Here is a 57,671-nt window from a genome sequence, read left to right on the forward strand (position 1 = left end):
GAGCCTGCGTTTGGCCACGGCGGCTGAGTCCTGCTGCTTAAAGGCACCAGAGGCCGCATTGCGGGGGTTGGCCAGCAGCGGTTCGCCAATGTCTTCGCGCTCTTTATTAATCCGCTCAAACTCAGCCAGCGGCAGAAACCCCTCACCGCGTACTTCGAAGAGAGGAGGAAGGGACGAGGGGGAGAAAAGGGAAGAGGAGGAGGAAGGGGAGAGACCCTCTTCCCTTTTCTCCCCCTCGTCCCCCTCTTCCCTTCCTCCCACCTTCAGCGGCATGGTGCGGATAGTGCGGATATTGTGGGTGATATCGTCGCCGCGGACACCGTCGCCACGGGTAGCGCCCTGCACCAGAATGCCATTTTCGTAGGTCATGCTGAGAGCCACGCCATCGAATTTTTGTTCGCAGATATATTCGTAGGCCTCACCATTCAACCCTTTGCGCACCCGGTTATCAAACTCGATCAGGTCAGTTTCATTATACGTATTGCCCAGCGAGAGCATGGGAAAACGGTGGTAGACCGTGGCGAACTCCTTACTGATGGTACCCCCTACCCGCGCCGTGGGCGAGTCGGGGCGTTTCAGGTTGGGGTGCTGGCTTTCAAGGGCCTGTAGTTCTTCCAGCAGTTTGTCGAACGTGAAATCATCAACCACCGACTGGCTGTGCTGGTAATACTGGTCATTATAATAGTTGAGCTGACTGGTCAGCTCCTGGATACGGGCTTCTGGCGACATGGGTGAACGTGTGAAAGAGCGAATGGTGAAAGAGCGAACGAATGATTATTGAAGAAAATTTGTGCCAGCGTACGCTGGCGTAAGCAACTTTCGCTCTTTCACCATTCACTCTTTCGCTCGTTCACTCTTATCGCGTTTGGGCAAAAAAAGGTAATTTTACTGACTTATGAACCCACCAATTATTGCGCCGTCGATTCTGGCGGCTGACTTTGCCAACCTGCAACGCGACGTTGAACTCATTAACCGTTCGGAAGCCGACTGGTTCCACGTCGACGTGATGGACGGCGTTTTTGTGCCGAATATTTCGTTTGGCTTTCCGGTGATGGAGGCCATCTGTCGCCACGCCACCAAACCCCTGGACGTACACCTGATGATTGTGCAGCCCGAACGCTATATCGACGCGTTTGCGAAAGCTGGCGCTGCGGCTATTACGGTACATTACGAGGCCTGCACACACCTCCACCGCACGCTCACCCTGATCCGGGAGGCGGGTTGCCGGGCGGGCGTGGCCCTGAACATGCAAACGCCCGTAGACACCCTCATCGACATTGCCGACGCCTTCGATCAGGTGCTGATCATGACGATCAACCCCGGCTTTGGTGGTCAGAAATTGTTGCCCCTGTCTATCCCAAAAGTGGTGAAGCTGCGTCGGTTATTGACCGAAGCCCAGAGTCCGGCGCTCATTGGTGTAGATGGCGGCATCGATCAGCACACAATCGGCATGGTCGTTGCGGCAGGAATTGATTATGCCGTGGCGGGCACGTCGGTGTTTGGCGCAGCCGACCCCCTCCTTGCCATTCAAACATTAAAAAAGGCCCGGCAACCACTTCTGGCCTAATTTTACCCAGTAACGACACCGTATCGTATGAAGACTCAGGTTATACATGCCTCCCTGTTCCTACTGCTTTTAACTGCCAGTTGTCAATTTACCCAGCAACGCACCGACAGCCAGCCTACATCAGACTCCACGACAGCCCCCTCCGACAGCCTGGCCAGTGCTGCCGGAAAACCCGCCGAACCCGAATGGGCTAAAAACGCGACGATTTATGAAGTAAACGTGCGTCAGTTTTCGGCCAAAGGTGATCTGGCCTCGGTAGAAGCGCAGCTGCCCCGGCTCAAAGAACTGGGCGTAGATATTGTCTGGATGATGCCCATTTACCCCATTGGCAAAGTGAACCGAAAAGGCACGCTGGGCAGCCCCTACGCCGTGGCCGATTACACGTCGGTGAACCCCGACTACGGCACCGTGGCTGATTTGAAACGGCTGGTAAAACGGGCGCACGACCTAGGCCTGCGCGTAATCCTGGATTTTATTCCCAACCACACCGCCTGGGACCACCCCTGGACCAAACAGCACCCCGACTGGTATACGCAGGTGAACGGCAAGCTCACCTCGCCGCTGGATGAAAAAGGCAAGCCCACCGGCTGGGACGACGTAGTAGACCTCAACTACGGCAACCCCAACCTGCGCAAAGCCATGACCGACGTGCTCACGTTCTGGCTCCGCGAGACCGACATCGACGGCTACCGCATGGACGTGGCCGGGCTGGTGCCTACCGACTATTGGAAAGAACTCCGCCCCGCCCTTGACGAAGTGAAACCTGTGTTTATGCTCTCGGAATGGGAAGCCGACCCCAACCATTTCCGCACGGCCTTCAACATGAACTACGCCTGGGCCACGCACACGCTGCTGAAAAACATTGCCAAAGGCACGCATTCGGCCCTGGCTATCGACACGCTGCTGGCGCAACGCAAAAAAGAATATCCTGCCTGGGCCTACCAGATGCAGTTTACCCAAAACCACGACGAGAACACCTGGAACGGCACTCTAGCCGAGTCGTTTGGTCCCGGAGCCAAGGCCTTTGTGGTGCTCACGAGTACGTTCAATGGCATGCCGCTGGTGTATAATGGGGCCGAATCGGGCCTGAACAAGCGGCTGCAATTCTTCGAGAAAGACCCCATCAGCTGGGGCAACTATAGCGAAGCCATGTTCTACAAATCGCTGCTGACGCTAAAACACCGCAACCGGGCGTTGTGGAACGGAACGCACGGCGGGCCGCTGGTGAAGATCCCCACCGACCACGATGCGCAGGTGTATGCGTTCTATCGCCAGAAAGACAATGACCATATTGCCGTCATCATCAACCTGAGCGGACAGACCCAGCTCATTAAACTGGGCGAGGGTGCCTACGCTGGCCTCTATACCGACGTATTTGCCCAAACGCCCATGGAGCTTAAAAACGACATGACCCTCACCCTGAAACCCTGGGCCTACCACGTGCTGACAAATTGAGTTTAACAGGTAAAGTCTGAAGTCTAACGTCCATTGTCCCAAGTCCAATGTCTATTCACAACATGTCATTACTGCCTCCAGCGCAACCCGCGAACCGATGGGCCTGGCTGCTGATCTGGTTGCTGACAGGGCTTATTCCGGGCCGTGCGCAGGGCATTCAGTGGGCTAGTAAGGTCGTTGGCTATTCGTCGGAAGGGCGGGGCGACGGCGGCGGGCAGCAGTTTCAGGTTTCGCAGATCCTGGGCGCGCCGAGCATCTACCCGCGCACGGGTGTCAGTCCCTGCGCCTGGTCGCCGATCAGCGTAGACGGTGCCCCCGAAGAGTGGATTACCGTGGCCGTGGCCAATACCCGCCCCGTGCGGCAGGTGCTTATTGCCGAAACAGCTAACCCAGGGGCTATTGTACGCGTGATCCTGACTGACATGTATGGCAAGGAGCACATTATTTTCGACGAAAAAGACGCGGCATTCCGGGCCACCAAAATGCCGGTTGACCCGCTCCTGCGCATTACCGTGGCCGACAGTACGCTGGAAGGGCGGCAGGTGAAAGTGGTGCTCAACCCCAGCCGCACCAAAGGCCTGAATCAGATTGACGCCATTGGCCTAAGCCACCTCACCGGCGCGGTGGTACCCGGCATCCGCGTCTCGCCCGACACGCCCGCCTCGCTGACCAAAGAGAGCCTGGGACGCAGTATCAATACCCCCGGTCAGGAGGTGGCGCCCGTGATCTCGCCCGATGGCCGGGTGCTCTACCTCACCCGCAACAACCACAAAGGCAACACGGGGCAACCCGGCAAACAGGATGTATGGTACTCGGTGCTGGGTCCCGACCGCTTTTGGAGTGAGGCGCAGAACATTGGCGCGCCCATAAACACCAACGACAACAACGCGATCAGCGGCATCTCACCCGACGGCAAAACGGTCTACCTCATCAACGTCTACCGGCCCGATGGCAGCATGTCGTTTGGCATTTCGAAATCCACAATGAGCAAGACGGGGTGGACCATGCCCCGCGAATGCAAGATTACCAACAACTATAACAAGCACAAAGACAACCAGTTAGAGTTTACCGTTTCGCCCGACGGCAAGACGATGCTGCTGGCCGTGCAACGCAACGACGTCATTGGCGACCGCGACCTGTACGTTTCCTTCCGGCAGCCCGACCTCACCTGGAGCGAACCCAGAACGCTGGGACCCATGGTGAACACGGCCGATTCGGAAAGCTCGCCGTTTCTGGCCGTCGACAACCGGACGCTATACTTCACCTCATTGGGCAGGCCCGGTTTTGGCAATGGCGATATCTATGTGACCCGCCGACAGGATGATTCGTGGACCAACTGGTCGGAACCCGAAAACCTCGGCCCCGCCGTGAACACCCCCGAATGGGACGGTTATTTCACCATTCCCGCCTCCGGCGACTATGCCTACCTCAGCTCCAGGGCCAATTCGCTGGGCGAAGACGACATTTTCCGGCTAAAGCTCTACCCCGCCATCCGGCCCGACCCGGTGGCCATCGTGTCGGGGCAGGTGCTCGATGCCATCAGCAAAAAGCCCGTGGCAACCGAGGTGGTATCGGACCTGTTCGAGAATAACAAGGAGTTTGCCAAGGTGGAATACGACCCAGAAACGGGCGAATACAAGATGGTGCTGCCTACCCAGAAGGCCTATCAGCTTACAGCCCGCAAAGACGGCTATTTCCCCGCCAGCGAAACCCTGGACCTGAGCAACGACAAGCGCTTCCGCGACATAAAACGAAACCTGTACCTGATGCCCATTCAGGCGGGGGCCAAAATGATTCTGCGCGGCGTACGCTTTGCCCAGAGCGAAGCGCAGTTACTGCCAGGGTCGGAAGCCGAACTGGACCGGGTACTTGACCTGATGAAACAACATCCCGACATGGAGATTTTGCTGGAAGGCCATACCGACAATCAGGGTGAGTGGGCACCCAACATGAAGCTCGCCGAAGACCGGGTGAAGACCGTGAAAGAGTACCTCACGGCCAAGGGCATCACCGAAAACCGGGTGCAAACCAAAGCCTGGGGTCCCAGCAAACCCATTGCCAGCAACGAATCCGAAGACAAGCGTAAACTAAACCGGCGGGTAGAATTCACCATCCTGAAATTGTAATTCAGGGGGGTGTTGGCTTATTTTGTCTTAATCACCCCACCCTCCGCCGGTCGCTCGGCCCGCTATGTCCCTCCGTCCCTCGTCCAGCTTACCCCTGTCAACGCCTTCATTACTAGCGCTTTTAGCCATCATGACGGTGGCCCTCGCCCTGCGCATCTACAAGCTGGATGCCCACGGCGTTTACCTCGACGAAAAGTTTACGCTTGTAGCCTCGCAGGGCGTAGTGCAGGAAGGGTCGAACCAGCACGACGTTTTTTTTACACCCGGCAAGCCTTATTTCACCCCCAAAGAATTTCACAAACCCAAGCGCCTGGCCGACTACGACGAAGCCATTGCCCGTAGCGACATCAGCAACAGCCCCGCCTACACGGGCCTGCTCTCGCTCTGGATTCGGGTGTTTGGCATCAGCGATTTTTCGGTGCGGTTTCCGTCGGTGCTGTTCAGCATAAGCACGGTCTGGCTTATTTTTCTGCTGGCCCGCCGCTACACCGGCTCCGTACGCGTAGGGTTGCTTGGCGCGGCGGTGGCGGCTACAGAGCCTTTTTTTGTGGCCTACAGTCACGTGGCCCGCGCCTACAGCATGACCATCTTTATGTCGCTGCTGGCCACCTGGCTGTTTCTACGCATTCTGGACCGGCTTGGTGAAGACAGCCGGAGCAATGAACGCAACGTGTTTCGGGCCAACCGGGGCCTCTGGTGGCTCTATGCGGGCTATGGCATGGCCTATGCCGTATCCATTCTGGGCCACACGCTGGGGCTAATGGTATTCGTGGCGCATGGCCTCTACCTGCTGCTCTACGTGCGTGGCTGGTCGGCCTACGTGGGGTTTGGTCTGGCCGGGGTGCTGGCCACCCTGACGTTGCTGGTGCCCTGGTTTACAGTTTACGCGGGCAAGTACCTGTTTATGACCATGGCCTACCAGGCGCAGTTTTATAAACACCTGGCCGACACCAACCCCCTAGGGAACGGCTTTGGCATAATCCTGCCCGCCACCATGCCCAACGTCTTCAGCGCGGCACTGCCCGTGGTAGCCGATCTGTTCTGGCTCACCAACGGCCTGGCCACCGACCTGTTGGGGCGTCGGAATGTGGTGATCGAACTGGGTGCAGGGGTAATACTACTGGGCATTGTTTTGCTGGCCGAACGAAAAGGACAAACAGGACAAACGCGTTATAATCAAACGTTGTTTTGGGCAGCCATTGGTGTGCTGTTAGGCACCCTACTATTGATAACCATTCATACTGGGCAGGCCGTAGTGCTCACTAGTCTACCCTTGTTTGGGTATGTCCTTTACCAAGCCATTCAACACTACGGGCAGGCCCGGCAACGGCATTTTCTGGTGCTGATGGGCCTGCTGCTGCTCACCCCTACGCTATTTTTGCTCATCATCGCCTTCCGAAACGGGCATACCTACGGCATCACGCAGCGCTACACCAGCTTCTCGTTTCCTTACGCGGTCATCATCGTCGGCATCCTGATCGATCAGTTGTTCCGGCTTCCACGCTACCTGGTTGGTATACTTTGGATGGTCATCCTGATAAAGACGGTCTATATCATGGACCTGAACAAACGTATCTTCGACGACACCGCCGCCAAATACACGCAGTTCGGCGTGCCCCGCATCAAAAACCCCTACATGACTGCTGCCACCAGCATTGAAGCACAGTATACGCACGGCGACACGGTCCTCTACCCCGCCATCAGGCTTCATCCCGCCGATGAAATTGAGAGAACATTCTGGCCGTTTTCGATCAAAGACGCTCAGATGACCAACCTGTATTTGCCCCACGACGCCACCTACTACCAGCGGATGGACACTACCCAGACCGACCGGATTTGGCTGGTGAAAGGCCATACCGGACAGCGTGTGCTTATCTTTGACTTCAAAGGCAACACCTATCGGTACTAAACGCCCGCCGCCAATTGCTCATGGTGCCTACCCAACCCCAACACCCCACCCAGCCGACACCGCCCCAGCCGGTGGTTAGCCAACGGTCCTGGCCGGGGTGGCTCTACGCGCTGGTATTCACGCTGCTGCCCATTGGTGCGGTGGCCTGGGCGTGGTGGCAAGGGGCGGTAAACGTACCTAAGTGGGACGACCACGCCCTGAAAGGATCGCTGCTGCTCATGGAAAAAACCACCTCGCCGCCCACCTGGTTTCGGCAGGTGATAGCGCAGCATAACGAACACCGCATTGCCCTGGACCGCCTGCTGGCCTGGGCCGATTTCAGCCTGTTTGGCAAGCTCAGCTTCACCCGGCTCATGGTCTACGGCGATCTGCAACTGCTCTTGCTGGTGGGGGTTCTTGGCTTGATGCTGGCCCGATATACCAAACCGTGGTACCTGTTTCTGCCTCCCGTTGCTCTCTTCATTATCAGCCTGGCGCAGTGGGAAAACATGTACTGGGCGTTGTCGTCTATCCAGAATTTCGGCGTTGTTTTCTGGTCGCTGGCTTGTCTCTACACGCTGGCGCACCGGCCCAAACCGTGGCTGGCCATAGGCCTCGCGGCGGTGGCAACGCTGGTGAGTGGCAACGGTTTTCTGGTCTGGCCCATTGGTATCCTGATGCTACTGGCGCAACACCGCCGCCGTGATTTACTACCCTGGACCGTTGCGGCTGTACTACTGATTGCGCTCTATTTCTGGGACTACGCCATGCCCAATACCCACCCCCCCACGCGGGGCAATGTGCTGGAACTGGCGGGTGGTTGCCTGGCCTTTTTGGGGGCTGCCGCTGAAGCACTTCCCATTTCCCGGCCATACCTCCCAAGCATGCTCCTGGGTGCACTTCTACTGCTGTGGTGGAGTCTGGAACTGGTTCGTTCGGTGGGGCAAGTCAGGTCTAAAGCAGGCTTGATATCCCTGCAAGCGTTCGGCTTTGGGGCGCTGGCCTTCCTGGTCGGTACAGCCCTTGTAGTGGTCTGGGGACGGTTTGGCTACGGGAAGGATATGCTGCTCACCAGCCGCTACCGAATCTATTCCCTAACACTGTTAGCCTTGACGTATACCTATTGGTTGTCAATGCGTTACAGTAGATCAACAGTTTTCACAAAAAGGGCCTGGCAATACGCCCTTGGTGGGCTGCTTGTGAGCGGTTTGCTATGGTGGAGTGCGTTTCGATTGAATACTCACGAGGCTATGGCGCTCCGTAAACAGTTGCTCATTAGCCAGTATAACTGGACCTACACACACAACACGCCTACCTCGGCCATTGACCCTACCACGGCCCGGCTGATCGACAACGCCCCGGCGTTTTATGATGCCACCCTACCCCACTTTTTCAATCCAGCCACAGGCGCAGCCTTCCCGATCGACACCCTCTTCAAAGCCGACAATAATTACATTATCCGCCTGGTTGCAACGACTGTCTCCCCGCCCACGCTGCCCAGTCTGACCAACCCCGATGCAGGGCTAAACATCCTGCTGCGGTCGGCGAAACGGACGTATCTCTTCGGGGCGCGGCCTCGTCCCCACCGCAACTGGCGGGTGCTGCTGGGCCTACTCCCACTCTACCCCAACAACCAGCCTATTGAGGTAGCCATTCCCGCCGGGGAACTCGACGCGGGTACCTACGACCTGGACGTGGTGCAGTACGGCCCCGACAAGCCAGCGGGTACGGTACGACCCACCACCCGGCTGCTCACCGTGGCCCCACACCACAGCATTACCGGCCCCGTCAAAAACTGGTAGTCCGGCTTATTTATGACAACCTTAGCAAAGCCCACCACCCGCCCCGCGCTCAATCACCTCGTGCAACTCGATGGGGTCCGGTTTATTGCCGTGGCCATGGTGCTTATTGACCACTGGACCGCCGAACGCCTGCCCCCCATTCTGTTTGTGCCGCTGGGGTCGCTGGGCGTTACCATTTTTTTCGTGCTGAGCGGCTTCCTCATCTCGCGCATTCTACTCTCAGGCAAAGACAAACTACCCGAACCTAAAACGGCTCATTTAGGAGGGTATCTAAAAACGTTTTACATCCGCCGTACGCTCCGCATTTTCCCCATTTATTACCTCACGCTGTTCATTCTCTACGCTCTCAATGAGCCGCCCGTGCGCCGCACCATTGGCTGGCTGGCCCTGTACACGAGCAACATCTACATTGCCAGGTACGCCACCTGGATGGGTACCGTAGACCACCTCTGGTCGCTGGCGGTAGAGGAGCAAGTGTATCTGGTGCTGCCCATGCTGCTGTTTGTGCTGCCACGGCGGCTGGTGCTGCCCACGGCCCTGCTCATGATGGTGGGCAGCCTGGCCCTGCGCTACGGCCTCATGCGCCACGGCAGCACCTGGTTCATCGGCTACGTTTCCATGCCCACCTGCCTCGACGCCTTCGGGCTGGGCCTTATTATGGCCTACCTCTGGCTCTACCAGCGCCCACGCTTCGAGAGGTTCTTTAGCTCATCAATTGGTCTCATTATCAGCATCATAGTCTTCGGACTGGTGGTTTGGGGTGCCCGCACTACCGCCGAGGCCCAACCCACGCTCGACTACCATGCCAACAACAGCTATGCCCACGTCTGGGAAAGGCTGTCGGCGTCGTTCATTGGTTTTTTCCTCATTGGCCGGGCCATTCTGGGCTTTCGGGGACCGATGAAAGCGTTTCTGGAAAGCCGTGTCAGTCAGTACCTGGGTCAGATCAGCTACGGGCTATACCTCTACCATAATTTTATCTACAACGCCTACCACACGCCCCAGACGCATATTGTGTTGCGGGTATGGCGGCGGCTGGTCAGCTACATACCCGCGCTGGGCAGTTCGTTTGCTTTCGAATTCGTCTATTTTCTGCTGCTCACTATTGGCCTGGCCAGCCTGTCGTGGTTTTTAATTGAAAAGCCTATTAACCGGTTGAAAGATCGCTACGCTTATTAAACCGCCCATTGGCTAAGGTCTGGGACCGTTCGGAAGGGCGGGCCAAACAAATACCTATCTTTGTCCTGTTGCTAAATCAGTATATCAACTCCGTATCGATCCCATCGGTAGCCTATAGATTTCTCCCCTAAACGATGCCCGTATTCTTATCGATTGTCATGCCCGCCTACAACGAGGAAGCCGTTATTGAAGACGTTGTGGTGCTGTGGACCAATCTGTTAACCGCTCATTTTCCTACCGAAAATACCCGCCTGATTGTTGTTAACGACGGCTCGAAAGATAAGACAGGTGCTATTTTAGACCAGATCGCGCCGAAATATCCCCAGCTGATGGTGGTACACCAGCCTAACGGTGGCCACGGCAACGCGGTGGTCAACGCCTACCGGCAGGCCATTGCCCTCGATTCGATGTATGTGTTCCAGACCGACAGTGATGATCAGTTTGTTACCGCCGACTTTGACAAACTCTGGGCGAAGCGGGCCGAGTCGCCGTTTATTCTGGGTCACCGCGAAATTCGCTTCGACGCCCCAGCCCGGCTACTTATTACCCGAATTCTGCGCCTGAGCATCGCCCTGATCTACGGCACCTATATCAAGGATAGCAACATACCGTTCCGCCTTATCCGGGGCACGTACCTAAAACGACTGCTAGCCCAACTGCCTACGCCAACACCGTTTGCTCCCAACATTTTTTTGGCCGTGATGGCTAAAAAAGCGGGCAACAACCTCTTCGACATTCCCATTACGCACAAAGAACGCATGACTGGCGAGGTGTCTATTCTCCGTTGGAAACTGCTGAAAGTGTGCATCCAAAGTTTCCGCGAACTGGCGCAGTTCCGGCTCGATCTGGGCAAGAAAGTAGCCGCCCTCCGCCAACCGGAGCCAGTGTTAAATTAACAGTTCAATTTTCTTTTCAAAAAAATGCATACTAAATACGTAATCATTGGCTCAGGCCCAACCGGCCTGGGTGCGGCACACCGACTGAAAGACCTCGGCATCGACGACTTCGTGGTGCTCGAAAAAGAAGACCGGATTGGTGGCCTCTCAAAGAGCTTCGTTGACGAAAAAGGCTTTACCTGGGACGTTGGCGGACACGTACAATTTTCGCACTACAAATACTTCGACGACCTGATGCTCAAGGCGTTGGGCGAAGACGGCTGGCTCAAACACCAGCGCGAATCGTGGGTCTGGATCGAAGACCGGTTTGTGCCGTATCCGTTCCAGAACAACATCAAATACCTCTCGCCCGAAACGATGTGGAAGTGCCTCGAAGGCATCATCCACGTCTACAAGAACCCCACGACCCAGAAGCCAAAGAACTTCAAAGAGTGGATTCTGCAAACCGCCGGGCCAGGCATTGCCGAGGTTTTTTTGTTCCCCTACAACTTCAAAGTGTGGGCCTATCCCACCGAAGAAATGAACGCCGTGTGGGTGGGTGAACGCGTAGCCATCGCCGACCTCGCCCGCGCCACGAAAAACGTGATCTTCAACCAGGACGATTTCTCGTGGGGACCCAACAGCACATTCCAGTTCCCCAAAAAGGGCGGAACGGGCAGCATCTGGGAAGCCGTGGGCAACATCATCGGGCGCGAGAAATTCAAACTCAACGCCACGGTAGAGAAGGTAAACGGCCCCACCAAAACCCTCACCCTGGCCGGTGGCGAGACCATTACCTACGATCATCTGCTGAGCACGGTGCCGCTGGATATTTTCACGCGCTACGTGGAAGGGCTTGATCCTAAGCTGGTTGAGACGGCGCAGGGTCTGAAACACTCCTCGACTCACGTAGTAGGCGTCGGCCTGAAAGGCAAACCCAGCGAAAGGCTGAAAACGATGTGCTGGATGTACTTCCCCGAAGCCAACAGCCCCTACTACCGCGTCACGGTGTTCTCGAACTACAGCCCCAACAACGTGCCCGACAGTGAGCAATACTGGTCGCTGATGACCGAAACGAGTGAGTCGTCGGCCAAGCCGGTAGACCGCGAAAACCTCATCCGCGACACGATTAAGGCACTGATCGAAGACCAGCTCATCGAGTCGGAGGCCGACGTGGTGTCTACCTTCCACAAGGCGTTTGAGTATGGTTACCCCACCCCATCGGTGGAGCGCGACGGTATTCTGAACGCCGTACTGCCCGCCCTGGAGCCGTTTGGCATTAAGTCGCGGGGCCGGTTTGGCGCCTGGAAATATGAGGTGAGCAACCAGGACCACTCCCTGATGCAGGGGGTAGAATGGGCCAACCGCGTGGTAGCCGACGTACCCGAACTGACGCTCTTCTTCCCCGATACGGCCAATGCCATGTGGGGTAAGTAAAACCGGTTTGCTAGTGTAGCTTTGGGCAGGGATTTTTTGACAGGATTATCAGGATTTCAAGATTGACAGGATTTCTTTTAGCAGAGCAAACTGGCCGAAGAAAAAAGAAATCCTGTCAATCTTGAAATCCTGATAATCCTGTCAAAAAATCCCTGCCCAAAGCTACACTAGCAATCTTTCTTCATGCCTAAAAATGGTTGGTGGATTATACTGGCACTATCGGCCCTGCTGGCAGGCGGGTTAGGCTATGGTTGGTATCAACAATCGAGAGCATCGGTGGCCTCGTTTGTGCCGGCTGATGCCCTGCTGGTCATGGACAGTCATGAGCTACTGACCAATTCGGACCCCGCCGGACTGTCTATTCAACAGCTACCGCTTTTTTCTACAGCCGTACAGCGGCTGAAACGGCTGCTTTATTCCGCTACGGATTCGACGCAAGCTCAGGCACTGCTGGCCAAAAAGACCATTCGTTATTCGGTGCATCCGCTCACGAAAACGGCGTTGGACCTTATCTTCTGCGTTCCGCTCGATGCGCCCGCCGACGGGGTCTTTCTGCAACGATTGCAGCAGCCCGACCCCAACCAGTTTCGGCTGTTGAGCCGCCAATATGCCGGGCAAACAATTTTTGAGCTGCGCGATCTGCGCAACCAGTCCTACGGCTCATTTCTGCTGTACCACGATCACCTCATCGGTAGCCCGTCGGCGCTGCTGCTCGAAAACGTGGCGCGGCATCTGAATCAGTTTTTTCGCACGTCAACTGGTGTGACGTTTCCTGAATCGGCCGATAACCTAGCCCATCTCTACCTCAACGCCAACGTACTTGGACAGTTCCTGGCCGACCCTACGGCCAACGCTTCCCTATTACGAACGTTTTTACCCCAAACCCTCACGCTCCAGTTTCGGCGGTCGGCCTCGCCTACGCACTGGCTCGGCTTTGCTACCGACCCCATCACCAACCGGCAGGAGGTGGCCGGTCTGTTTGCCGGGCAAACGCCCCACCGCATCCGAAACGGCGCGCTTATTCCGCAACGCACCGCCACCCTCTATCACCTGGGCATTTCTGACCCCGCTCGCTTTGGGCAATCGCTCACTGCCCTGCTCCGGGCCACCAACAACACCCAACTGCGCACCCGCATTGGCCGGGTAGCTTCCCTCCTGCCCGGCTTGTACAACGCCTTGTCGGGCGACGTGATCCTGTGCCGCTCTGAATCCTCCAACACCGCCATTGGCCAGGTGCTCATTCTGGAAGCCACTGATGTTAAAGTACTTAGCCAAGCCATTCAGCGGGTAGCTTTTCAGTTGGGGGGTGGCACAACATCAGCCGCAAAGCCTATCGCGGCCCGTCCGAACGTGGCCCGTCCTTATCTGGGTCATCAACTGCTCCCCCTGCCCGTCAGCGAACTACCAGCTACGCTCTTCACTAACCTATTTGCCGGTTTTTCGCAGACCTGGATGACGCAGCACGGGCGGTGCGTGGTGCTGGCCAATTCGGAAGAGAATTTGCAAAACTGGATTCAGCAGGTAAACAGCCATGCCGTCTGGGCTACCGACGAACGGCTGTCGGCACTACTTACGCAGACGCTTCGCCCGGCTCACTTCACGTCCTTCACCCGCCTGCCCCGGTCAGGTTCATCGTTTTTAGGGCAATGGCCCGCCGCCTGGCAAAACCTGCTGGGGCCAGCGCCCTTTGACCGTGTAGAGAATCTGGCTTACCAGGCTACCTACGGACAAGACCGGATTCTGTCGACGGTAGTACTGGGGCGAACCGCACGGCAGGCCGACACCACGGTGCTTGGGCGGGTGTTGCTCCGCAAACGCATACCCTTCAATGCCAGCCTGATTGCCTCGCCGGTGGTGGCCGGGCGGCTGTCGGACCCCACGGCGCAGATTTGGGCGCAAAACAGTGCGCGGCAGTTTGTGCTGCTCACTACCGACAAAGACAAGATTGTGCAGGACACCACCGACGGCCCCATTCGCAGCAATGTGGTGGCCGTAGACTGGCGCAACAACGGCCAACTACAATACCTGTTCATGACCGACCGGTCGCTGTATGTGGCCGATCTGGGCACCAAACGCGTTCATCTTCAGCGCATTGCGTTGCCAGCGGGCCTCGAAACGAGCTACCTCGCCCTGCTCAGCGGCAGCCGCCAACAGTCGAGCATTGTGGCCCTGATGGCCCACCGCGACGGGTCGATTTATGCGCTGGACCGGCAACAGCAACGCCTGACTAAACTCGGTTCTGCGCCGGGAAAGGTACCGCTACTGCTACCGTTTCAGGTGATCGACCAGCAGGGGCAGCTTGCCGTGCTGGGTCTGCAAACCAACGGGCTACTGCATTTCTGGACGATGGCCTCTGGGCGAACAACGCTGACCGATTCGGCTCATTTTCCCGTCAGGCTTACGGCCAGTCGTGACAGTGTGCGGTTTGCTGGTCCGGCATTATGGCTTCCCGCCAGCAACCAGTTTGCTACGGTCACCACCGAGGGCGAACTGCTCACGCTTGGCCCTACCGGTGGGCTAATAAGCCGAAAACAACTCTACCGCCCCCTCCGCGATGGCACGTTCCGTCTTTTCCCCGACGCCGAACAGACGGGCTACGTCCTGCTCCGCACCACCGACGCCGATGTGGCCGTACTTGACGCGCAGGGCAACCGGCGCTTTGAACTGCGCGGCCTGAAGCCCAACCAAACCCACGTGCAATATCACCGCCTGGGTGCGGGTGTGGAGGTGCTGGCCGTGAAATCGGGTAACTTTACCACGCTGTATGACCTGGCTGGCAACCGCATCGGCAATCGGCCCATTCCCAGCGATTTCCCGGTTACGCTTCAGTATGATGACCAATCGAACGAATTATATATTGTGAGCAGCATCCAAAAAGCCGTTCAATTATTTAGTATCCGAATCCGATGAAGATTGTCCGTTATCTGGTATTGGTGGTCGTTTGCGTACTGTGGCTGGGTGGGTGTTTTCAGCCAGTAATGCATCAGTTGTACGAGACCGGCGTCATTGTAGATGACTACCGCTACGGTGATCTGTACCGCCTATCGAACCTGCCTCAATTCAAAGAGGGTCAACGACTTTGTCCTGAACACGCTTCTGTGCTCACCACCACCACACCCGTGTCTGAAACGGCCCCAAACCTCTACGTCATCGGTGACAGTTTCACTGAACACGGACGACTGTCGGTCGGTGACTTGCCCGTGCATTGGCTGCGGTGGCAACACTGGGAAGATCCTAAAAATCAGGCAGTACAACTCGATACTACCCGCCGGAATGTGCTGTTGCTGGAATCAGTAGAGCGGCACCTCCGCGAACACGCAGCCGGACCGATCAATAACCTGCTTGTGGTGGTCGATTCAAACAGAACGGATGGTCCAAAACCAGCGAAACCCTCCTTGCGCGCTGCTTTGGTCGATATGGTTCGATCAAAGGGCATTGAAGAACGATTGGAAACGGTACTATTCAGCCATGACCTGTTCCAAGTTTTTCGTGAATGGAAGGCCGTAATCAACCAGCGCTGGTTCAACCGGGTGGCCCCAACCGTCTCGCTGTCAACCGATAAACGGCACTTGTTCACTGACCTAGACACCAATCCCGACAAGCCATTGAACTCAAGTTTCTCGACGTTGACCAACGCTGAAGTAGATTCCCTCGTTGCGCAGCTGAATGAAGCTGCCGCCCGCTACAAACGGGCTGGCTTCAATGACGTACTGCTGTCGATCATACCAAATAAAGCGACTATTGAAGACCCAAACCGGGGGGGGTATAATCACCTCATCGAGCGTGTTCAGCAGCATCCGGCGCTGAGCATCAAGGTGGTAGACGTGTATCCTGCTTTTCGTATGCAACACCCCGCTCCCTATGCCGTTGGCGATTCGCACTGGAACTGCACCGGGCGGCAACTATGGCTTGACAGTTTGGCAAAAAAGCTCACCAGTCTTTAATCATGCAGCAACAAAAAGCCCTCAAATCACCTTGATTTGAGGGCTTTTTGTCATCATTTGTAGGACGTAGCAGGCTCGAACTGCTGACCTCCGCTCTGTCAAAGCGGCGCTCTGAACCAACTGAGCTAACATCCTGACTTATCCTGTCTCGACGGGGACAGGGTGACAAATTTAAGCAACGCCAGGCGTTTGTCCAGTGCTTCGGTAAACTTTTTGCGACGGTATCCGTAACAACAGCACCAGCCCGATCACAAAAAACACCAGCAGCGCCAGAATGCTATTGCGCATGCTGCCCGTAACCTGCTCGACCAGCCCGTACACAGCCGTACCCACCACGATAGACAGTTTTTCACAGACATCGTAGAAGCCGAAATACGAGGCGGTGTCGGTTGTTTCGGGCAGGAGTTTGGTGTAGGTAGACCGGGAGAGTGACTGAATACCGCCCATGACCAGCCCCACCACGGCTGCTATGATGAAAAATTGCTGCTCGGTAGCCACATAATAGGCCGCCACGCAAATGCCCGTCCAGACCACCACGGCCGCCACTAGCGCGTAAATATTCCCCACCCGTTCCGACAGCCGGGCGAAACCAATGGCTCCCGGAATAGCCACCAGTTGAATAAGCAGGATAATAATAATCAAGGACTGCCCCTCCAGTTTCAGTTCAGTAGAGCCAAAGATCGTGGCCACATACATCACCGTTTGTACAGCCATGTTGTAGACGAAAAAAGCAAGCAAAAACCGTTTCGCTAACGTCTGCTGCTTCAGTTGGTTAAACACCGTTTTCAGTTCGCGGAAGCCATTGAAGAGCCAGTTTCCACCACCAGTCTCGCGGGGTTTGCGCACCCCATCGGGCAGTACGTTAAAGGGTATTTGGGCGAAACCAAACCACCAGAGCGCCACCGTCAAAAACGAAATGCGCGAGGCCATGCTGCTCGAAATGCCCCCAAACCACTGCGGTTTCAGGATCATGACCAGGTTAAACACCATCAGCAACACGCTGCCGATATAGCCCATGGTGAACCCCCGCGCACTCACCCGGTCCGACTGATCTTCGGTGGTAATGTCGGGCAGGTAGGAGTTGTAGAACACGATGCTGCCCCCCCAGCCCACCAGACTCCAGGCAAAGCAGAAGATACTGAAGGTGATCGTGTCTTTGGTAAAGAAAAACAGCAGCCCACACGCCAGCGCACCCGTGTAGCAATAGAACTTCATAAACAGCTTCTTGCGCCCGCTATAGTCGGCCAAGGCGGTGCAAAAAGGGCTTAGCAGAGCCACCAGCAGCATAGCCGCCGACACAGCATAGGAAAACAGGACTGAGTTAGACAGGTGCATACCCAGAAAATCAATGTCGGCACCACCCTGCGCGTTGACGGCCGTAGCGGTGAAATAAACGGGAAAAATGCTCGACACGATCACCAGCGAATGCACCGAGTTGGCCCAGTCATAGAACGTCCAGGCGCGAATGGTTCGGGGATCGTTTTTCACGATGGGCATTGCTTCGGCAGCCGCCTGATTTGCTGCGGCCAACGGGGGGTGAGGATTAGGGATTGCCATTGGTTTCTTGTCGCTTACTGCTTGTTTCTTACCTCTCGCTTCTTGTTTCTCACTTTTCAAATAAGCCATACGGCATCTTTGCGGATGTAATAAAGGCCATTGTTGTAAAAGATACGCCACCAGATGTCGCGGCTGCTGAGAATATTTACTTTGTTGCCCCGGCCCAGCACCGCCACCACCGGTGCCGCCGCCGACGGGTCGGTGCGTAGGTAAACATGGTCCGTACGGGTAATACCCGATTCGTAGCCTTCGGGCAGGTTGATGAAAATGAGCACCGTTACTAGGTAGACCATAATCACGCTTTTGAGCCGAGTGGAGGTTTCTTCGCGGCGGAGTGATTTAAACAGCAATACGCCAAATACATACATCCCGAGCAATAGCAGGAGGGCCGTCAGGTAAACCCCATATTGGCGGTAGAAGAGATAAAAATAATTGAGGTCGCTGGTTTCGTACCCCGATAGGCTGTTGAGCCTGGCAATATCGTTCATCTTGCGCAGCACGGCCTCGTCGGGGTTACGCTTGCTAAACACCTGTAGGTAGTACAGCACCTTGGCCACGTCGCCTTGCTGTTCATAGGCGCGGGCCAGTTTCAGCAGCATCGGTCCCGACGCCGGTTGCTCTTTTGAGAGTGCCAACTCAAAGCGTTCGGCAGCCCCCGCCCACTGCCCAAGTCTATAGAGCGAGTCGGCTTGAAGGGTCAGGGCAGGCCCGGTTACATCGGCCGAAAGTGGTCGCTGCGAAGGGGTTTGCGCGGGGGCAGTTGAGTACCAGTTCACTAGGCCCCAGACCCCCAGAAATAGGAATATTTTTACGTGAAGGGCTTGCATTGGCCCAATTTACGCAATAATTTTGCATCGCAGTTCCAGAAACGGTCATTCATTCTGCGCGTAAAACAGACCGATCTGGTAGCTCAGCTGGTAGAGCAATACACTTTTAATGTATGGGTCCTGGGTTCGAATCCCAGCCGGATCACGAGGGTATAAAAAGAGAGGCGGTAAGCATTTTGCTTACCGCCTCTCTTTTTAAGTTCAAGGTTTAACGTTTAATGCCTAAAGTTGCTTCGCGCTCGGTGCTTGTGAACGCGAAGCAACTTTAGGCATTAAACGTTAAACCTTGAACTTAAAAAGGCAGATCCCCGCTGTTGTCGTCGTCGAAGGCGCTGTTGAAGGGAACGCTGGCAGGCTGGGCAGCACGGGCCGGACGGGCAGCAGCCGGGGCCGACTGACCACCGGCGGGGGCACCACCTTCGGCACCATCGGCGGCTTCGATACGCCAAACGCGGGCTTCGGTATACCACCGCTCGTTGTACTCGCGTGACTCCAGGTTCAGGCTCAGTTTCAGCATGTCGCCGGGCGCATATTGCTTGAGGTCGTTGACCTTATCGCCCCAAAGTGACACGCATACTTTCTTGGGAAACTGGTCGGTTGTTTCGACCACAAATTCCTGCTTTTGCCAGGTGCCATTCTTGCCCTGACCCGTCACTTCCGGCAGCGTTTTTACCAGCTTGCCTACTAATTCAAGTGCCATATGCTTTATAGATTCGGTTTGTCGAACAGGTTCGTACAAGGGTACTCCTTACCTGTTCATACCCCTAAATTACGAAATTTTGGCCGATTTTACCCCTTCTGCGTTGACTTTATGGCCGGATAGCCCTACTTTTGTCCTACCAAAAAACACGGCCACGTGGTGAAATTGGTAGACACGCCACTTTGAGGGGGTGGTTTCGCAAGATGTGGGAGTTCGAGTCTCCCCGTGGTCACAAAAGGCTCCCAATCGGGGGCCTTTTTTCGTTATGCAACAGCCCGACAGACAGTCGATTGTGGCCTGGCTTCAATCACTTCAGGATCAAATCTGTACCGCCCTGGAAACCGCCGACGGCAGCGGACGTTTCCGCGAAGATTATTGGGAACGGCCCGGCGGTGGTGGTGGTCGGTCGCGCACATTGGCCGGAGGGGGCATTATTGAAAAAGGGGGTGTGGGCTTCTCGGCGGTGCATGGCGAAGCGTCTGAAGCCACTTTGCGGCAACTCAACATCACCACCCAGCCCGGCGAGGCCCCGCCCGAATTTTTTGCCACAGGGGTATCCATCGTGTTGCATCCGCACAACCCGCACGTGCCCATTATCCACATGAACGTGCGGTATTTCGAGATGAGCACCGGCCAATACTGGTTTGGTGGGGGTATTGATCTGACGCCGCACTATGTGGTGCCCGAGCAGGCCCGCTGGTTTCATCAGCAACTCAAAAACGCCTGCGACCGCCATGACCCGGCCTACTACCCCAAGTTCAAACTCTGGGCCGACGACTATTTCTACATTCCCCACCGGCAGGAGACGCGCGGCATTGGCGGCATCTTTTTCGATTACCTGAAAGAAACCGAATCGATGTCGAAAGAAGCCATTTTTGCGTTCTGGCAGGAAGTCGGCAGTGCCTTCGCTCCCATCTATACCCACCTGATGGCCCTTAATGCTGCATCCTCTTTCACGCCTAATGAGCAGCGCTGGCAGGGGCTGCGCCGGGGTCGCTACGTGGAGTTTAACCTGGCCTGGGACCGGGGTACTAAATTTGGCCTGGAAACCAACGGCCGCACCGAGTCAATCCTGATGAGTATGCCCCCGCAGGCCAACTGGGTTTACGACTACCACCCCGCCCCCAACACCCCCGAAGCCGAGACATTGGACTATTTAAAAAAAGGGATAGACTGGGTTTGAACTAGTTTAATGTCTAAGGTTCAATGGTAGCGCTTGAACATTAAACCTTAAACCTTAAACTATTTTCTATGGATTATTACAACCAGACATTCGACCCAAAAGGCGAATTGCCCGACAGCTGGCATGGGCATGATTTTGAAAAATGCGCCTTCCAAAAACTGGATCTATCTGGGGCCGTGTTTGCCAAGTCAAACTTTATTAATTGCCAGTTTGAGGAGTGCAACTTATCGAAAATAAACGTTGGCAATACCAAGTTCGACGAGGTCAATTTTGTTAAGTGTCGGCTCGTGCAGGTTGATTTCGGGCATTGCAACCCGTTTGGGTTTAGCGTTGGTTTTGGGCACTGTAACCTCGACTTTGCCGTGTTTCTAAACCGCAACATGAAAAAAACGCGCTTTGATACCTGCTCATTGAAAGAAGCGCATTTTCTGAAATGTGATTTAACCGGTGCCGTATTTCAGGAGTGCGATTTAGAATTGGCCAAATTCGGCGAAAATAACCTAACACAAGTCGATTTTACCAGCTCCTATAATATTCGATTAAACCCCGACGACAATAAACTCAAAAAAGCCAAATTCTCCCTTCGCCACCTGCCGGGTTTATTGAGTAAATATGAATTAGATATTAAGTCGTAAATAAACGACTCGTTTACTTACGACTTAATAGAACATAATAATCGGCGTCTACCGTTACCTCTTTCACGTTGGGTTGTTTCAGTTCCTGCCAGGTGGTGGTGGGGGTGACGAGGCGGCGGGGGCCGAGGTCGTTCAGGCAGAGGCGCACAGGCATGGTGAATCCCGGCAGGCAGTTGGTCCAGCGGTAGCGGATACCCGTTGGCGAGGTGGCGTATTCGAGCGTCGGGATCTGGGCCGTGCGCAGATATTGATCAAAGATGGGTTGGAGTTTGAGACCCGTTTTCGAGATCAAAAACTGCTCAATCTGGGCTGTGGTGACGGTTTTGTGGTAAAACGTCTGGTTTAGCTGTCTCAGCACCTGCCGCCACTTCTCGTCGTTGGCTACCCACTGCCGGATCATGTGGAGCATGTTAGCCCCCTTGAAATACATATCGCCCGACCCCTCTTCGTTGACGTTGTAGTGGGCAATAATCGGCTTATCGTTGCGCACTTTTGCCCGCGTGCCGATCACGTATTGTGCCCCGGCGTTTTTGCCGTAGAGTGATTCTACGTATAGGCATTCGGCGTAGCTGGTAAAGCTCTCATGAATCCACATGTCGGCCATGTCCTGATAGGTGATGTTGTTGGCAAACCACTCGTGCCCCGATTCGTGGACAATGATAAAGTCGAATTTCAGCCCCCAGCCTGTGCCCGACAGGTCGTTACCGAGGTAACCATTACGAAACCGATTGCCGTAGGTGACCGAGCTTTGGTGCTCCATGCCGAGGTAGGGCGTCTGCACCAGTTTATAGCCATCTTCGTAGAATGGATACGCCCCAAACCAGTGCTCAAACGCCCGGAGCATGGTTTTTGCCTGCCGAAACTGCTGTCGGGCGGCGGTTTCGCTTTCGGGCAATACGTAGAACGACAGCGGCAGCACACCCTTTTCGCCGTGCAGTGTGTCGGACCAGTTCACGTAGGTGGCGGCGTTGAGGTTTACCCCGTAATTATTGATCGGGTTCACCACCGCCCATTCGAACGTACGGGTGTGGTCGTCGTGGGGGATAATGCGGCGGAGCTTTCCGTTCGAGACGTCGGTGAGGGCTTCGGGCACCCGTACCTGAATCAGCATCGAATCGGGTTCGTCATACATATGGTCTTTGCAGGGCCACCACGCGCTGGCTCCCAGTCCCTGGCAGGAGGTAGCAATAAACGGACGACCTTTGGGGTCGCGTGACCAGGTAAAGCCACCGTCCCAGGGAGGCAGTTTGGCCACATGGGGCTTACCTTCGTAGCTCACAAGCACCGTTTCCAGCTTGCCAACCTGCTGTTTTTTAGCTAGTTGTACAAAATTCACATTCCCTTCCGACCGCCAGGTCAGTGCCTCGCCGTCCTGTTCAACTTTCGTGATGCGCAGGGGCGGTTGCAGGTCGATCTGCATGGTTTGCCCGCCCGCCAGCACCCGGTACCGAATGGCGTTGCTCCCCCGAATGCTGCTATCGGCGGGGTTAATCTGCACGGCAAGAGTGTAGTGGTTCAGGTCCCACCAGGCGCGTCCGGGGGTGATGCTGCCGCGCAGGGTATCGGCATGTGTAAAGCCGGTTTGCACCGCATGTTTGGGGTGCTGAGCGCAGGCAGTGGCACTGAGGAGCAATAGAAAAGCGAGAAGCTGTAGTCGTGGCATTGAGGTTTATAGTCGTATCGTTGCCCACTCAGTCAGAATGCAGCCTCAGTGAGGGCGGAGGCCATTGAGTACCCAGGGTGCGCCGGTATCATAACGTAGCGTACCGTGTTCGATGTGCAGCGGGCTGTCAATGTTATTATGGTATAGCTGCCCGGTGCCAAGGCCCTGCGGCAATAGATTTTTGAACTGCGCAGCATACTGCGCAATGGCGTTCAGGCCGATGTTTGACTCCAGCGCCGAAGTGATCCACCAGCCAATAGCCAGACGGTTGGCCAGTTCGATCCACTCGTCGCAGTGGCGGAGGCCTCCCAGCAGCGTGGGTTTCAGGATGATGTACTGCGGCTGGATTTTCTTTAACAGCCGGAATTTGTCCACGTATTCCATGTGGCCGATCAGTTCTTCATCCAGGGCAATCGGCACGGGCGTATGGCGGCACAGGTCGGCCAGCAGGTCGTGTTGCCCGGCCGCAATAGGCTGTTCAATGGAGTGAAGGCCATAGTGGGCCAGCCGTTCCAGTTTGGCAAGGGCTTCGTCGGGCCGAAACGCGCCGTTGGCATCGACGCGCAGGGTGATCTGTTCGGGCGAGTATTGCTCCCGGATGTAACCCAACAGGTCGCACTCCTGATCAAAGTCGATGGCACCAATTTTGAGCTTGATGGTGGTATAGCCTGCCGCCAGTTTCTCGTCGATCTGCTGACGCATAAAAGCAGGCGAACCCATCCAGACCAGGCCGTTGATGGGAATGGCGCGGTGTCCGTTCACAAATTCGTTAGCCTGAATCAACCGCTGCCCACCCGAAAGAAAATCGAGCATGGCCGTTTCCAGCCCAAACAAAATGCTGGGGTGCTGCTGACTGATGAGTTGATTGAGCACGATAGGCACATTCCAGCTAAACAATTGCAGATCGATGGCATTGAATGAGTCGCAATACTCGGTCAGGCGGGCCTCGAAATCGGGGATATCGTCGAGGCTAAGGCCGCGCAGGGGGCCGCATTCGCCGTAGCCAACCACATCGGGCTGATCAGAATCGACCAGCCGCAAAAAGTACGAATCTTTTTGGGTAAGCGTCCCCCGCGAGGTACCGGCCTCGAAAGTAAAATGCAGCGTGTATTTCAGGTAGCTGACCCGGAGACTCATCAGGATGGGGTGGGCATGAGACGCAATAGACGGATTAAAACTACTACTTTTGCCCCACCCCGAAAAACATGTTACGAAATTATTACCCTGCCTGTGGCTGGTAAACTGATGCTAAAACTATTGTCGGCGCTTTACGGCGGCATAACTGATTGGCGCAACCGCTTGTACGACAGTGGGTTTATCAAGCCAGCGCGCCCCACGCAGTATTGTATCGGGGTTGGCAACTTAACCGTAGGCGGCACGGGGAAAACACCAGCCGTGTCGTACCTTATTCAGTTGCTGACTGGACTTAATCACCACGCAACCGGCAAACTGGCCACGTTGAGCCGGGGGTATGGTCGCCAAACAAAAGGTTTCCGCATCGCCACGCCCTCCGACACCGCCGCCACACTTGGCGATGAACCCCTGGAACTGTACCGGACGCTTGGTCAGCTGGCCACTATCTGTGTGGGCGAACGCCGGGCGGCGGCTCTCACCAAACTAGCGGCCCTCCGGCCCGACATTGGCACGGTTGTACTGGACGATGCCTTTCAGCACCGGGCCGTGCTACCCCAGTTGCAGCTCCTGCTGATGGATTACAACCGTCCGTTCTATACCGACGAGCCGTTTCCCGGCGGCCGACTGCGTGAACGACGGCACGGGGCCAACCGCGCCGATCTTGTGATCGTGACTAAATGCCCGTACGACCCCAACCCCACCGAACGGGCGCAGATTACGCAGCAGATCAGCCAATATACCCGCCCTAAAACGCCCATCATCTTTGCCGGACTTACGTACAGCGCCCCAATTCATTTTGCTACTAATCAACCGGTTATCATAAAAAAGTCGCCTGTTCTTCTAGTAACCGGGCTGGCGAATGCGGAGCCGCTGGTGCACTATGTTTCTGAGACGTTTGGGCTACTGGAACACGTTGCTTTCGCGGATCATCATGCCTACTCCCGCGCCGACGTGGAGCGCTTACTCCACCGTTGCCCACCCAATACCTGGCTGCTCACCACCCATAAAGACCAGGTGAAACTAGTGGCCTTACTCACCAACGATGAGCTACAGCGGAAGCTGGCGTACCTGCCCGTGGCCATGCAATTTTTCCAACTCCGCGATGCGGCAACATTAAAACGAATGGTGGCAGACACCCTTAGACAGAAGCTGGAACCAGGGCTTAAAAATCCTTAAGGGTAGCCTGTGGTGCGGCAGACGGCGGGAATTGGCCTATTTTTGCCGGGCGATGGTGGCAAGCCTTGCCTCAACGTTGCTACTTATGATAGGGTGCCTTCGATTTCTTGTGTGTTTTGTTTTTTGCCTGTTGGCCACGTCGGCCTGGGCGCAGCAGTTTCCGGGCGGCGGGTTTCCCGGTAGTCAGGGAGGGGGCGCGTTGCAGCCGGGTAGTTTTCCGGGTACGCAAACTGGTGGTGGCCGACCGGGCGGTTCGGGAGCGGGCGTGGGCCTCGACGACTCGACGAAGGTGATTTACGGTCCCAAAACGGCCCGTTTTTTTCTTGAAAGCGACGTATTCAACAACCGCAAGCAACTCTACATCACCGACACCGCCCTAGTGGGTACGCACCAATACGAGTACACCCGGCGCAACCAGAACCTCTACACCGACCTGGGCAACCTGGGCACGCCCATGCGGCCCGTTTTTTACCAGACACCCACTCAAATTGGGCAGCAGCAGGGCTACTACGTCTTTTCGCCCTACGCCTTCAACACCGAAACGGTGCGGTATTACGACACCAAATCGCCATTTACCGATATGTATCTGGCGCTGGGTGCCCGCAACCAGAACATCCTCAACTTCGATTTTACCCAAAACATCAAACAGCGGCTCAACGCCGGGTTTAATGTGCAGCGGTTTACGTCGGAAAAGCAGTTTGGCGTTGGCTCGGCCCGCACAGCGACCGAACGACTGCTGGCGCAAAACTGGGGGCTGCTGTTGCACGTAAACTACCGCACCGAAGACGACCGCTACACGCTGCTGGCGCACTTCAACCATATGAACCACAGCCTGCCCGATCAGGGCGGCAGCGTACCCACCGCCCGTCCCGACGGTACGCTGCTGGCCTTCGATTACGATGGGCAGGCCAAGCTGGTGGGTACCCTGGGCTGGGAACGCCGCAGCGACGTGCATATCTACCAGCAGTACGTGCCCGCGCAGGGATTCCAGTTTTTTCACCGGCTCGACTACCAGCGCCACGTCAACAACTATAAAGACGACAACCTGGCTGCCAACCAGGCATTTACCAGGGGCTTTTACCCCAAAGCTCTCTACGACAGCACCCGCATTCAGCAGGACGTGTTCTGGCATTCTATTGACAACACGTTCGGTATCAAGGGCATATACACGCGGGGCAAGTCGTCGTACAACTACCGGCTGTATTACCGCCCCCGGTATTTTTCGCAATCGTCAGAATATAATCAGGGGTCGAGATCAATCATCACCAAGACATCATCCACGCAATCGACCACACAGGTGGTATCGCAACTGGGCGAATACAGCAATAGCAAGCTGGAGAACTACGTGGGCGGGTGGCTGGGCTATTATTTCCCCGACAGCCTCACGCGCCTCACCGCCGAAGCCGAATACCTGCTGGGCGGCGGCTACCGGCTTCAGGGTCTGCTGGAAAGCAAGGCCTTCACGGCAGGATTCACCAGCTTACAGGCCGCGCCAACGCTGATTTCGCAACGGTTCAACAGCGACGTGTACCAGTGGACCAACAACTTTGGCCTGCGGAGAACGCAACATGCCTACGGGCAATTTTCGGTACGGTACAAAGGCGTGACCGTAAGCCCCGGTGCCGATTTCTGGCTGCTGGGGAACTACATATATTTCGACGAAAAAGGGCTACCGCAGCAGAACAAGGGCGAGTTTTCGATGTTCAGAACGGGACTTGGGCTGAGCGTTAAGACGGCCCGCTTCCTGGCCAGTACGCAGGCTTATTATACGCCCCTCAACTCCGGCGACGGCGTGTTGCGGGTGCCCAAACTATTTCTGAATGCGCGGGTGCAGTATGATTTCATCTACGCCAAAGTGCTTCATATTCAGACCGGTATCGACGTGCATTACAAGTCGAGCTACTTCGCCGATGCCTATATGCCCGTCACGCAACAGTACTATTTGCAGAACGTGGAGGAAGTAGAGGGAGCCGTTCTGGCCGACGTATTTGCCAACATGCGGGTGAACCGGGTGCGGTTTTTCCTGAAACTAAGCCACGCCAATCAGGGCCTGTTCGGACCGGGCTACTACGTTTCGCCAGGTTTCCCCCAAATTCAGCGCGGCCTCTGCTTCGGCGTAGATTGGCTGCTGTTTGATTAACCACCAATGACAACCATCACTGCCCTGCTCGGTGCCTTTGGCGAAGAGGTAAAACTGATTGAAGACTCCCTGGAAAACGCCGACGTGGTGGCGCTACATGGGCACCGGTTTGTGACGGGCACCATTGGTACACAGCGGGTGGTGGTTACGCTCACGGGCATTGGCAAGACCAACGCGGCGCTGACTACAGGCCTGGTGATGGCTCATTTCCGGCCCGACCGGGTCATTTTCACGGGCATTGCGGGGGGCGTGAACCCGGCCCTGCAACCCGGTGATCTGGTCATTGGCGGCGAAGTAGGCTACCACGACGTGCGGTCGGTGACGCTGACGATGGAACCCACCCGCCAAACCATGCACCCGGTCACCTACGCGCTGAATCCGCTCTATTTCCCCGCCGACCCTGCCCTGCTGACATTAGCCCAGCAAGCAGCACAACGCCTTCATTTTGAGCAAATTCCTGGCAGCTCACGACCACCTAAAGTGCACATGGGCCGTATCCTGACCGGCGACGAGTTTATCCACTCCGCCGCCCGCGCCACGGCCCTCCGCGACGAATACAGGGCCGACGCCATCGAGATGGAGGGTGCCGCCGTAGCGCAGGTGTGCCACCAGATGGGTATCCCCTGCCTCGTCATCCGCAGCCTCAGCGACAACGCCGACAGCCACGCCGTCATCGACCTCCTCGCCTTCCTCAGCACCGCCGCAAGGAACTCGGCAAGGCTAGTTAGGGAAATGGTGAAAGAGTGAAAGAGTGAAAGAGTGAAAGACAGAAAGAGTGAAAGTTGCTTACGCAAACACTCTTTCACTCTTTCTGTCTTTCACTCTTTCACCACTACGGTACCACGTTCACGATCCGCTTCGGGACCACGACTACTTTTTTGGGCGCTTTGCCCTCCAGCCACTTAATCACGACTTCGTTGGCCAGCACTTCCTGCTCGATGCTTTCTGATGATTGGTCGAGGGGGAAGCTGATGGTAGTGCGCACTTTGCCGTTGATCTGAATGGGGTATTCAAATGAGGCTTCAACTAGGTATTGCGGGTTGAAAACGGGATATGTGGCTTTCGAGACAGTACCCGGCTCGTTGCCCAGGGCGGCCCAAAGCTCTTCGGCAACGTGCGGCGCGTAGGGCGACAGCAGCAATACCAAGTCCTGCAAGATGGCCCGCTTGTGGCATTTCAGGGCAGCTAACTCATTGACACACACCATAAACGCCGACACCGAGGTGTTGAACGAATAATTCTCGATGTCTTCCTGCGCCTTCTTGATGGTCTTGTGCAACACCTTCAGTTCTTCCGCTGTGGGGGCTTCATCAGTAACGATCCATTCATTTGGGGTATCATTGGTATCGCCGTTGGGCGCGATCTTATAAAACAGCCGCCACAGCTTCCGAATGAACCGGTATGTACCGTCGATGCCGTTGGTATTCCAGGGTTTCGCCTGTTCCAGCGGCCCCAAAAACATCTCGTACAGCCGCAGCACGTCGGCCCCGTATTTCTCAACGATGTCATCGGGATTCACAACGTTGAGCTTTGATTTCGACATTTTCTCAACTTCTGCACTAACGATAAATCGACCATCAGGCTCAGTGATTACAAAAGCATTCCTGAACGAGTCAGGCTTTTCTCTTTTAAGACGTTCAATATCCAAAATATCGTTACTGACCAGATTCACATCAACTTGCCAGTACGATATCGAAATTGGATTGAGCCCACTCCTGAGATCAGCATTAATCCCCTTTATAAGGATCATCTCTTTCAACTGCTCATTAATATATTTTTGGGCGGTTGAACTGTCCTTAACTCCGTCCTGATCCTCAAGCATCTCACTCATTGCCTTTGACATTATCTCTTTAGAGATAAATACCATTGGCAAATTACGAGGGGGAATAGCTTCATGCCCACTATGTGTTACTTGGGCCGGTAAGAACCAGTGCATAAAATTGCTCCGTCCCTGAATCATGCCCTGGTTAATGAGCTTTTTAAACGGCTCTTCTTCAGGTACATAACCGCGATCTTTCATGAACTTATTCCAGAAGCGGCTGTAGAGCAGGTGGCCCGTGGCGTGTTCGGTGCCGCCGATGTAGAGGTCTACGTTCTTCCAGTAGGCAATGGCCTCGGGAGAGGCAAACTCGTTCGGGTTTTGCGGGTCCATGTACCGATACCAGTACCACGACGACCCCGCCCAGCCGGGCATCGTGCTCAGTTCGTAGGGGAACTGGTTTTTATATTTCCACCCTTCGGCGCGGCCCAGCGGGGGTTCGCCGGTTTCGGTGGGGAGGTACTTGTCAACGGCGGGGAGTTCCAGCGGCAGGTCGGCTTCGTCGATCAGGTAGGGTAATCCCCCGTCGAAATAAACGGGCACGGGTTCGCCCCAATAGCGTTGGCGGCTGAAGACCGCGTCGCGCATCCGGTAGTTGATTTTGCCTTTGCCAACCCCTTTTTCTTCCAGCGCTGCAATCAGCTTCGCGGTAGCCTCGGCATAGGTCAGGCCGTTGATAAGGTCGGAATTGATGTAGTGGCCTTCTTTGGTGTTATCGGCCTGGGTATCTAGGTTTTTCTGGGCATCCAGCACCGGCACGATGGGCAGGTTATACTGCTTCGCAAACAGGTAATCGCGCTGATCGCCGGACGGTACGGCCATCACCGCGCCCGTGCCATAGCCCGCCAGCACATAGTCGGCCAGCCAGATGGGCACCTGCTCACCGCTGATGGGATTGATGCAATAGCTACCCGTAAACACCCCCGACACGGTCTTGCCCTCGGCCATCCGATCCCGCTCCGACCGCAGCTTCGCCGCCGCCACATAGGCTTCCACCGCCTCGCGCTGCTCAGGCGTGGTCAATTCACTAACCAGCTCATGTTCAGGGGCTAACACCATAAACGTAACGCCGTAGAGGGTATCTACGCGAGTGGTGAAAACCTCTATTGATTTACGATTTACGAGCGGTCCGCCGCTGCGGGACGAATTACGATTTTTCACTGCGTCAGGATGGTCTTTAGCAGAGCCATCATTCGTAAATCGTAAATCGTAAATCGTAAATCTAACGCTCGCCCCTACGCTTCGGCCGATCCAGTTGCGTTGTTGCTCTTTGATGGATTCAGTCCAGTCGATGGTGTCGAGGCCGTAGAGCAGGCGGTCGGCGTAGGCGGTGATGCGCATCATCCACTGCCGCATCATCTTCTGCTCAACGGGATACCCACCCCGCTCCGACACACGGGTGCCGTTGGGACCGTCTTTTACCTCGTCGTTGGCCAGCACTGTACCCAGGCCGGGGCACCAGTTCACCACCGCGTCGGCCACGTAGGTGAGGCGGTAGTCGAGGGTGATAGCGTATTGTTCGGTCTCAGTTTTGGCGTGCCACTCGTCGGCGGTGAACTGAGATAGTCCGTCGGCCGTCACGGCGTTTACACCCGCCGTACCGTGTTGGGCAAATTTGGCCGTCAGCGTCTCGATGGGTTCGGCCTTGTCGGTGTCGCGGTTATACCACGACCGGAACAGTTCCATGAAAATCCACTGCGTCCATTTGTAGTAACTGGGGTCTGACGTGCGCACTTCACGGCTCCAGTCGTAGCTGAAACCGATGTTTTTCAACTGCTCGACATAGCGCGTCAAGTTGGTTTCGGTAGTCAGGGCGGGGTGTTGCCCGGTCTGAATGGCGTACTGTTCAGCGGGGAGTCCGAAGCTGTCGAAACCCATGGGGTGCAGCACGTTGAACCCCTTCAGCCGTTTGTACCGTGCTACGATATCGGAGGCGATATAACCCAGTGGATGCCCCACGTGCAACCCCGCCCCGGATGGGTAAGGAAACATATCGAGGACATAATACTTTTGCTTATCAGATTGATTATCAGTCTTGTATGTCTGGTTTTGTTCCCAGAACCGCTGCCATTTCAATTCGGTCTCGCGGTGGTTGTAATCGGCCATTTCGGAATGTATAATGAACAATGTAAAATGAATAATGACCCTTCATACGGACTTTATTATTCACGTTACTTTCGTGCAAAAATAGCCTATTGGGCGGGATTGTGGGGCAGGTGGTGCTCGTTTTCAGGCCTGATAGCTGAGATAGTTGCCGGGTGGCATCCTATAGGATGAACGCCCACGAAACCACCGCCAAACGAGTGAAGTAAAGTGTACGTTTGAATTTTGGGAGTTCCTTGTCCCATCGGGACATCACAGCGTAGCGTCGGTAGGAAAAAATAGGCTCGTCAGCGGTTGCGTGCCGTAGGTACGCTACAACCGAGATAGTGCGGTCGCGTACCTACGGCACGCGGAAGTGATTCGGAGCAATTTTTCTACCGACTCTACGCTCTTAAATCCCTACTAGACAAGTAGTTACACAGTATTCAAACGTATCTCTTTATCGTTATCTGACCAGAAGTCGTAAATTGTCAACACAAAGCAACTAAGAGCGTATGGCTGCGAAAGAATTCAACGATTGGGTAAAAGGTGATGTCGCCATCGAGATCATCGGCAAAATGATTGCGGAGGAAAATGGAAAGTTGAATCAGTTACTGGATTCATTTGAGGAGAAAGGTATTGATGAAGAAGACGAGCTTGTACAAAATGATTCTCGCTACAAATCAATGATTCAACAACTAGACGCATACGACGACGAAATTCGAGCTATTTACGACGGGGAGAATACAGCCTCTATTTTTGACAAAGTAACAACGGTCTATGCTCCTCATATCAAACAACAATACACTTTCGCGGCACTGTCCCGCTGACCAATGCCGCTAGCTGATTTTACCCGTCGTCAATTTGATCGCCAAAAAAAACGAGTAAGTCGAAAGTTATTTAAACGAATTAAGCCTCAGTTAGTCAATAGACCTATTGGCATTTTACTTGGTGGTCAACCCGCATCAGGAAAAACTAATTTGATCGAGACGATTAAACGCAACACGCCTGATCGTCAATTTGTCGTCATTAATGGTGACGAGTTTAGAACTTACCACCCCAACTATACAGCTATCTATAGTCAATACGGCACCGATGCCCCACACCACACACAGCCATTTTCCAACGCCATGGTGGAATGGGCCGCGTAGCGGTCTAATGTTTATAGAAAATTGATCAGCGAATATGGCCTAGCGTGCCGTAGGCACGCCACAACATTGGCAGGGTGGTCGCGTACCTACGGCACGCTAGGCACTTACAAACCCATCCCCTACTACAAACATTTAACCGCTACGCGGTCTACGAGGCCGGAGGAGCATTTAAAATGCAGCCTCTTACAAGGCTGATTACGAGGCGTTACGCCAGTCGGCCTTGAAGCGGGGCGAGACAAATGCGGCTTATTTGGCGCAACTGACAGCACTGGCCGGACAACTTTCCTGACGAATCATGGCGGGGACGGGGTTATCTTTACTTAGTTAAGCTCCCTGCCGCCGTGACCTTCCTGCAACAAACCGCCCAACTTATTTTTGCGCAACATCAGCACCATATGGACCACATCTGGGTGATTTTGCCCACGCGGCGGGCCGTATCCGTGTTCAACCGGGAACTCGCCGACCTCACCGAACGGCCCATGCTGGCCCCCCATGCCGTGGCCGTAGACGATTTCATCACCGAAGCCGCCGACGTGCAGATCATCGACTCGGTGAGTCTGCTGTTTGAACTGTACGACGTGTTTCAGCAACTCGAACACCAGGTCGAGTTCGACAAGTTTGTGGGCTGGGCCTCAATCCTGCTCACCGACTTCGACCGGATCGATCAGTTTCTGGTCGATGCCGACAGGCTCTTTGGCTACCTCACCGAAGCCAAACGACTGGAAACCTGGAACTTACAGCTACCCAGTGGCGCGGCTCCCGTAGTCAACACGCCCATCACGAGCCAGTATTTCAGGCTCTTTGCTAACCTCAAAGCGGCCTACCACCGCCTGCGCGACCGGCTGACGGCCAAGGGGTTAGCCTACCGGGGCATGGCCTACCGCCTGCTGGCCAACGAGGTGGAAGCCCGGCTGCTGGACAACCCGCTGTACGAGAAAATTTATTTCGTCGGGTTTAACGCGCTCAGTGCCGCCGAAGAGCAGATTATCAGGGTGCTGACCAAAGCCCAAAAAGCCGAGCTGATCTGGGACACCGATGCCTATTATATGAACAACGGGCGGCAGGAGGCGGGCTTTTTTCTGCGGAAATACAAGGCCGACGGGCTGCCCGGTTTCAAAGACCGCAGTGGTGGGCCGGGCCTGGGCAATACCGTTACCATGGGGCGCAGCCTGACGCAAACCCCCGACCGTACCTACCGCATGGTGGGCGTACCTACGGCCTCGTTGCAGGCCAAACTGGCCGGGCAACTGGTAAGCGAAACGGCCACCGCAGGCAGCCACACGCCCCGCACGGCCATTGTCCTGGCCGACGAGACGCTGCTGATTCCGGTGCTGTATTCGTTAAGCGAGACCGTCCGCGACCTCAACGTGACCATGGGTCTTAGCTTGCGCCATTCGCTGCTATTCACCCTCGTCGATACGCTGTTTGAACTGCAACGTACGCTGGTTCGATTCAACGACGCGGGCGGCGAGCAGGTACCCAAGTTTCACCACCGGCAGGTGACCAAGTTGCTCAACCACCCGTTTGTGCGGCAGTATGCCACCATCAACGACCTGCTGGCCCCCGACCAACCCAACGAGTTACCTAAACCGTTGATCGACTGGCTGTTGGGCGAAGTGGTATCGGGCAAACGAGCCTACCTCAGCAGTGCCGAACTGCGGGCATTAGGGCAGCAGGACGCGCTCTTCGGCATCCTGTTCACGCCCTGGCCCGACCACGACCCTACGCTGGCGATTCAGGCGCTGTATGAACTCATCGACCTGCTCCGCGACGTGTATCGTGAGGGGCAGGACACCATCGAGATTGAATACTTGTACCTGTTTTTCAGCCTGCTGAAGCAGTTGGAAACCACCCTGCGGCAGCAGGCGCAGCAGCCGGGTGCTCCGGCGGTGACATTGCGGAGTTTCCGGCAGTTTATGAACGAACTGATCCGCCAGACCACCATTCCGTTCACGAGTGAGGGCGACAGCCCGGTGCAGCTGATGGGCTTGCTGGAAACGCGGGGACTTGACTTTGAGCGGGTCATCGTCCTATCGGCCAACGAAGGCATATTGCCTCAGGCCCGGAAGCATAACTCGCTGATTCCGTTCGACATAGCACAGGAAGTGGGGTTGCCTACCTACCGCGAACAGGAGTCTATTACGGCCTACCACCTCTACCGCCTGCTGCAACGTGCCCAGGACGTGACGTTCCTCTACACCACCACGCCCGACGCCTACGGCAACGGCAAAGGAGAACCCAGCCGGTTTCTGCGACAGATCGAGCATGAGCTGGTACCCGCCGCCGGGGGCACCATTACCCTCCACAAACCGGCGCTGCGCATGGCCGCCGGGGCCGACCGGCAGGACACTGTACCGCTGCAAGTACCTAAAACAGAAGCCATTAGAAAGGCGCTGACCACCTATCTCACGCGCACGGGCATCTACCCTACCCACCTGAACCACTACGTGTCGTGCGGGATGCAGTTCTATTTTCAGAAGCTGGTGGGCATCCGCGAAGAGCGCGACCTCGACGAGCACATTGGCAACGACGAGTTTGGCACCTGGATACACGAAACGCTGGAAGCCATTGACCGCGATTACCGCCTGGTCGACAAACCCGTGACGCAGGATGTGGTGTTGCAGGTATTGAAAGAGCAGTACGCCCGCGTGATGGCAGGCCGCGTGGCCGACACGGGCTATAACCTCCTGTTTTATAAACTGGCCGAAGACATTATGGTGCAGTTTCAGGCCTTCCAGAATGGAGAAACCGCTAGCCGGGGTATTAAGATTTTGGGTCTGGAAGAACACCTCACCACCACCGTGCCCGTAGACATCGGCGACGGCACCATCATTCAGGTGAAGCTGGGCGGTAAACTGGACCGGATTGAGCAACTGGCCAACGGCACGATCCGCATTGTGGACTACAAAACCGGCAAGGTAGAACTGCCTTCGCGCATCACGAACCTGAGCGAATCAATCACCGATTCGGCCGACGGCAAGTGGGATAAGATCAGGCAGCTTTGGCTGTATAAGTACCTGCTGCTGAAGAACAACCGCACTAACGGTTACCCCGTCGAGGCCGGTTTTTACTCATTTCGGTCTGACCCCGCCAAGCCCGTTTTCCAGACCAACCGCGTGGCCTTTTCCGACGATAACGACCCGGCTACCTACATACAGGAGACCGAAAAGCTCATCACCACCTTCGTGCAGCGCATGTTTGCCGATGAGCCGTTCATCATGACCACCAACACCGCCGTCTGCACATATTGCCAGTTTACAAAGATTTGCGGACGGTAGGGAGGGAGTTTTCAGTTTGCTGTTTAGAATTGGCTTGGCGCTCCGTGCCCTAGGCACGAGGCAACCGAAAAACGCTAAAGTGAAAACGTTAAAAATAAAGATTCGCCGCTACTCGAAATGTGTTGCAATGGGCATCAACGATGTCGGCGACGCGGGGGGAATAGCCGCCGCCCATAGAGACCACGATGGGCAATCCGGCTTTGCAGGCCTGCTCGAAGACGAACTCGTCGCGCTGCTTTACACCACCCATCGACACACTCAGTTTGCCCAGGCGGTCGGTGGCCAGAATGTCTACACCTGCCACATAGAACAGAAAATCAGGCTGTTGCGTGGCCAGCAGGCGGGGCAATATGTCGTAGAGGGTGTTCAGAAACAGCTCGTCGCCGGTGCCGGTGGGCAGGGGAATATCCAGATCTGACTGTTCCTTTTTGAGGGGGTAATTGTCTTTGCCGTGCATGCTGAAGGTAAATACACGCGGTTCATCTTGGAACATCACCGCCGTACCGTTGCCCTGATGCACGTCAAGGTCGATGACCAGGATCTTGCGGGCCTGCCCCGTTTCGAGCAGGTAATGCGCCGCCACGCCCACATCGTTAAGCATACAGAAACCCTCGCCGTGGTCGGGGTAGGCGTGGTGGGTGCCGCCCGCCACGTTCATGGCCACGCCATCGCGGCGGGCGTAGTGGGTGCAGTCGAGGGTGCCCTGGGTAATCACCCACTCACGCTCGATGAGCCGGGGCGACATCGGGAAGCCAATGCGGCGCACCATTCGGGCATCGACGGTCTGCGTTTTCAGGGCGTGAACATAGTCGGGCGTGTGTACCCCCAGCACCCACCAGTCGTCGATAGGGTCGGGGGCGAAGAAGTTGGCCTCGGTGCAGGTGCCGTCGTAGAGGAGTTGCTCGTGGATGAGTTCGTACTTGATCATCGGGAACCGGTGCGGTTCACCCGTGGCACTAGCGGGTAGTTCGTGTTTGTAGAGCGGCGCGTAGGCAATCTGAAGCATCTGATCTGGGTGGGCAAGGAAAAGACCGTTGAATAAGTGTTACTCGCCACTTACCGCTTGAGTCTCAATTGGCAACGGACTTAATCGTATTTTCATAGTCCCGTTTCGGCTGTCAGTGTAAACTCTGAGTACGTCTCAACGGTTTAGGAGGTACGACTTCCATCAACATATCTTCATCGACCTATGAATATCGAACTCTCTACATCTGCCGAGGCCGCACCTTTCGACCTACTGGACGTGCTGGTGCAAAATCGCAAAGACCGCAACGATGACCGGTCGTTGTTGTCGCTGCACTTTCTGGGTCAGCGGGGGCCACGCACCGAGCGCCTCAAAATGCCGTTGCTAACCTGGTTTGATGCCCATCAGCTTCAGTCGTTTACCCGGCAGTTGGCCAACGCCGCCAGCCGCCCCGACAAGTGCCAGATGGACCTGCCCGACGCAGGACTGCGCCTGATTGCCACGGGCCACAACCGCCGGTCAATCCGCGTTGAGCCCATGCCCACCTCCCCGCGCCGGTTTGCCCCCGTCACCATCAACGGCACCCCCTCCGGCCTCCGCGACTACGCCAAAGTCCTCTATTCCCGCCTCTGGGAAGCCTTTTGTAGAGGATGAGGGAGGGAGTGGTAAGCGCAAAACGGTAAGCGGTGAGTTTGCTTTCGCACGAGCAATACGCTGGCGTAAGCAAACTCACCGCTTACCGTTTTGCACTTACCACTTAGAAAAACAGCCACACCACCGCTTTGCCAAACTCGCGGCTCCAGCGCCATTCTTCATGTTTGCCGTTGGGGTCAACGGCCGTTTCCAGGAAAGCGCAGTGATCATCGATGGGGCATTGCAGGCTGTCGCGCAGGCGGTTGAGGGCGGGCACCATATACTGCGATTCAGCCTCGCCGCCGTAGAGGTACACTCTCGTGTCGGCAGGCAGGGGTTGGCGCTGGACAGCGGCATACACCCCCGGCGAAATCCAGAGTGCGGGCGAAAACACCAGCCACCGGCCAAAGACGTCGGGCCGCCGAAGCCCCGCCCATACCGCCAGCAACCCACCCAATGATGAACCGCCAATGCCCGTGTGGGGTGCGTCGGGTAGCGTCCGGTAGGTGGCATCGACATGGGCTTTAACGCTATTTATCAGGAAGTTAATGTGCGCATCGCCCTTACCGAGGGCCGGTTTTCCTTTTCGGGCTTCAACGGTGTATTCGCCCATTCTTCCCTCGTTGGCATGGTCTACCGCCACGATAATTACCCCTTGCTGCCTCCGACTGGCCAACTGCGCCATGCGAAACTCCGCTTTCCACGAACCATAGCCCGCTCCCTCACCCACAATGTTCTGCCCATCCATCATGTACAGGACTGGGTAACGCTGATCGTTGCTGAGGTAATCATGGGGCAGCACCACCTGAATACGGCGCGGCTCGTCGGCATCGGGGATATCGATGTAGTGGGTTTCTTCGATGGGCAAGTGACCAAGGTTTATTGGTTGGCCACCCCATTGCCAGTAAGGCACGTAATCCTGCGCGAGGCCGTCGGCACAGTTGGCCGAGCGGTTTGGGGTTAGTTCGCCCTCATCATCCAGTTCAAGGCTACCCTCGCCGCCGCGGTAGTATTTATACTCAAGTTGATCGGGCAGGGATTCATCCACCAATATATCGACGGCGTAGTGGCCGGGGCCGGTGGGTTGTAATTGAGTGGCTTCCAGATCAGTAGCCCACGCACAAAAGTTACCGGTAACAAACACGGGTCGGTCATCAATCGCCGGTGTTTTCAATTCAAAACGAAACGGAAAAAGCATACCCATAGAACAAATCTGCCCCCTAAATTGTGCTCATTTTTCGCCAGAATCGCCGTTTATTACGCGGACTACCGGCGGGTCACTTTCTGAATTATGCCGGGTCGTTCCGCACCGAAAACCGATATACGGTCGTGCTCCGGTAGGTTTCTCCGGGGCGGAGCGTGGTGGTCGGAAAAGCGGGGTGATTGGGCGAGTCGGGGTAATGCTCCGTTTCCAGGCAGAGGGCATGGCGTTTTTTGTAGGGAAATCCCTCGCGGCCCGTTACCGACCCATCCAGAAAATTGCCGGTATAGCACTGTATGGCTGGCTCGGTGGTTTCCACGTCCATCACCCGGCCACTGTTCGGCTCCAGTACGGTAGCAATCAGCTTCAGCGCGGGGCGGCTGTCGGTGGCTACCCAGCAATGGTCGTAGCCCAGGCCGTACGTTAGCTGCTCATCGGCATCGCCAATATGGTCGCCAATGGGCGTGGGCTTGATGAAATCGAAGGGCGTACCCGCCACGGGCATCAGTTGCCCAGTGGGAATCAACGTTTCATCAACCGGCACAAGCTGATCGGCGTAGATAGTAAGCACATGATCGAGCACGTCGCGTTTGACGCCGCCGGTCAGGTTGAAGAAGGTGTGGTTGGTCAGGTTCACCACCGTTGGCTTGTCGGTAGTAGCCTGATAGTCAACAGCCAACGCGTTATCTTTCAGTAGCGTATACGTAACCGTTACCAGCAGGTTGCCGGGGTAGCCCTCCTCGCAGTCTGCCGACAGGTACGTTAGCTTCAGCGCGGGTTCGTCGCCGGTAATGGGCGTGGCGGTCCATAGCACCCTGTCGAAACCGACGATGCCGCCGTGCAGGTGGTTACCCATATTATTGGTCGCCAGCGAAAAAGGTTGACCATCGAGGGTGAAGTTGCCTTTGGCAATGCGGTTGCCGTAGCGCCCAATGAGCGCCCCAAAAAAGGTCCGGTTGGCGGTATAGCCCGCCAGCGAGTCGAACCCCAGGGTGACATCCTCCAATGTACCGGCCTTGTCGGGCGTCATGAGCGCCACAATGGTGCCGCCGTAGTTGGTAATCGCCACGGTCATCCCCGCCGTGTTGCGCAGGGTGTACAGGTCGGCGGTACGACCGTCGGGCAGTTGGCCGTAGGTGGCCTTGTCAATGGTGGATTGGTTCATCTAGTTTAGCAGCCCTGACCGTAGTAGGCGTCTTTACCGTGTTTGCGTTCGTAATGTTTCAGTCGCAGGGTGTCTTTGATCCGGGCGGTGTCGGCGTTGAGTTGCAGCGTCAGGTACGCCATCCGGGCTATTTCCTCCAATACCGCCGCGTTATAAACTGATTTTTCGGCGGTATCTCCCCACGTAAACGGGCCGTGATGCTGCAACAGCACCATCTCTACCGTCTTGTGCGACAGTTGCCTATCAGTAAAAAAATTGACGATCTGGTGGCCGGTTTCGTGTTCGTAGTCGCCCTGAATCATCTCGTCGGTGAGCGTCGGCGCACAGGGAATATCGTGGTGCGTGTGGTCGGCATGGGTGGTACCGAAAATGGGTATATCCAGACCGGCCTGCGCCCAGGCCACGGCGTAGGTGCTGTGGGTGTGGGTGATGCCGCCAATATCGGCCCAGGTTTTGTATAGCAGGGCGTGGGTTTTGGTGTCTGACGACGGGCGCAGGGCACCTTCTACTACCCTACCCTCGTAGTCGCAAACCACGATGTCGTCGGGCTTGAGGTCGTCGTAGGGTACGCCGCTCGGTTTAATGGCAAACACCGCCCGGTCACGGTCAACGGCGCTCACATTGCCAAACGTAAACAGCACCAGTCCCAGCTTGGGCAACTGCCGATTGGCCTCAAAACAGGCTTCTTTCAGGGTTGTATACATAGGTGAAAGAGTGAAAGAGTGAAAGAGTGAAAGAGTGAAAGAGTGTTTGCTCTAACGTATTGGGCTACAGCAAACACTCTTTCACTCTTTCTGCCTTTCACTCTTTCACATGTAGCTCGCTTCGTTCCAGCGGAGTTCGTTTTTGAATTGGCGGAGGCGGGTGTCCTGGTCGATGACGACGAGTTCGACGTTGAACATATCGGCCAGGTCTTCGATGTGTTCGGTGGTCAGGTTCTGGCTGTAGGCCGTGTGGTGGGCACCACCCGCCAGAATCCAGGCTGCGCAGCCGGTAATCATGTCGGGCAGGGGCTTCCAGAGGGCACGCGCCACGGGCAGTTTAGGCAACGACTCATGCACCTCGACGGCCTCTACTTCATTGACAATCAGCCGGAACCGATGGCCCAGGTCAATCAGCGACACGTTGATGGCCGGGCCTGCCGGGGCGTTGAACACCAGCCTGACGGGGTCGGCCTTGCCACCAATGCCCAACGGATGTATCTCGCACGAGGGCTTACCCGCCGCAATGCTGGGGCAGATTTCGAGCATGTGCGAACCAAGCACAAGCGAATTGGTGGGGTTGAAATGGTAGGTGTAGTCTTCCATAAACGACGTACCACCGGGTAGCCCCTTAGCCATTACTTTCATGACGCGCACTAGGGCCGCCGTTTTCCAGTCGCCCTCACCGGCGAAACCGTAGCCCTCGGCCATGAGCCGCTGCGCCGCAATACCGGGCAGTTGGGTCATGCCGTGGAGGTCTTCAAACGTGTCGCTGAAGGCCCCGAAACCACCGTCCTGCAAGAACGCCCGCAGCCCAATTTCGATCCGGGCGGCATCGCGGAGGGAGCCATGTTGCACCCCCCCTTTATGCAGCGATTCCATGAGCGTGTAAGTGTCGGCATATTCCGTAACCAGCTGATCCACAGCCGCATCGGCCACCTGATTAATCACCGCCACCAGGTCCCCAATGCCGTGGGTATTCACCGACATACCAAAGGTCATTTCGGCGGCTACTTTGTCGCCGTCGGTCACGGCCACCTGCCGCATGTTGTCGCCGAAGCGGACTACTTTCAGCGTTTTCAGCTCATGGGCGGCCACCGCCACCCGCGCCCAGTCGGCTAACTGCTGCACCACGGCGGGGTCCTGCCAGTAGCCCACCACCACTTTGCGGTTGAGGGTTGGCCTTGCCTGCCGCATCCGGCTCATCATAAAACCAAATTCGCGGTCGCCGTGCGCCGACTGGTTGAGGTTCATGAAATCCATGTCGATGGTATTCCACGGAATGTCGCGGTTGAACTGCGTGTGGAGGTGCAGCAGGGGTTTGTTGAGGATGGTCAACCCACGAATCCACATCTTGGCGGGCGAGAAGGTGTGCATCCAGGTGATGATTCCCACGCAGGCCGGGGCGACGTTGACGTCCTGACAGATGGCAAAAATTTCGTCGGGCGTTTTCACCACGGGCTTAAAGATCACCCGCACCGGCATGGGTGCCGCCGCAGTCAGAAAATCGGCGATCACCCCGGCATGGTCGGCCACCTGCTTCAGGGTCTCGTCCCCATATAAATGTTGACTCCCGGTGATAAACCAGATTTCTGACTGCTTTACATCAAGCATAGTATTGAGGTTGGTGGTTTGTAGTTTGTGGTTGGTGGTTGGTGGTTGGTGGTTGCTTCGCGCTGGTTTGGCTTCGCGCTACGTGCCCGGACGCGGGACCGCCCTCGACTGCGCTCGGGGTGACAGGCCACTATATCAGGTTCTTAAGTTGATTCAAGGTGGTTGTCACCCCGAGCGCAGTCGAGGGGCCGGGCGTCAGCAACTACCAACCACCAACTACAAACTCAAAAAAAAACCGCTTCGCGCTAAGCTGTCGCCCCTTCAATAAACCTACCGAGTTGCACGTATTTCTGGTAAAGCGTCTGGTACACGTCTACCTGCGCCGGGCGGGGTTGGTACTCGGCATCGAACCCCGACCCCATGGCCCGTTGGGCGGCTTCCAGGTTGGGGTGAACGCCAGCAGCCACCGCCGCAAACATAGCCGCCCCCAGCGCACAGGCCTGGTCGGACTGCGCCACCTGAATGGGCTTGTTGAGCACGTCGGCGAGGGTCTGCATCACAAAGGGCGACTTCTTGGCCACGCCCCCAATGGCAATTACCTTTTTGATCGGTACCCCCTCGTCGATAAACCGGTCCACGATGCTCCGCGACCCGAAGGCCGTGGCTTCCACCAGCGCTTTAAACACCCTGGGGGCATCGGTGCCCAGGTTCAGGCCCGACATAGCCGCTTTGAGGGTGTGGTTGGCGTCGGGCGTGCGGCGACCGTTGATCCAGTCGAGGGCGATAGGGTCGGTTTCGGTAACGGGCAGTTGCTCAGCCTGTTGCGAGAGGTGCGGAATCAGTTGCGCCACCATCGTGTCGGCGGCTTCGTTGCCCAGCAGTTCCCGGACGGGCTGGGTGAGCAGTTGCGCAAACCAGGCGTAGAGATCCCCAAAGGCCGATTGGCCCGCTTCGAGGCCCAGCATACCCGGTGCCACCGAGCCATCTACCTGCCCGCAGATACCCCGGATGAGGCGGTGCCCAATCTCGTGGGTGGGTGCCATCAGAATGTCGCAGGTGGACGTGCCGATGATGCGCACAAACGCGTACGGCTCGATTTCGGCACCTACCGCGCCCATGTGGGCATCGAACGCCCCAACGCCCACCACCACGCCGGTAGACAAACCCAGTTTCTCCGCCCATTCCGCCGAGAGCGTACCCATTGGCTCGTCGGCCGTGTAAGTGTCGCTAAACAACCGGTCGCGCAGGCCGTGTAGCAATGGGTCGAGCTGGGTCAAAAACTCATCTGACGGCAACCCCCCGAACTCACTGTGCCAGAGCGCCTTATGCCCCGCCGCGCACCGCGACCGTTTCAGCGTAAGGGGGTTGGTAGTACCCGTCAGCACCGCCGACATCCAGTCGCAGTGTTCAACCCACGAGAACGCCTGTTGCCGAACGGCTTCATCTATGCGAAGCGTGTGCAGAATTTTGGCCCAGAACCATTCCGACGAGTAGATACCGCCCACGTACTTGGTGTAGTCGACCGAACGCGGCCCGGTGTCCCAGCGGTGGGCCAGGTCGTTGATTTCGGCGGCTTCAGTATTGCCCGTATGGTCTTTCCAGAGAATGAACATACCGTTGGGGTTGTCGACAAAATCGGGCCGCAGGGCCAGCGGCAGGCCGGTTTCATCTACTGCGCAGGGCGTAGAACCGGTGGTGTCGATGGAGATGCCCGCCACCTGTTGCCGCACGGACGCAGGCGTATTGCTCAACGCACCGGTAATGGCCGCTTCGATGCCTTCGAGGTAGTCGAGCGGGTGCTGCCGAAACTGCGACTGCGCCGGGTTGCAGTACAGGCCCTTCTTCCAGCGGCTGTAGTCATGCACATGTGTACCCACGGCTTCGCCCGTCTGCGCATTCACCACCAGCGCCCGCACCGAATCGGTGCCAAAATCGACCCCGATGACATACTGATTTTCCATATCGATTGCGCTGGCACGACAAGCGTCTACCCCATTTCCGGTTAAGCCAGCTTACTTTTTCTTCTTCGGCTTGTCGTCTTTCTCTTTTTTATTAGCCTGGGGGGCTTTTTCGGGGTTGGAATCCTTCTTGGCGGCTTTTTCCTTGATGGGCTGACCTACTTCCATTTTCGCCGCGTCGGGCTTCGTCTCGGCCTTGGCTTCGGTCAGGCCCGTGCCCATCACAGAGCCGCGCACAAACGTACCCCAGGTGAGGTTATCTTTTCCTTTCTGCACCCGCGCGGCCCGCTCGATGGCCATATTGGCGGCGGCTTCCACCACCCAGTCGAAGTTAGCCTGCCCAACGGAATTCACGTCGGCATCGGGAGCGGGGTTGCAGAAGTCGATGGCGATGGGGATACCGTCGCGCACGGCGAATTCAACGGTGTTGAAGTCATAACCCAGGCCGTGGTTCAGCTTCAGAATGTAGTCGTGCATGGTGGCCATCAGCTTCTTGCCCGCGTCGCCGGTTGTTTTCATTTCGGCGTCGTAGCGCAGGTGGGGGGCGTTACGGGGTTCGTAGGGCATGATCCGCACGTCTTTGCCGCCAATACAGTAGCACCGGAAATAATCGGTGAAGTCGATGGCCTCCTGATAAAGCATCACCAGCTGACCCGTTTCGTCGTAGGCGCGGAACATCTCCTCAGCGTTGTCGACTTTATACACGTTTTTCCAGCCCCCGCCCGAGTGTGGTTTCATGAACGCCGGAAAGCCGATCCGCTCGAAAATGGCGGGCCAGTTCATGTGTTGCAGGTTGCTGAACGACTCGTGTCGGGTATCGTCGGGGCGGTGTTTGGACGGTAACAGGATGGTTTTTGGTACCGGCACACCCAACTGAACGGCCAGGGCGTTGTTGAAAAACTTCTCGTCGGCGCTCCACCAGAAGGGGTTATTAACCACGGCGGTGCCGGTAAGGGCAGCGTTTTTCAGGAACGCTTTATAGAAGGGTACGTCCTGCGAAATGCGGTCGATGATGACGGCATAATCGGTGGCAACGCCCTGCTCCACGCGGTCGATAGAGACGGGTTCGGCCTGAAAATCGGCCTGTTTTTCGTTAACACGTTGTACGAAGGCTTCCGGAAACGTGCGTTCCATGCCGTGAAGGATTCCAATTTTTTTCATGTGAGTTGATAAGAAGGGTTTGACTTGGCGTAGCCCCCCGCCCTAAAGGGGGCCTGCTGGCGCACGAGTAAACCGCCGAAGGCGTATTGGGGCGCCAGCAGGCCCCCTTTAGGGCGGGGGGCTACGCCAAGTCAAACTAACATTTTAGATTCCATTTAGATACTGTGGAAACTGGTCGCGCCAGACGGGCCAGTCGTGTTCGCCCCAGGGCTTCACGTCGAGCCAGTGATGGATGCCTTTGTTGTGCAGAATACCGGACATCTGGAGGGTTGAGGGTTTACAAAAATCGTATTCCGACGTACCCAGCACAATGCGCATCTGGTAGAGGTGCTCATTGCTGGCGTTAGGCATATAATCGACGGGGTTGTTAAAGTACACGTTGTCGTCGTAATAGCCATCCATAAATGAGCGAATGTCATATTTGGCCCCCATGGCCATCAGGTGGGCTACCTGATCGGGGTGCCGGAAGGCAAAATTAAGCGCTTGGAAACCACCGAAGCTACAGCCCGCCACCCCTATTTTGTGGACGCTGCATTCGCGCTGAATGTAGGGCACGAGTTCTTCCGAAATGAAGCGGTCATACTGCACGTGGTTCCAGATACGGGTGCCGGGGTGCAGATGGCGGGCATACCAGCTGTCGCGGTCGATACTGTCGATGCAGTAGAGCTTGATGTGCCCTGAATCGATATGGCCCTGAATGGCGTCGGTGAGTTTGAAGTCGTTGGCCTCATAATAGCGGCCCATCGTGGTGGGAAACAGCAGCACCGGGTAGCCCCAATGGCCATAGACCAGCATCTCGATGTCGCGCCCCAACCGGTGCGAATAGTACTTGACGTAGGATTCTTGCATGGATTATACAGGCGATTGGCCGGGCGCAAGAACGGACTTTTGCGTAAAATGACGGTACTTTGTGGTTGTGAATCTATTCTGTAGCCTTATTTTCTCTCTTATGCTGACGTCTGCTGCGGCCCAGCCGTCGGCCTCGGTGACGGTATTACCCAACGACTCGCTCGTGTCGGTACCCCTCAACCGGCCCGTTCACCTCACCATCATCCTGCCGCCGGGCTACTCGGAAACTGGCCCCCTCCTACCCGTTCTGTACCTCAACGACGGCCAGGATATTTCCAGCCTCCACCTGGCAACCGTGCTCGACTCGCTGTATAACGCACAGACAATCAGGCCGTTCATCGTCGTAGCCCCCCACGCCAATGTAGACCGGATTCAGGAGTACGGCACCGCCGCCCAGCCCGACTACCTAAAGCGCGGCAGCAAAGCCAGGGCCTATACCGATTTTGTGCTGACGGAACTGATGCCCTACGTCCAGAAACACTACCGCGCCTCGACCGACCCGGCGCAGAACGTCATCGCGGGGTTTTCGCTGGGAGGCTTGTCGGCGTTCGATATTGGCTTTCATCACCCGGAGCGGTTTAGCCGCGTGGGCGTGTTCTCAGGCTCGTTCTGGTGGCGCAGCAAGAAATTCAGTAGCGCCTATGACGACGATACCGACCGGATCATGCACAGCCTTATCCGCCAAAGCACCACCAAACCCGCCGTGAAGTTCTGGCTACAAACCGGCACCCACGACGAAACGGGCGACCGCAACAATAACGGCGTGATCGACTCCATCGACGATACCCTCGACATCATCAAGGAGCTTGAAAAGAAAGGTTTCAAGGGCGAAACAACTGGCAATCAGAGCGATATCCGATACGTGGAAGTAGCTGGCGGCGAGCACAACCAAAAAACCTGGAGCGCCATCATGCCTGATTTCCTAGGCTGGGCATTTGGGAAGTAGGGTACGATAGAGGATTTTAGATGTTGGACGTTAGATTTTAGATCCTGGGAGGCTAACTCAAGCTTGTGTCTCCAGCAGTTAGCTCGATTATCCAAAATCCAACGTCCAACATCCAAAATCCTCTACTCCGCCCGCTCCAGAATGACGGCGTAGCCCATGCCTACGCCGATGCACATGGTCACGAGGGCGTAGCGCGAACCGGTGCGTTGCAGTTCCAGGGTGGCCGTTTGCACCAGCCGCGCCCCCGACATGCCCAGCGGATGACCTAGTGCAATGGCACCGCCGTTGGGGTTGATTCGGGCGTCGTCGTCGGCCAGGCCAAGTTGCCGGATGCAGGCCAGCGACTGGGCGGCGAAGGCTTCGTTTAGCTCGATCACGTCCATGTCGGCCAGGCGCAGACCGGCTTTTTGCAGCACTTTCTGCGTAGCCGGTACCGGCCCAATACCCATGATACGGGGTTCGACACCCACCACCGCCGAGGCCACGATTCTGGCTTTTGGCGTCAGCCCATACCGACTGGCGGCGGCTTCGGTCATCACCAGCACGGCGGTGGCCCCGTCGTTGAGGCCCGCCGCGTTGCCCGCCGTCACGCTACCGTCTTTTTTGAACGCCGGTCTCAGATTCGCCAGCACGTCGAGCGAGGTGTCGGCTTTGGCAAATTCGTCGTGGTCGAACAGGACGGGCGCCCCTTTTTTGGCGGGTAGTTCCACCGGCATGATCTCCTCGGCCAGTCGGCCCGACTGCTGGGCGCGAGCGGCTTTTTGCTGCGAGTTATAGGCAAACAAATCCTGGTCGGCGCGGCTGATCTGATATAGGTCGGCCAGGTTTTCGGCGGTGATACCCATGGCATCGGTGCCGTAAAGGTCATTCATGCGGGGGTTCACAAACCGCCAGCCGAAGCTCGAATCATACAATTGGGCATCATTGCCAAACGGTTTCGCCGACTTCGACAGCACCCAGGGGCCACGCGTCATATGCTCCATGCCACCAGCCAGAAACACCCCGCCGTCGCCCGCCAGAATAGACCGGTTGGCATGCACCACCGCCGACAGCCCCGACGCGCAGAGCCGGTTAACGGTTTCGCCGGGAACGGTGTAGGGCAGCCCCGCCAGCAGCAGCGCCATACGCGCCACGTTGCGGTTGTCTTCGCCCGCCTGATTATGGCACCCCAGGATCACGTCGTCGATTACCTCAGGCGGGAGGCTGGGGTTCCGGCGCAGCAGTTCGCGCAGGGGCATGGCCGCCAAATCGTCGGCCCGGACAGTGGAAAGGCTACCCCCGAAACTGCCAATTGGCGTACGGATAGCGTCGATGATGAAGGCGTGAGGCATGAGTGAGGGGCGAAGAGCAAGGAGCAAAGAGCAAAGAGCGAGGGGCAAATGGTAAAGAGCGAATACATGTCACTCTTCGCCACTCGCTTCTCACTCTTCGCTCCTTGCACTTCGCCCTTCGCTATTAAATTTCGCGTCAGTTTTGGCTCGGACGTCGGCCAGGGTGGCGCCGGGCATGAGTTCGAGCAGGGTGAGTTGTCCGTCGGGGTAGCCGAAGACGGCTAAGTCGGTGATGATTAAGTCGATAACACCTTCGGCGGTGAGAGGGAGCGTGCAGGCAGGAACGATTTTCGAGGTGCCGTCGGGGTCGTTGTGCATGAGCGTGATAATGAGCCTTTTGGCCCCCGATGCCAGGTCCATAGCGCCGCCCACGCCCAGCAGCGGCTTGCCCGGCACGGCCCAGTTAGCCAGGTTTCCGGCCTCATCGACCTCCAGACCACCCATGATGGCCACGTCGATATGCCCGCCGCGAATCATGGCAAACGAGTCGGCACTGTCGAAATAGCTGCTGCCGGGCAGGGCCGTCACCGGAATCTTGCCCGCGTTGACGGGGTAATCCATGGCTCCGCCGCCGTCTGCCGGGGGTGGACCAACGCCCAGCATCCCGTTTTCGGTGTGCAGAATAATGCCCTGTTCGGGCTGAATCAGGTCGGCCACCAAGGTGGGAATACCCACGCCGAGGTTGACCACGTCGCCGGGTTGTAACTCCTGAAACGCCCGCCGTGCCATGTTCATCCGCGCTTCGCTCACCTTGCGCGCGCTGCCCAGCGAAGCCGACGACCCCAGCATATCGGCCGACATGTGGGCCTGCACAAGGTAATCGACAAAGCAGCCCGGCGTATGAATCTGGTTGGGGTCGAGCGCACCCACGGGCACGATTTCTTCCACTTCGGCAATGACCAGGTCGGCGGCGGTGGCCATGGCTCGGTTGAAATTCTGTTCGGTCATGCGGTAGGTCAGGTTGCCCGCCGTGTCGGCCCGCCACGCCCGCACAAAAGCCACGTTGGCCCGGATGGCGGGAATGAAGACCTGCTCCACGCCGTTCAGCATCCTGGTTTCGCGACCTTCGGCCAGCATTGTCCCCGCCGACGTGGGCGTGAAAAACCCGCCGATGCCCGCGCCCCCGGCCCGGATGGCTTCGGCCAGCGTGCCCTGCGGCAGCAGTTCATACGCCACCGCCCCCGACTGCGCCGCTTTTACGGCATCGGGGTTGCTGGTAAAAAACGAGCCGACCATTTTGCGAAGCTGCCCGTTCAGCAGCAGCCGCCCGCCGCCCAGGCCTGGTTCGCCCACATTATTACCAATGAACGTGAGATCTTTCGTACTGGTTTGGGCCAGGGCGTGAAGCAGGTGAACGGGGTTGCCGGTCATGCCAAAACCGCCTCCCAGCAGCGTATCACCCGATTTTACCAGTGCCGCCGCCTCATCGGGGGTCAGAATAGGGACTTGTTTCATGGTGCAAACGCGAAGAATACGGTTTCGTTGTCGCCCTGCATGTGCAGGTTGAACGTGTAGGTCAGCTGCCCGTTTTGGTCTTCCCGATGGGCCAGCAACGTATGTCGGCGGGCGGGGTCAACGCTGTTCAGCAGGGCATCCTGCGCGTTGGCGTCGACCTCGTCTGAAAAGTACAGCCGGGTGAACAGGCCGCGCAACGAGCCGCGCATAAACAGCGTGACGTTGATGTAGGGGGCCGCATTCGCTCCCGCTACTACACCGGGTTTGAGCGTCGTGAACCGGAATTGCCCGTCGGGTAGGGTGCCTGTGCCCATCCGGCCAAAGCCGGTGAAACCGGGTTGCCCGTTGCGGGGTCCAATGGGCGCGAGGCGGTAGTGTCCCTGCGGGTCGGCCTGCCAGAGTTCCACCACGGCGTCGGGGATGGGGTTGCCCTGCCCGTCGTACACCCGCCCCTGGATAAAAATCCGTTCGGAGGCGGCGTAGTCGGCGGGGGTCTGGTCGCTCACCATGGCGTGGTTCATGAGGCTAGTGTAGGGGTAGCCATACTGCTCGGCGGTAAGGCTGTAGGCAAAAAAAGGCCCTACGGTCTGCGAGGGAGTTTCTCTTAGTAGGTGGGCCATTACTGAAACGGGGTTTTACGGTGTCCGTTCAGCACCATGTCGAACATGTAAGCCAGGGCAAACTCGGCCTCGGTATGGTCCATGCTAAACTGGGCGATGAGCAGTTCGCGGGCGGGCACGGGCGTGGACTGAAAAATGGGATCGAAGGCAAACAGCGGGTCGCCGGGGAAGTACATCTGAGTTACCAGCCGCTGTTCGAGGTGGTGGCCCAGCACCGAAAAATGGATGTGGTTGGGCCGCCAGGCGTTGTAATGGTTGCCCCAGGGGTAGGCGCCGGGTTTGATGGTGTAGAACGAATAGCGGCCTTCGGCGTCGGTCAGCACCCGGCCACTACCCAGAAAATTGGGGTCGAGGGGGGCATCGTGAATTTCGGCCTTGTGCACGTAGCGCCCCGCCGCGTTGGCCTGCCAGATTTCAATCAGGACGTTGGCCAGACCCCGCCCCTGCTGATCCATCACCCGGCCCGTTACCTTGATTCGTTCGCCAATGGGTTCGCCGTTGACGCGGGCGTTTTTGGTCAGGTCATGGTCAAATTCGCCCAGCACCGACTCCCCGAAAACTGGCATCGACACGTCGCGGAGGTGTTCAGGCACAAGCAGCAGCGGCCGGGTCGGGCTGCGCAAGATGGTCGATTTGTAGGCAGGGTACAGGTGCGGGGGGTGCACGTCGAGGTCGGGCATGTCAGGGATTCGTTTCGGTAAAGATGGCCTTGGCCAGTTTCATGGCTCCGTTCGTGACGGGTACGCCCGCGTAGATGGCCGTGTGCAGCAGCACTTCCTGCACGTCGGCGGGGGTAGCGCCGGTATTTTTGGTGGCCCGGATGTGCATGGCCAGTTCGTCGTCGTGCCCCAGCGCGGCCAGCAGCGCAATGGTGATCAGGCTGCGTTCGCGGGGAGTGAGGCCGGGCCGCGACCAGATGCTACCCCAGGCATTTTCGGTGATAAATTGCTGAAAATCAGCATCAAAATCCGTTTTATTGGTTTCGGCCCGGTCTACGTGGGCGTCGCCCAGTACGGCCCGGCGGGTGGCCATGCCCTGTTCATATAAGTCGTCTCTAGTCATGCAAAAAGTCGGCGATAAGGGTTGTCAGGCGGGCGGGATTGTCCACGCACGGCAGGTGGCCGGAGCCTTCCAGTTCGTGGTAGTCAGCCCCGGTAATCAGGTCGGCCAGTTGCCGCACCAGGGCGGGCGGGGTAGCCACGTCGCCGGTACCGACTATGCAGCGGGTGGGATGCCCAATGCGGCGGGCCTGCTCGGTGAGGTCAGCATCGCGGACGGCTTCGCAGCAGCGAATGTAGTCGGCGGGGGCACAGGCCATCAGCATCCGCCGAAAAATGGCTACCGTTGATGCATTATGTTGCCCAAAATCAGGCGTAAACCACCGTTCCATCACCTGACCCGACAGTTGTTCCAGCCCCAGCGTCTGCACCGCCCGGATGCGTTCGTCCCAGCTTTGCAGCGTACCAATGATATGGGCCGTATCGCAAAGAATCAGCCGTTCTACCCGTTCCGGCTGTTTGTCGGCCAGCACCAGCGCAATGCGCCCACCTACGGACAACCCTACCGGAATGCAGCGGTCAATGCCCAGCACGTCGAGCAGGCCGATGAGGTCGTCGGTGAAGGCGTCCATCGTGCCGGTAGCCAGTTGCGAGGCGGGCGTTCCTTCCGACAGCCCATGTCCACGCTTGTCGTAGCGAAGCATATTCACCGACGTGCCCAGCCGCTGAACTACCTCGTCCCAGATGCGCAAGTCGGTGCCCAGCGAGTTGATAAACACGAGGGTATGTGGCTGACCGTGGTCGGCCCACTGGTAGTGAACGGCGCGGTGATGCACTTGGGCGAACGGCATAGGCTTGGGTGAGGGTAACGGTACAAAAATAGGCGGGGCAGTCAGGAGGCGGTCAGGACAAACGAATGTAAACTAGCGACAAATCATACATAGCTTTGCCCCCGCCACCGACCCTACCCACTCGGCATGAAGCAAGTTATTCAGAATTACGATGGCCTCTACGGCGAACAGCACGCCGTGATCCTGCCCGACTTTGTGCAGATCGAACGGATCGAAACGCGGAGCTTTCAGCACAAGTGGGTGATCAAACCGCACATTCACACGCAGCTATTTCAGTTGTTCTGCGTAGAAACGGGCAACGGCACCGTCTGGTCGGACGCGGGCGAGATCCCGTTTTGTGGGCCGTGCCTGCTGCTCTTTCCCGAAAACACCCTGCATGGGCTGCGCTATGAGGTGGAGACGACCGGCTTTGTGCTCACTATTTCGGCCTCATTCATTGACGAACTGACCACGAAGATCCCAGCCATTTCGCTCGAAACGACACAGAATCAGGCCATCAGTCTTCAGCAGCAACCCGCGTGGTTCGCCTACCTGACCACCCTGCTCAACCGCCTGTCCGACGAAACGGCCGACACCCTGCTCGGCCGGGCGTTTGTGGTGCAGGCTCTGCTAGCGGCCCTGCTAACGGATGTATTCAGGTACGTGAAGCAACAAATCAAACCCGATTTCGCGCAAAAAAACCGTCGCCTGACCATTCTGAGGTTGTTTCAAAAAAGCATCCGGCATAGTCGCGATCCGCAAAAAAACATCGCCCATTATGCCGATGAGCAGCACATTACGGCCGTACACCTCAACCGCGTTTGCCGTGACCTGATGCAGAAATCGGCCATGCAGGTGGTGTATGACTATTTTTTGACTGAGGCCCGCAACTACCTCATCCACAGCGACTATACCGTTGCTGAAGTGGCCTACCGGCTCAACTTCACCGACCCGGCCTACTTCTCTCGCCTGTTCAAAAAACAAACAGGCTCCACCCCAAAAGCTTTCCGGCAGGCCAATCAGGTGGGATGCTGAGTGCTTGCTTTGCTATGTAGGTTGCTAACGCGTGGCCCTTCGACTAGGCCGGTCCGCCGGTGCGGTCCCCGACAGGCTCAGGGTGACAACACAATTGAATCAACTCAGTGAACCTGAATCCACGTCCCTGTCACCCTAAGCCTGTCGGGGACCGCACCGGCGGACCGGCCTAGTCGAAGGGCCACGCGTCAGCAACCTACAGCGCGACAGCAGAGGATCACTTAACACAAACAAGGCCCACCTCCCTGGCCTGTGTCCCCACAGGCCTACGCCGATGCAGGTACGCGATTGCTGACGCATGCGTAGGCCTGTGGGGACACAGGCCAGGGAGGTAGCTAAAAAATTCGTGTAACACTCAGCACCCAGCTTAGACAATCCAAACATTTCTTACTTCACCCAAGCTGTGACTTCATGCGGGCAGTATCTATTTCCAGGCTGCTGATGAGGTCGTTAGCGTGGTGCAGGTTTGCGGCGGTGAGGCGTAGCAGCTCACGCACCACGGCCCACTCGGCATGCCAGGGGCCGGCGGCGCGTTCGTGGGGTTGCAGCATGGTGCTTAGCAGCGTGGCTACCAGGGCGGGGGTGCGGTGGGCAATAGCCACCATAAACGTGCTCGACACCGGGTTGCGCTTGTGCGGCATCGACGACGACCCGCCTTTGCCGTCGGCGGCACCTTCGCGCACCTCCCCTACTTCGGTCTGCATCAGTAAAACGACATCGGTAGCCAGCTTGCCCAGCAGGCCGTTGATGGTGCCGAATGCGCCCGCCAGGTCAGCCACGCGGTCACGTTGGGTGTGCCAGGCATGGGTTGGACTGCCCAGGTTCAGCGCGTCGGCCATCGTTTCACTGATGGTTTTTTGGTGTTCGCCAAAACTGTCACCGGTGCCAACGGGTCCGCCTAATTGTAAAACAATCACCTCACCAGCAAGCTGTTGCAATTTACCTTTCTGCCGAACGAGGCCATCGAGCCAGGCCGTTGCCTTCTGGCCAAACGTGATGGGCAGGGCCTGTTGCAGCAGCGTTCGGCCCATCATGGGCGTGTGGACGTGGGCATTGGCCAGGCGGGTGAGCAGATCGGTTAGCTGGTGCAGGTCACTCAACAATAGCGCGATGGCCATGCGCAGTTGGCCCATCAGCACCGTGTCGATCACGTCCTGACTCGTGGCCCCGCGATGAACATAAGGGGCAGCTTCGGCGTCACGATCCGCCACCCGCGCCCGCAGGGCCGACACCATCGGAATAGCCGGATTGCCCGCCAGCAGCGTCTGTTGCCGAACGGCTTCCAGGTCCCAATCGCCTTCCGCGCAGACGGCCCGAATACTCGCCGCTGCGGATTCGGGAATCTCGCCAACGGCAGCCTGCGCCGTGGCCAGGGCCGCTTCAAAATCCAGCATCAACTGCCATTCGGCTTCGTCGGCCAGGATCGCCTCAATGGCCGGGGTGGTGAAAATCAGGTCTGCCAACATACAGCGGCGAATGTAAGCGATTAGGCGAACATGCCACCATCGACGGTCATGGCATGGCCCGTCATGAACGACGATTGGTCGGAACAGAGCCACAGCGCCACGTCGGCCACTTCGTCAGGGCGGCCCATGCGTTTCATGGCCTGATCGTTAGTGAACTTCACCTTCAGTTCGGGGTTGTTACGCAGGTTCAGCCGCCCGTCCATAATCATTGGCGTTTCAATGGCCGACGGGCAGAGGGCGTTCACCCGGATGTTGTTGGTGGCGTATTCAATGGCGGCGGTTTTGGTCATGCCCACAATAGCGTGTTTGGTGGCGCAGTAGCCAATGTTGTTGGGATGGCCCTTTAGCGCCGCCGCCGAAGCGATGTTCACGATGGTGCCGCCCCCCTGCTTCAGCAGTTGCGCCAGTTGTGCTTTCAGGCAAAACCAGGTGCCGTTGAGGTTTACGGCCACATTTTGCGCCCAGGCCGCGTCGGGGTACTCGTGCGTTGGGGCCGAAACGCCGCCCGTAACGCCCGCGCAGTTTACGGCACAGTCGAGCCGCCCCCACTCGGCTACGGCCCGCGCCACCATAGCCTCCACCTGCTGCTGCTCGGCAATGTTCACAGACATGAAAATAGCCGTACCACCAAGCGCAGCAATCTGATTGACAGTAGCTTCGCCCCCTGCCACGTTTACGTCGGCCACCAGCACACGCGCACCCTCGCGGGCGAAGGCCAGCGCCGTGGCCTGTCCAATACCCGATCCCGCGCCCGTAACCACGCAGACCTTATTTTCGAATCTATTCATCCTTTCGTAAAAAATAGGGCCGTTTATCGTCCCTCATCACCAGTGAATCATGGGTTGGCCAGCCACTGGCGACCGGAAATAAGGGACGGTGGTACCGCGCAGACTGCCCAGGTAAACCGTTTGCAGATCAGGCCCGCCGAAGGTAAGGCTCGCCAGCCAGGGAGCCAGTGTGCCCATGGTGGCCCCCAACATGTCGGGGGTTACGGCGCGGTTTTCGTAGGCCGTAAACAGGGCCTGTTTCGTCGCCGGATTCGACTCATCGAGTAATGTCAACACGTCGCCGTCGGGGGTAATGGCAATGAGTTGGTCGGTGAAAATGAGTGTCACCCAGAGGTTGCCGTACGCGTCGAAGGCAAAGCCATCTGGAAACCCATCCAGCCGCGACGGACCGTACACTTCCCGGTCGGTGAGGGTACCGTTGGGCTGTACCCGCAACCGCGAAATACGCCAGCTGGTGCTTTCCACCACGTAGAGCCACGCTTCGGCCGGGTCGAACCGGATCTCGTTGGTGCCGCAAAAGCCATCGGCTACGATTCGGACGCCGTGTTCATCCAGCAGGGCAATGTAGCCGTCAGTTGCCCGCGTGTTGATCTGGTCAGACCAGGGTTCGGTGCGGGTAGTGACGGTAAACCAGATGCGCCCTTTTGAATCACGCAACGGAAAATTGGCCTTGCCCAGCGATAGACCGTCTATTTCGGTGCAGAGGGTGGTCAGGTGCCCGGCGCGGGTCATGAGTTCCAGAGCGTTGGTACCCCAGTTAGCTATGATGAAATCGCTACCGTTTGGGGCCAGGCACAGCCCGTTGGGCAGCGACCCCTGCGCCTGAATGTAGCGGTTTTCATAGCCAGCAATTGCCTCCGGAGTATTGCCCGGCGCGTCCACGAAGGGCGAGATCAGCTGTTGCGAACCGTCGGGGTTGATTTTCATTACTCCCCCACGGGCATCGGCGGTCCAGATGGTGCCGTCGCGCTCGGCCAGAATACATTCCGGGCGTTGCAGATCACGCCCAAGGGTGCGTATAGCAGTCCGGTCTAACTGCCAGCCAATGAGGGGGTTTGGTCCTTTACTACCGAACGACATCAGCTGGATAGACCGTTTTCAGGCCCACGTAGTTTTCAGCAATGGTGGTGGCCATGGCCTTCGAGTAGACGATGTAGTCGAAGCGGGCCTGCTGGAGTTTATTCTCGAACGAACCGTGGGGGGCCTGCTTATGAAACAGGTAGGTCATGGTGTTGGAAAAATCCTGCACCCGCCACACCCGCCGCAGGCAGTCGGTGGTGTAGCTGTTCAGGCGGTGAGTCTGCCCTGTCTGGTAGGCCTCGATGAGGGCAGCGGCCATCAGCTGCACATCGGCTACGGCCAGGTTCAGGCCTTTTCCGCCCGTTGGGGGTACAATGTGAGCTGCGTCGCCCGCCAGAAACAGCCGCCCGTATTGCATGTTGTCGATCATGAAACTGCGCATGGGCGTGATACCTTTCTCGAAAATGGCACCCCGGTTTAGTTTGAAATCGGTGCCATCGCCCAGGCGCAGGTCCAGTTCGTCCCAGATTCGGTTGTCGGTCCAGTCGTCCATCCGCTCGTCGTTAGGCACTTGAAGATACAGCCGGCTCACGGTGGGCGACCGCAGGCTGAGCAGGGCAAACCCCCGCTCGTGGTAGGCATAGATCAGCTCGTCGGAGGCGGGGGCGGCGTGGGCCAGAATACCCAGCCAGCTAAACGGGTAGTCGATACGGTGCTCCTGGTAACTGCCGGCTGGCAGCGCGGCGCGGCTGATGCCGTGGTAGCCATCGCACCCGGCCACGTAGTCGCAGTGGAGGGTATGGGTAGCACCGCCCTGCTCGAACCGGACGCTGGGCGAGTGACCATCCAGTCCCTCGATCTGGGTAGCAACGGCCTCGAACCGAATAGCACCGGCCTGCGCTAACCGCTTTGCTATCAGGTCCTTAACCACCTCCTGCTGACCGTAGATCGTGATACACCGCCCGCCTGTCAGCTCAGCAAACGGCACCCGCCGCCGAACGCCGTTGAAGCTCAGGTACACGCCATGATGCTGAAGGCCCTCGCGGTCGAGGCGGTCGGCCACGCCCAGGTCACGCAGCAGATCGACGGTGTTTTGTTCCAGTAGCCCCGCCCGCACCCGTGATTCCACGTAGTCGCGGCTTCGGTTTTCCAGAATGACCGATTCGATGCCCTGTTGCGCCAGCAGCAGCGCGAGCGTAAGCCCCGCCGGGCCAGCCCCGATAATGCCAACCTGCGTCGTGATGTCCATGGGCAAACGTAGTGGTTTTGTCGAGACAAAAATGCCCCCCAGCCGCAGGATAGCTGCCGGATGAACAGGACAATTTCTTGCACAAAGCAAACGCCCCGACCAAACGGGCAGCGTAGTGAGGCAATACGG

At 57.0% G+C, this 57,671-nt stretch carries 46 protein-coding genes and 3 tRNA genes (1 of these 49 only partly in view); 23 read left to right on the plus strand and 26 right to left on the minus strand.

The window, feature by feature from the left end; all coding sequences use genetic code 11:
* Positions 1 to 729: the start of an NAD-dependent DNA ligase LigA gene (gene ligA / locus J2I48_RS01720; RefSeq protein ID WP_207333642.1), read on the minus strand. 1,431 nt of this gene lie to the left of the window's left edge; the window shows 729 of its 2,160 coding nt (coding positions 1-729); it begins with the start codon at positions 727 to 729; its stop codon lies beyond the left edge, outside the window.
* A 166-nt stretch (positions 730 to 895) separates the two neighbouring features.
* Between ligA and rpe the strand changes: the two genes are divergently transcribed.
* The 10 genes from rpe (at position 896) to J2I48_RS01770 (ending at position 16,273) form a co-directional block, all read left to right on the plus strand.
* Positions 896 to 1,567: a ribulose-phosphate 3-epimerase gene (gene rpe / locus J2I48_RS01725; protein ID WP_207333643.1), complete on the plus strand. Its 672-nt coding sequence runs from the start codon at positions 896 to 898 to the stop codon at positions 1,565 to 1,567.
* Positions 1,568 to 1,594: 27 nt separating this feature from the next.
* Positions 1,595 to 3,022 (plus strand): alpha-amylase family glycosyl hydrolase, encoded by a 1,428-nt coding sequence (locus J2I48_RS01730; RefSeq protein ID WP_207333644.1) that lies wholly within the window; start codon positions 1,595 to 1,597, stop codon positions 3,020 to 3,022.
* Between the two features lie 47 nt (positions 3,023 to 3,069).
* Entirely contained in the window at positions 3,070 to 5,148 is a 2,079-nt protein-coding gene (locus J2I48_RS01735; protein ID WP_207333645.1) for an OmpA family protein, read from the plus strand.
* Positions 5,149 to 5,212: 64 nt separating this feature from the next.
* Positions 5,213 to 7,057 carry a glycosyltransferase family 39 protein gene (locus J2I48_RS01740; RefSeq protein ID WP_207333646.1) on the plus strand — a complete coding sequence of 615 codons (1,845 nt, stop codon included), beginning with the start codon at positions 5,213 to 5,215 and terminating at the stop codon, positions 7,055 to 7,057.
* 20 nt (positions 7,058 to 7,077) lie between these two features.
* Entirely contained in the window at positions 7,078 to 8,838 is a 1,761-nt protein-coding gene (locus J2I48_RS01745) for a hypothetical protein (RefSeq protein WP_207333647.1), read from the plus strand.
* A 12-nt stretch (positions 8,839 to 8,850) separates the two neighbouring features.
* Positions 8,851 to 10,017: an acyltransferase family protein gene (locus tag J2I48_RS01750; RefSeq protein ID WP_207333648.1), complete on the plus strand. Its 1,167-nt coding sequence runs from the start codon at positions 8,851 to 8,853 to the stop codon at positions 10,015 to 10,017.
* 134 nt (positions 10,018 to 10,151) lie between these two features.
* Positions 10,152 to 10,913 carry a glycosyltransferase family 2 protein gene (locus J2I48_RS01755; RefSeq protein WP_207333649.1) on the plus strand — a complete coding sequence of 254 codons (762 nt, stop codon included), beginning with the start codon at positions 10,152 to 10,154 and terminating at the stop codon, positions 10,911 to 10,913.
* A 24-nt stretch (positions 10,914 to 10,937) separates the two neighbouring features.
* Positions 10,938 to 12,329, plus strand: a complete 1,392-nt coding sequence (locus J2I48_RS01760) for a protoporphyrinogen/coproporphyrinogen oxidase (RefSeq protein WP_207333650.1) — start codon at positions 10,938 to 10,940, stop codon at positions 12,327 to 12,329.
* A gap of 183 nt (positions 12,330 to 12,512) precedes the next feature.
* Positions 12,513 to 15,239, plus strand: coding sequence for a hypothetical protein (locus J2I48_RS01765; RefSeq protein WP_207333651.1), 2,727 nt, complete (start codon positions 12,513 to 12,515; stop codon positions 15,237 to 15,239).
* Positions 15,236 to 16,273, plus strand: coding sequence for a hypothetical protein (locus J2I48_RS01770; protein WP_207333652.1), 1,038 nt, complete (start codon positions 15,236 to 15,238; stop codon positions 16,271 to 16,273). Before J2I48_RS01765 ends, J2I48_RS01770 begins: the two co-directional genes overlap by 4 nt.
* A 60-nt stretch (positions 16,274 to 16,333) precedes the next feature.
* Here J2I48_RS01770 and J2I48_RS01775 read toward each other — a convergent pair.
* The 3 genes from J2I48_RS01775 to J2I48_RS01785 form a co-directional block, all read right to left on the minus strand.
* Positions 16,334 to 16,408: transfer RNA gene (locus J2I48_RS01775), tRNA-Val, on the minus strand.
* 36 nt (positions 16,409 to 16,444) lie between these two features.
* Positions 16,445 to 17,761, minus strand: a complete 1,317-nt coding sequence (locus tag J2I48_RS01780; RefSeq protein ID WP_207333768.1) for an MFS transporter — start codon at positions 17,759 to 17,761, stop codon at positions 16,445 to 16,447.
* Between the two features lie 125 nt (positions 17,762 to 17,886).
* Complete coding sequence (locus J2I48_RS01785; RefSeq protein WP_207333653.1) at positions 17,887 to 18,657, minus strand: SH3 domain-containing protein; 771 nt, start codon at positions 18,655 to 18,657, stop codon at positions 17,887 to 17,889.
* 72 nt (positions 18,658 to 18,729) lie between these two features.
* Between J2I48_RS01785 and J2I48_RS01790 the strand changes: the two genes are divergently transcribed.
* Positions 18,730 to 18,802: transfer RNA gene (locus tag J2I48_RS01790), tRNA-Lys, on the plus strand.
* Between the two features lie 147 nt (positions 18,803 to 18,949).
* On the opposite strand, the gene J2I48_RS01795 is transcribed toward J2I48_RS01790, so the two are convergent.
* Positions 18,950 to 19,357: a DUF3127 domain-containing protein gene (locus J2I48_RS01795; protein WP_207333654.1), complete on the minus strand. Its 408-nt coding sequence runs from the start codon at positions 19,355 to 19,357 to the stop codon at positions 18,950 to 18,952.
* A 150-nt stretch (positions 19,358 to 19,507) separates the two neighbouring features.
* Here J2I48_RS01795 and J2I48_RS01800 point away from each other — a divergent pair.
* The 3 genes from J2I48_RS01800 (at position 19,508) to J2I48_RS01810 (ending at position 21,175) form a co-directional block, all read left to right on the plus strand.
* A tRNA-Leu gene (locus J2I48_RS01800) sits at positions 19,508 to 19,589 on the plus strand.
* Positions 19,590 to 19,622: 33 nt separating this feature from the next.
* Positions 19,623 to 20,540, plus strand: a complete 918-nt coding sequence (hemF, locus tag J2I48_RS01805) for an oxygen-dependent coproporphyrinogen oxidase (protein WP_207333655.1) — start codon at positions 19,623 to 19,625, stop codon at positions 20,538 to 20,540.
* Positions 20,541 to 20,608: 68 nt separating this feature from the next.
* A complete protein-coding gene (locus J2I48_RS01810) occupies positions 20,609 to 21,175 on the plus strand; it encodes a pentapeptide repeat-containing protein (RefSeq protein ID WP_207333656.1) in 567 nt (188 codons plus the stop codon).
* 13 nt (positions 21,176 to 21,188) lie between these two features.
* On the opposite strand, the gene J2I48_RS01815 is transcribed toward J2I48_RS01810, so the two are convergent.
* Both J2I48_RS01815 and menC read right to left on the minus strand, forming a co-directional pair.
* A complete protein-coding gene (locus J2I48_RS01815) occupies positions 21,189 to 22,838 on the minus strand; it encodes a M1 family metallopeptidase (RefSeq protein WP_207333657.1) in 1,650 nt (549 codons plus the stop codon).
* A 45-nt stretch (positions 22,839 to 22,883) separates the two neighbouring features.
* The gene (menC, locus tag J2I48_RS01820) at positions 22,884 to 23,975 is read right to left on the minus strand and encodes an o-succinylbenzoate synthase (protein WP_207333658.1); all 1,092 of its coding nucleotides are present in this window, start codon (positions 23,973 to 23,975) and stop codon (positions 22,884 to 22,886) included.
* A 108-nt stretch (positions 23,976 to 24,083) separates the two neighbouring features.
* On the opposite strand from menC, the gene lpxK reads away from it, so the two are divergent.
* The 3 genes from lpxK (at position 24,084) to J2I48_RS01835 (ending at position 28,035) form a co-directional block, all read left to right on the plus strand.
* Positions 24,084 to 25,148, plus strand: coding sequence for a tetraacyldisaccharide 4'-kinase (gene lpxK, locus J2I48_RS01825; RefSeq protein ID WP_207333659.1), 1,065 nt, complete (start codon positions 24,084 to 24,086; stop codon positions 25,146 to 25,148).
* 109 nt (positions 25,149 to 25,257) lie between these two features.
* Positions 25,258 to 27,288, plus strand: a complete 2,031-nt coding sequence (locus J2I48_RS01830; protein ID WP_310587245.1) for a putative porin — start codon at positions 25,258 to 25,260, stop codon at positions 27,286 to 27,288.
* A gap of 6 nt (positions 27,289 to 27,294) precedes the next feature.
* A complete protein-coding gene (locus tag J2I48_RS01835) occupies positions 27,295 to 28,035 on the plus strand; it encodes a 5'-methylthioadenosine/adenosylhomocysteine nucleosidase (protein ID WP_207333661.1) in 741 nt (246 codons plus the stop codon).
* 85 nt (positions 28,036 to 28,120) lie between these two features.
* On the opposite strand, the gene J2I48_RS01840 is transcribed toward J2I48_RS01835, so the two are convergent.
* Positions 28,121 to 31,213, minus strand: a complete 3,093-nt coding sequence (locus tag J2I48_RS01840) for a leucine--tRNA ligase (protein WP_207333662.1) — start codon at positions 31,211 to 31,213, stop codon at positions 28,121 to 28,123.
* 491 nt (positions 31,214 to 31,704) lie between these two features.
* Between J2I48_RS01840 and J2I48_RS01845 the strand changes: the two genes are divergently transcribed.
* The 3 genes from J2I48_RS01845 (at position 31,705) to J2I48_RS01855 (ending at position 35,618) form a co-directional block, all read left to right on the plus strand.
* Positions 31,705 to 32,019 carry a hypothetical protein gene (locus J2I48_RS01845; protein ID WP_207333663.1) on the plus strand — a complete coding sequence of 105 codons (315 nt, stop codon included), beginning with the start codon at positions 31,705 to 31,707 and terminating at the stop codon, positions 32,017 to 32,019.
* A gap of 3 nt (positions 32,020 to 32,022) precedes the next feature.
* Positions 32,023 to 32,340 (plus strand): zeta toxin family protein, encoded by a 318-nt coding sequence (locus J2I48_RS01850; protein WP_207333664.1) that lies wholly within the window; start codon positions 32,023 to 32,025, stop codon positions 32,338 to 32,340.
* Positions 32,341 to 32,681: 341 nt separating this feature from the next.
* Positions 32,682 to 35,618 (plus strand): PD-(D/E)XK nuclease family protein, encoded by a 2,937-nt coding sequence (locus J2I48_RS01855; protein ID WP_310587246.1) that lies wholly within the window; start codon positions 32,682 to 32,684, stop codon positions 35,616 to 35,618.
* Between the two features lie 88 nt (positions 35,619 to 35,706).
* Here the strand turns inward: J2I48_RS01855 and J2I48_RS01860 are convergent, their stop codons facing one another.
* Positions 35,707 to 36,624 carry a histone deacetylase family protein gene (locus J2I48_RS01860; RefSeq protein WP_207333665.1) on the minus strand — a complete coding sequence of 306 codons (918 nt, stop codon included), beginning with the start codon at positions 36,622 to 36,624 and terminating at the stop codon, positions 35,707 to 35,709.
* A gap of 183 nt (positions 36,625 to 36,807) precedes the next feature.
* Here J2I48_RS01860 and J2I48_RS01865 point away from each other — a divergent pair, with 183 nt between their 5' ends.
* Complete coding sequence (locus tag J2I48_RS01865; RefSeq protein ID WP_207333666.1) at positions 36,808 to 37,236, plus strand: hypothetical protein; 429 nt, start codon at positions 36,808 to 36,810, stop codon at positions 37,234 to 37,236.
* 103 nt (positions 37,237 to 37,339) lie between these two features.
* Here J2I48_RS01865 and J2I48_RS01870 read toward each other — a convergent pair whose 3' ends face one another.
* From J2I48_RS01870 to J2I48_RS01900, 7 genes are all read right to left on the minus strand, one after another.
* Entirely contained in the window at positions 37,340 to 38,413 is a 1,074-nt protein-coding gene (locus tag J2I48_RS01870) for an alpha/beta hydrolase (protein ID WP_207333667.1), read from the minus strand.
* Between the two features lie 91 nt (positions 38,414 to 38,504).
* A complete protein-coding gene (locus J2I48_RS01875) occupies positions 38,505 to 39,581 on the minus strand; it encodes an aldose epimerase family protein (protein ID WP_207333668.1) in 1,077 nt (358 codons plus the stop codon).
* 5 nt (positions 39,582 to 39,586) lie between these two features.
* The gene (locus J2I48_RS01880) at positions 39,587 to 40,285 is read right to left on the minus strand and encodes an L-ribulose-5-phosphate 4-epimerase (RefSeq protein WP_207333669.1); all 699 of its coding nucleotides are present in this window, start codon (positions 40,283 to 40,285) and stop codon (positions 39,587 to 39,589) included.
* A 105-nt stretch (positions 40,286 to 40,390) separates the two neighbouring features.
* Entirely contained in the window at positions 40,391 to 41,896 is a 1,506-nt protein-coding gene (araA, locus tag J2I48_RS01885; protein ID WP_207333670.1) for an L-arabinose isomerase, read from the minus strand.
* A 245-nt stretch (positions 41,897 to 42,141) separates the two neighbouring features.
* Positions 42,142 to 43,797, minus strand: coding sequence for a ribulokinase (locus J2I48_RS01890; RefSeq protein ID WP_207333671.1), 1,656 nt, complete (start codon positions 43,795 to 43,797; stop codon positions 42,142 to 42,144).
* 51 nt (positions 43,798 to 43,848) lie between these two features.
* Positions 43,849 to 44,955, minus strand: coding sequence for an ATP-grasp domain-containing protein (locus J2I48_RS01895; protein ID WP_207333672.1), 1,107 nt, complete (start codon positions 44,953 to 44,955; stop codon positions 43,849 to 43,851).
* A 144-nt stretch (positions 44,956 to 45,099) separates the two neighbouring features.
* Entirely contained in the window at positions 45,100 to 45,804 is a 705-nt protein-coding gene (locus tag J2I48_RS01900) for an esterase family protein (protein WP_207333673.1), read from the minus strand.
* 100 nt (positions 45,805 to 45,904) lie between these two features.
* On the opposite strand from J2I48_RS01900, the gene J2I48_RS01905 reads away from it, so the two are divergent.
* Positions 45,905 to 46,750, plus strand: coding sequence for an alpha/beta hydrolase (locus J2I48_RS01905; RefSeq protein ID WP_207333674.1), 846 nt, complete (start codon positions 45,905 to 45,907; stop codon positions 46,748 to 46,750).
* Positions 46,751 to 46,872: 122 nt separating this feature from the next.
* On the opposite strand, the gene pcaF is transcribed toward J2I48_RS01905, so the two are convergent.
* The 6 genes from pcaF to pcaD all read right to left on the minus strand — a co-directional run bounded on the left by pcaF (position 46,873) and on the right by pcaD (position 52,005).
* Positions 46,873 to 48,081, minus strand: coding sequence for a 3-oxoadipyl-CoA thiolase (pcaF, locus tag J2I48_RS01910; RefSeq protein ID WP_207333675.1), 1,209 nt, complete (start codon positions 48,079 to 48,081; stop codon positions 46,873 to 46,875).
* A gap of 90 nt (positions 48,082 to 48,171) precedes the next feature.
* On the minus strand, positions 48,172 to 49,536 hold the full coding sequence (locus tag J2I48_RS01915; protein ID WP_207333676.1) for a 3-oxoacid CoA-transferase: 1,365 nt from the start codon (positions 49,534 to 49,536) through the stop codon (positions 48,172 to 48,174).
* Complete coding sequence (gene pcaG / locus J2I48_RS01920) at positions 49,533 to 50,156, minus strand: protocatechuate 3,4-dioxygenase subunit alpha (protein ID WP_207333677.1); 624 nt, start codon at positions 50,154 to 50,156, stop codon at positions 49,533 to 49,535. The genes J2I48_RS01915 and pcaG overlap by 4 nt, the downstream gene beginning before the upstream one ends.
* Positions 50,156 to 50,836: a protocatechuate 3,4-dioxygenase subunit beta gene (gene pcaH / locus J2I48_RS01925; RefSeq protein WP_207333678.1), complete on the minus strand. Its 681-nt coding sequence runs from the start codon at positions 50,834 to 50,836 to the stop codon at positions 50,156 to 50,158. Before pcaH ends, pcaG begins: the two co-directional genes overlap by 1 nt.
* Position 50,837: 1 nt before the next feature.
* Entirely contained in the window at positions 50,838 to 51,218 is a 381-nt protein-coding gene (pcaC, locus tag J2I48_RS01930; protein WP_207333679.1) for a 4-carboxymuconolactone decarboxylase, read from the minus strand.
* Positions 51,211 to 52,005, minus strand: a complete 795-nt coding sequence (gene pcaD, locus J2I48_RS01935) for a 3-oxoadipate enol-lactonase (protein WP_207333680.1) — start codon at positions 52,003 to 52,005, stop codon at positions 51,211 to 51,213. The genes pcaC and pcaD overlap by 8 nt, the downstream gene beginning before the upstream one ends.
* Positions 52,006 to 52,131: 126 nt before the next feature.
* Between pcaD and J2I48_RS01940 the strand changes: the two genes are divergently transcribed.
* Positions 52,132 to 53,019: a helix-turn-helix domain-containing protein gene (locus J2I48_RS01940; RefSeq protein WP_207333681.1), complete on the plus strand. Its 888-nt coding sequence runs from the start codon at positions 52,132 to 52,134 to the stop codon at positions 53,017 to 53,019.
* Between the two features lie 392 nt (positions 53,020 to 53,411).
* On the opposite strand, the gene pcaB is transcribed toward J2I48_RS01940, so the two are convergent.
* Genes pcaB through J2I48_RS01960 form a run of 4 tightly spaced genes read right to left on the minus strand, consistent with a single transcriptional unit; the run spans position 53,412 to position 57,542 of the window.
* Complete coding sequence (gene pcaB / locus J2I48_RS01945; RefSeq protein WP_207333682.1) at positions 53,412 to 54,485, minus strand: 3-carboxy-cis,cis-muconate cycloisomerase; 1,074 nt, start codon at positions 54,483 to 54,485, stop codon at positions 53,412 to 53,414.
* Positions 54,486 to 54,505: 20 nt separating this feature from the next.
* Positions 54,506 to 55,273, minus strand: coding sequence for an SDR family NAD(P)-dependent oxidoreductase (locus J2I48_RS01950; RefSeq protein ID WP_207333683.1), 768 nt, complete (start codon positions 55,271 to 55,273; stop codon positions 54,506 to 54,508).
* Positions 55,274 to 55,309: 36 nt separating this feature from the next.
* Positions 55,310 to 56,353 (minus strand): SMP-30/gluconolactonase/LRE family protein, encoded by a 1,044-nt coding sequence (locus J2I48_RS01955; RefSeq protein ID WP_207333684.1) that lies wholly within the window; start codon positions 56,351 to 56,353, stop codon positions 55,310 to 55,312.
* A complete protein-coding gene (locus J2I48_RS01960) occupies positions 56,340 to 57,542 on the minus strand; it encodes a 4-hydroxybenzoate 3-monooxygenase (RefSeq protein WP_207333685.1) in 1,203 nt (400 codons plus the stop codon). Before J2I48_RS01960 ends, J2I48_RS01955 begins: the two co-directional genes overlap by 14 nt.
* Positions 57,543 to 57,671: the final 129 nt, after the last annotated feature.

Source organism: Fibrella aquatilis (genome assembly GCF_017353255.1).
Taxonomy (GTDB): domain Bacteria; phylum Bacteroidota; class Bacteroidia; order Cytophagales; family Spirosomataceae; genus Fibrella; species Fibrella aquatilis.

Bases quoted from the DNA above. Each gene is read 5' to 3' on its own strand.
- rpe (WP_207333643.1), top strand. From the start codon at position 896: ATGAACCCACCAATTATTGCGCCGTCGATTCTGGCGGCTGACTTTGCC.
- J2I48_RS01730 (WP_207333644.1), top strand. From the start codon at position 1,595: ATGAAGACTCAGGTTATACATGCCTCCCTGTTCCTACTGCTTTTAACT.
- J2I48_RS01735 (WP_207333645.1), top strand. From the start codon at position 3,070: ATGTCTATTCACAACATGTCATTACTGCCTCCAGCGCAACCCGCGAAC.
- J2I48_RS01740 (WP_207333646.1), top strand. From the start codon at position 5,213: ATGTCCCTCCGTCCCTCGTCCAGCTTACCCCTGTCAACGCCTTCATTA.
- J2I48_RS01745 (WP_207333647.1), top strand. From the start codon at position 7,078: ATGGTGCCTACCCAACCCCAACACCCCACCCAGCCGACACCGCCCCAG.
- J2I48_RS01750 (WP_207333648.1), top strand. From the start codon at position 8,851: ATGACAACCTTAGCAAAGCCCACCACCCGCCCCGCGCTCAATCACCTC.
- J2I48_RS01755 (WP_207333649.1), top strand. From the start codon at position 10,152: ATGCCCGTATTCTTATCGATTGTCATGCCCGCCTACAACGAGGAAGCC.
- J2I48_RS01760 (WP_207333650.1), top strand. From the start codon at position 10,938: ATGCATACTAAATACGTAATCATTGGCTCAGGCCCAACCGGCCTGGGT.
- J2I48_RS01765 (WP_207333651.1), top strand. From the start codon at position 12,513: ATGCCTAAAAATGGTTGGTGGATTATACTGGCACTATCGGCCCTGCTG.
- J2I48_RS01770 (WP_207333652.1), top strand. From the start codon at position 15,236: ATGAAGATTGTCCGTTATCTGGTATTGGTGGTCGTTTGCGTACTGTGG.
- J2I48_RS01785 (WP_207333653.1), bottom strand. From the start codon at position 18,657: ATGCAAGCCCTTCACGTAAAAATATTCCTATTTCTGGGGGTCTGGGGC.
- J2I48_RS01795 (WP_207333654.1), bottom strand. From the start codon at position 19,357: ATGGCACTTGAATTAGTAGGCAAGCTGGTAAAAACGCTGCCGGAAGTG.
- hemF (WP_207333655.1), top strand. From the start codon at position 19,623: ATGCAACAGCCCGACAGACAGTCGATTGTGGCCTGGCTTCAATCACTT.
- J2I48_RS01810 (WP_207333656.1), top strand. From the start codon at position 20,609: ATGGATTATTACAACCAGACATTCGACCCAAAAGGCGAATTGCCCGAC.
- J2I48_RS01815 (WP_207333657.1), bottom strand. From the start codon at position 22,838: ATGCCACGACTACAGCTTCTCGCTTTTCTATTGCTCCTCAGTGCCACT.
- menC (WP_207333658.1), bottom strand. From the start codon at position 23,975: ATGAGTCTCCGGGTCAGCTACCTGAAATACACGCTGCATTTTACTTTC.
- lpxK (WP_207333659.1), top strand. From the start codon at position 24,084: ATGCTAAAACTATTGTCGGCGCTTTACGGCGGCATAACTGATTGGCGC.
- J2I48_RS01835 (WP_207333661.1), top strand. From the start codon at position 27,295: ATGACAACCATCACTGCCCTGCTCGGTGCCTTTGGCGAAGAGGTAAAA.
- J2I48_RS01840 (WP_207333662.1), bottom strand. From the start codon at position 31,213: ATGGCCGATTACAACCACCGCGAGACCGAATTGAAATGGCAGCGGTTC.
- J2I48_RS01845 (WP_207333663.1), top strand. From the start codon at position 31,705: ATGGCTGCGAAAGAATTCAACGATTGGGTAAAAGGTGATGTCGCCATC.
- J2I48_RS01850 (WP_207333664.1), top strand. From the start codon at position 32,023: ATGCCGCTAGCTGATTTTACCCGTCGTCAATTTGATCGCCAAAAAAAA.
- J2I48_RS01860 (WP_207333665.1), bottom strand. From the start codon at position 36,624: ATGCTTCAGATTGCCTACGCGCCGCTCTACAAACACGAACTACCCGCT.
- J2I48_RS01865 (WP_207333666.1), top strand. From the start codon at position 36,808: ATGAATATCGAACTCTCTACATCTGCCGAGGCCGCACCTTTCGACCTA.
- J2I48_RS01870 (WP_207333667.1), bottom strand. From the start codon at position 38,413: ATGCTTTTTCCGTTTCGTTTTGAATTGAAAACACCGGCGATTGATGAC.
- J2I48_RS01875 (WP_207333668.1), bottom strand. From the start codon at position 39,581: ATGAACCAATCCACCATTGACAAGGCCACCTACGGCCAACTGCCCGAC.
- J2I48_RS01880 (WP_207333669.1), bottom strand. From the start codon at position 40,285: ATGTATACAACCCTGAAAGAAGCCTGTTTTGAGGCCAATCGGCAGTTG.
- araA (WP_207333670.1), bottom strand. From the start codon at position 41,896: ATGCTTGATGTAAAGCAGTCAGAAATCTGGTTTATCACCGGGAGTCAA.
- J2I48_RS01890 (WP_207333671.1), bottom strand. From the start codon at position 43,797: ATGGAAAATCAGTATGTCATCGGGGTCGATTTTGGCACCGATTCGGTG.
- J2I48_RS01895 (WP_207333672.1), bottom strand. From the start codon at position 44,955: ATGAAAAAAATTGGAATCCTTCACGGCATGGAACGCACGTTTCCGGAA.
- J2I48_RS01900 (WP_207333673.1), bottom strand. From the start codon at position 45,804: ATGCAAGAATCCTACGTCAAGTACTATTCGCACCGGTTGGGGCGCGAC.
- J2I48_RS01905 (WP_207333674.1), top strand. From the start codon at position 45,905: ATGCTGACGTCTGCTGCGGCCCAGCCGTCGGCCTCGGTGACGGTATTA.
- pcaF (WP_207333675.1), bottom strand. From the start codon at position 48,081: ATGCCTCACGCCTTCATCATCGACGCTATCCGTACGCCAATTGGCAGT.
- J2I48_RS01915 (WP_207333676.1), bottom strand. From the start codon at position 49,536: ATGAAACAAGTCCCTATTCTGACCCCCGATGAGGCGGCGGCACTGGTA.
- pcaG (WP_207333677.1), bottom strand. From the start codon at position 50,156: ATGGCCCACCTACTAAGAGAAACTCCCTCGCAGACCGTAGGGCCTTTT.
- pcaH (WP_207333678.1), bottom strand. From the start codon at position 50,836: ATGCCCGACCTCGACGTGCACCCCCCGCACCTGTACCCTGCCTACAAA.
- pcaC (WP_207333679.1), bottom strand. From the start codon at position 51,218: ATGACTAGAGACGACTTATATGAACAGGGCATGGCCACCCGCCGGGCC.
- pcaD (WP_207333680.1), bottom strand. From the start codon at position 52,005: ATGCCGTTCGCCCAAGTGCATCACCGCGCCGTTCACTACCAGTGGGCC.
- J2I48_RS01940 (WP_207333681.1), top strand. From the start codon at position 52,132: ATGAAGCAAGTTATTCAGAATTACGATGGCCTCTACGGCGAACAGCAC.
- pcaB (WP_207333682.1), bottom strand. From the start codon at position 54,485: ATGTTGGCAGACCTGATTTTCACCACCCCGGCCATTGAGGCGATCCTG.
- J2I48_RS01950 (WP_207333683.1), bottom strand. From the start codon at position 55,273: ATGAATAGATTCGAAAATAAGGTCTGCGTGGTTACGGGCGCGGGATCG.
- J2I48_RS01955 (WP_207333684.1), bottom strand. From the start codon at position 56,353: ATGTCGTTCGGTAGTAAAGGACCAAACCCCCTCATTGGCTGGCAGTTA.
- J2I48_RS01960 (WP_207333685.1), bottom strand. From the start codon at position 57,542: ATGGACATCACGACGCAGGTTGGCATTATCGGGGCTGGCCCGGCGGGG.